The organism is Cupriavidus basilensis (genome assembly GCF_008801925.2).
GTDB classification, from domain to species: Bacteria; Pseudomonadota; Gammaproteobacteria; order Burkholderiales; family Burkholderiaceae; genus Cupriavidus; species Cupriavidus basilensis.
The window spans coordinates 509,894-567,564 of record NZ_CP062804.1 but is presented as its reverse complement, the minus strand read 5'-3'; the positions used below and the strand labels follow the sequence as shown (position 1 = coordinate 567,564).

Below are 57,671 nucleotides of genomic sequence, written 5' to 3'. Positions count from 1 at the left end.
ACGGCGCGTTCTGCGAGTTCAATGTGCTCGATGGCCTGTGGACCTCCCGCGTGACGTCGCACGTGGCGCTCAAGGACGTGCCCGCCATGATCAGCCGCGCCAGCGTTGGCGACGCCATCGACCTGATCGACCAGGCCCTGCGCGGCGCCGGCATGGCCCGCCCGCGCATTGCCGTGTGTGGCCTGAACCCGCACAACGGCGACAACGGCGCCTTCGGACGCGAGGAGATCGACATCATCGCGCCGGCCGTGGCCGACGCACAGGCGCGCGGCGTGGCGGCCGATGGCCCGTTCCCCGCCGACACCATCTTCCTCAAGGTGCAGGGCGGCCCGGCGCAGCGGCAGTTCGACGCCATCGTCACGATGTATCACGACCAGGGCCAGATCGGCATCAAGCTGATGGGCTTCTCGCGCGGGGTCACCGTGCAGGGCGGCCTGCCGGTGCCGATCACCACGCCGGCCCACGGCACCGCCTTCGATATCACGCAGCAAGGCCGCGCCGACCTCGGCGCCACGCTGCAGGCTTTCCGCATTGCCTGCCAGATGGGCAGCAGCCGCGCAGCCCGCAGAGCCGCCTAAGCCAACCAAGCCCACCAAGCCCGCCGCCCATTCGCCACTGGCAACCAAACCCACGGAGACTCTCTTGAAAATCACCAACATCCGCACCCGCGTCTTTGAATGGAAGGGCAAGACCGTGCCCCCGCAGGCCCACTTCTGCACCAACGCCACCGACATCCTGTTCGAGCGCGGCGACGCCATGGGCTCCTTCCGCTTCCACGGCTGGCTGGTGGTGGAAGTCGAGACCGACACGGGCCACGTCGGCATTGGCAACTGCGCGCTGGCGCCGCGCGTGGCCAAGGAAATCATCGACCAGTACCTGGCCCCGATCGTGATCGGCCAGGACCCCTTCGACAATGAATACCTGTGGCAGAAAATGTATCGCCGCACCCACGCCTGGGGCCGCAAGGGCATCGGCATGGCAGCGATCTCGGCGGTGGACATCGCGCTGTGGGACCTGATGGGCAAGGCCGTGGGCAAGCCGGTGTTCAAGCTGCTGGGCGGGCGCACCAAGGAAAAGATCTGGTGCTACGCCTCCAAGCTCTACAACAACGATGACCGCGACGCCTTCCTGGCCGAGGCGCAGAGCTATCTTGACCAGGGCTTCACCGCGATGAAGATGCGCTTCGGCTACGGCCCGAAGGATGGCCCCGCCGGCATGCAGAAGAACATCGAGCAAGTGCGCCTGCTGCGCGAGCTGGTGGGCGACAGCATCGACATCATGCTGGAGTGCTATATGGGCTGGACGCTGGAGTACGCCCGCCGCATGATTCCGCGCCTGGCCGAGTTCAACCCGCGCTGGCTGGAAGAACCGGTGATCGCCGACGACATCGAAGGCTACGCCGAACTCAAGAAGATGAGCCCCTTCCCCATCTCCGGCGGCGAGCACGAGTTCACCTCCTACGGCTTCAAGGACCTGCTGGAGCGCCGCGCGGTGGACGTGATCCAGTACGACACCAACCGGGTTGGCGGCATCACCGCCGCGCAGAAGATCAACGCCATGGCCGAGGCCTGGTCCGTGCCGGTCATCCCGCACGCGGGCCAGATGCACAACTACCACCTCACCATGGCCTCGACCGCATCGCCGATGTCCGAGTTCTTCCCGGTGCACGACGTGGAAGTGGGCAATGAGCTGTTCTATTACATCTTCAAGGGCGAGCCGGCGCCGGACAGGGGGTATCTGCAACTGGACGATAACTTGCCGGGGTTGGGGCTGACGTTGAACGAGGAGTATTTCGGGGAGTTCGAGATTATTGAGTGAGGACGAAGCCGTCTGAACGGCGCCTGATCGCATCGGACAAACGGCTTGCGCGCTCCGGCAAGCCGCTGTTGCCAACGATGCGTCAGAAGACATGCCGAAGCCCGACCATCGCACCCACCTTGCCACCCACCGTTCCTTGCGACTTGATCAGCGCGTATCCGCCAGTGATGCGGTTGTAGTCGGCCTCGATATAGACATCCGTGCGCTTGGAGAAGCGGTAGCCGGCGAGAAGATAGACGGCCGAGCGCCGGCCGCCCGGGTCCTTCTGCTCATCATGGAATGCGCCCAGGCCGACCAGCCACGCGGGTGACCACTGATAGCTGACGCCGCCGATGATGACTTCGTTTCGCGTGCCAGTGGCGCTGTAGCGGTTGGAGAGGTATCCGGCAGTCGCTTTCAGGCGGCCGCTCGCGTATCCGGCCGTCGCGCCCACGGTCTTTCTTGCCTGCGCGCCATTGGCACTTCGGGCCTGCTGGTAAGACGCACTCGCCTGGAATTTCTTGTCATCGTAGCCGAGGCTGATCCCGGTACTGGCATTGGCGCGCGTGTTGCCGGGCACTTCACCAAAGGCGTGGTGCGCGGCCAGCTTCCAGCTGCCGGCCTTTCCTTCGTATTTGAGCGCATTGTCTTGCCGGCTACCGGTATAGACGCGAGCGATCGCCAGCGTGTCCAGGTTAGGGTTGCCGAAGATCTGCGCGCCGGCCATCGCCTGATAAGCCACGCCGTACTGACGGCCCAGGGTGATCGCACCAAAACGGCTTTGCATGCCGACAAACGCCTGCCGGCCGAACAAGCGGCCCGTGCCACCAGATGACGCTTGACCATAGCCCGCGACGGATGACTGCAGGGCAGTTCCCGTGCCGAGGTCAAAGCCCCCTTCCAGCACATAGACCACTGCAGTCCCTGCGCCGAGATCCTCTCTACCCCGCAGTCCGAAGCGCGACCCGTTCAGCGCGCCCTCCGATAGTTCGAGCTTGCCGTCCCTGGCGGTATTGGCGTTGGTCGCATACCGGATGCCGGCGTCGACGACGCCGTACAGCGTCGCGCTGGATTGGGCATGCGCGGCGCACGCCAGCAGTGTCGAGATCGCGCCGAACGACGTGTGTTTTGCGACGCGCATGGCGAGCCGGTATTGGTTCATTTGTCCCCCGTGGTCAGGTTCTGTGAGGCCATGTTGCAAGGCCATGCCGTGAGGCAAGGAGGTGCGCGAACGCGCGATGCACCGAGCTTGACAGGGCTGGCGCCGCACACCGGGAATTGCCGGATTCAGTCCGTCGTCATGCCGGCCGCCTGGACCACCCGCTTCCATTTGGCGACCTCGGCGCTCACGAGCGCGCCGAGTTCCTGTGGCGTGCTGGTCTGCACGTAGGCGCCCTGCTCCGCGATCTTGTCCGCGACCGCCTGGTCGCGCAGCGCCGCATTGAGCTCGGCATTCAGCCGGGCGACGATTTCCGGGGGCGTGCCAGCGGGGGAGAACATGGCATACCATTGATCGACGGCAACATCGATCCCCAGTTCGTTCAGTGTCGGCGTGTCCCTCAGCAGCGGCGTGCGCTTGCTGCTGGCCACGGCGAGAACGCGTACCTTGCCGTTGCGGATCTGTGGGTAGGCGGTGAACAAGCTCGGGAACATGATCTGCGTATTGCCGGCGATCGTGTCGACCAGCGCAGGCGCCGAGCCCTTGTAAGGCACGTGCACCATCTGCGTCTGCGTGGCGAGCCTGAATAGTTCCGCGGCGGCATGGGGCGCGGTGCCGCTGCCCGCGGAGGCATAGTTCAGGTTGGCATCCTTGGTGCGCGCCAGGTCGATCAGTTGCTGCATATCGCCGGCTTTCACCATGGGGTTGACGACAACCAAGGTGGGGGAATTGGCGACCATGCCGATCGGCGCGAAATCCTTGACGGGGTCGTATCGCAGCTTCTGAAGAGCCGGGTTGATCCCATGCGTCGCGATGTATCCGAACAGGATGGTATGCCCGTCCGGCTTGGCCCGCGCAACATACTCGGATGCGATCGCGCCGTTGGCGCCGGCACGGTTTTCCACCACCACCGGCTTGCCGAGCGACACGCTCATGCGCTGGGCGATCACGCGCGCCATGGCATCGTTGCCGCCACCCGCCGAGGTTGGAACGACAATCGTCAAGTTCTTGTCGGGGAACGCGTGCGCCACGCCGACGGTGAGGGCCAGCGCGATGGCACAGGCATGCCTGAAGGTACAAATCATGATGGTCTCCTGGTGTTTTTTGTCGTGATGCGAAGCAGGTCGAAGCGCCCTGGACATCAGCCCAGCACTTCGTCGGGAACGGACAGCATGCCTTTCATGATGCGTCTGGCGGTGCGCACGAGCCCGATGCGCCGGAAGCGCGGCGGGCCGCCATCACGCTCCAGCTCGACGTGGACTTCGATGCAGCCGGCAGGGTGATGCACCACGATGCGGCCTTCCGGCGAGGGCGTCGAAGCGAGCCCGTTGGCTACGGTCCCTGGCACGCAATAGGCCGCCGCAATGCCGACGGCACCTGTCACGGCGTGTGCCGCGTGGCAATGCAAAGGGGTGAAATAGCGCGACGTGATCTCATTCGCCCTGCCGTGGCGGCTAACGAGAACGGGCTTCGGAATGACGCTGTTGCTGACGTCGCCCAAGCCCATGCGGCGACCCGCCTCCCTGCGCAGCGACTCCAGCCGCGCGAGCATCGCCTTGTTGGCATCGAGCGCCATGGGTGTTTCGTCTCCACGCACGCCGAGCGAGGCCGCATGAACGACAACGAGAGGCATGGCGGCATCGATGCAGGTAACCAGGACCTCGTCGATCACGTCGATCGTGTTCCCGGTGGGGAACATGGCGCCGGTCACGCGCCCCCATGCATCCAGGAAGTTCAGCATGATCGGGGCCGCGGTCCCGGCAACCCCGTCGATCCGCGTATCGCCGGCATAGGTCACCTGGCCGCCCGGGGTCTGGACCACGGCTTCGACGACTGACGCGGTATTGACGTTGAAGATGCGGATGGTGGTCGCGCGCTGGCCAGCCTGCACCAAGCCTTCCTCGATGGCGAATGGCGCCACGGCGGCTAGCATGTTTCCACAGTTGGGACGGGTGTCGACCCGATTCCTGTCGACCGCAACCTGCGCAAACAGATAATCTATGTCGCATCCTGGCCGATGCGAGCGCGACACGATCGCCGCCTTGCTGGTCAGCGAACTGCCACCCCCAAGCCCATCGACCTGCAACGCATGGGGGGAGCCCATCGCCGATAGCAATACCTGATCCCGCCTGGCCGGGTCATCGGGCAGCCAGTCCGCACGGAACAAGGGTCCGCGGGAAGTACCGCCACGCATCAATACACAGGGAATGTCTTTGCTCATGCATTTATGATGTCCCCCAGGTAATAATTTGTATATTGCAATCCCGGGAGACATCGTTGCATGGCACGCATCAATTTCGATTTGCAGGAACTGCAGGCATTCGTGGCCGTAGCGGACCGGCTGTCATTCCGTGCGGCTGCGGACGACCTCCACCTTTCGCCGCCGGCACTGAGCCGGCGCATTGAAAAGCTCGAAGGCATCCTGGGGGTCAAGCTATTCGAACGCAGCACGCGTCACGTTGCATTGACGAACGTCGGACGCCTGTTCCTGGATCACGCACGGGCGGCACTCGAGGAGCTTGAGGGAGGGGTGCTGAACATCACGGACCTTGCCGCGCAGCGCAGCGGCCTGGTGACGGTGGCCTGCGTGCCGTCCGCCGCCTACTACTTCCTGCCATCGGTCATCCTGCGATTCGCGCAGCGCTACCCGCGCATCCGGGTCCGTGTACTGGATGAGAGCGCCAACACCGTGCTGAATGCCGTCATCACCGGGCGCGCGGACTTCGGCATCAACTTCATCGGAACGCAGGAGCCGGACGTCGCCTTCGAAGGGATCTTCAGCGAGAAGTTTGTGCTGGCTGTTTGCCATACGCATCCGCTTGCGCGCCGCAAAAGCGTAAGGTGGTCGGAGCTGGCCGACGAGCGGTTCATGACTGTCGATCGCTCCAGCGGCAATCGCGTACTGATTGACTCTGCCTTGGCAAACTGCGAACGCAGGCCGACAAGCTTTTTCGAGGTGGCGCATGTGTCGACGCTGCTCGGGCTGGTCGAAGCCGGGCTGGGCGTCGCCGCGGTGCCGCGCCTGGCCCTGCCCGTGAAGGCGCATGCCACATTGCGCGGCATCCCGCTGGTCGAGCCCGAGGTATCGCGGACCCTGGGCCTGATCACCCGGCACAGCGTACCGCTCTCGCCCACGGCCAAGGTGTTTCGCGACATGGTGCAGCAAACCGCCAGGCGAGCGCTATAGGGCGGCAGGCCATCCATACGATGGCCCGCCGGCTCATCCCTCAGCTGACATTGCCCCCAGCAACGCCCGCACCAGCGCCTGCAGCGGCTCGCTATGCTCCGTGCGCCGCAACCACATCGCGCCCACCGCGGGCAGGTCCCACGTGAGCGTATGCGGCAACACAGCTGCGCTGCCGGTGGCCGCGAGTTCGGCCGCCACCGCGCGCGGCACGATGGTGATGGCGCGTGGCTGGTTGCGCATCAGCGTGGCGATGGTCTTGATCGAATAGGTTTCCACCATTGGCGTGGGCGGCACCGCGCCGGCGGTGGCGAACAGCGTGTTGATGGTGCGCCGGATCGGCGTGTGCGCGGGCGGCAAGACCCAGTCCAGCGCCGCCAGGCGCTGCCAGTCCAGCTTGCCGCGCGCTAGCCGCGCAGCGGCGTCCACAGGTACCACCAGCGCCGGTTCCTCGCGGTAGAGCGGCGTCTGCGCGATGTCGTCGCCCGGCGCGTAAAAGGACCGCGCGATCACGCAATCGAGCTCGTGCGCGCGCAGCGCCGCCACCAGTTCATCCGTGGTGCCCTCGCGCACCAGCACCGCCACGCGCGGCTGCTGCTGCAGGCCGTGCGAGCAGGCCGCGTCCAGCACCACCGGCGCCACATAGGGAATCACACCGATACGCAGCCGCCCATGCAGTCCGGCGCCGATCACCGCCAGCTCCCGCCCCAGCGCCTCCGTATCCGCCATGGCCAGCCGCGCATGCGCCAATACCGCCGCGCCGGTGCCCGTTGGCTCCAGCCCCCGGCGCGAACGCACGAACAGCGGCACCATGAAGATCTCCTCGATCTCCCGCAGCGCCTTGGTCACGGCGGGCTGGGTCAGGTCCATCTCGGCCGCCACGCGCGAGACCGAGCGCTGGCGGTCCAGCGCCAGGAGCAGCGCGAGGTGCTTCAGGCGCAGGCGCGAGATAAGGTTGTGCTGGAGTTTGTCGACTGGTGAGGGCAATGAAAGTCCTGTGCCTGTGCGCGTTGCAAGCCTTTGATTCTACTAGGGCACATTTGAACCACCGGCGCTAGCAGCATACGTGCGGTAACGCGCGGACCGCGGTCGTGACGTTGTAGCACAATGTCTGGCGGATCCCGGCTGGGCCTTAAGCGCCAAAATCGTCACTTCTATGAGAAGACACGATGAACAGGGTCACAGGCCACCTGGCCGTCCTCCTCGCATTGAGCCTGTTTGTCATTCCTGGTGCGCAGGCGTCCGACATCGTCTGTCAAACAGCGCCCCGTGCGGCCCCTGCCGGCTGCCAAGGCCCGGCAGCAAGCCACCAGGCATGCGCGCGGCAAACAGGCAAACGCCCACGCGCGGCGCGGCTCATCTGCGATTACGCCCTTCTGTCGATTGGCTATGAGCGCATCTATGCCGAGCAGCAACGGCTGCTACGCGCGGGTGCAATTCGCAAAGCGGACATCGTCGCCTGGCGCAGGAAGCGGGACGCTTGCGACTCCGTGCACTGTCTTGACGGTGTCTTCGCGCAATGGCCGCAGCATGATGCCAGGCCGAAGTCAGCCCGGGACGCCAATCGCTCCGGCACGCAGCACGAGAAGCTGGAAGCGCATAACAGCCCACGACGCGGCGAAGCAGCCAGGCCAATGCCGCTCAGACAGAATCCGCCAGCACCGGCGCAACCGATGGCCGCTCTGCACAACGCGCCACCGGCCATGGCCGCCACCACCACGCACGCATCGTTCCTTGCTTCGCCTGCGGTCGCCGCTGCGCCCCCACTCGCCAATAGGCCGGCTCCCGGCCCCAGGGGCACGCTTGGCAACCTGGCCTGGTTTGGCGCGTTCGGCATGGGCCTGGCCTACCTGCTCAACCGCGGACGGGACGGGCGCTTGCGCAAAGTGGTTGCGCAGTGCCGGAGCACGCCGGCGCCCATGCTGGTGTTGTACGCGTTGATTGTTGTGAATGTCCTGCTTCTGCTCTTCGCGTTGGCAAAGGGCTAGTCTGAGTGCGACCATGACCCGCGCAATGCATAACCAATCCGTTATGCAACAATAATTTTTTGACCAAAAACAGTTATCCGGTGACCTTATACTCCCAGGCACCAACCCCATTCGGCTTGCGTTGCGTGCTTTGGCGCCAGCGCGTTTCGCCACCCTGCCCGATCCGCCACGGAGTCTCCATGTTCACCACCCGCCCGGAAATCGTCGGTACCTTTGGCGTGGCCTCGTCCACCCACTGGCTGGCCTCGCAAACCGCCATGAGCGTGCTGGAGCGCGGCGGCAACGCGTTCGACGCGGCCGTTGCCGGCGGCTTTGTGCTGCAGGTGGTGGAGCCGCACCTGAACGGACCGGGCGGAGAGGTGCCCATCCTGCTGTGGAGCGAGCGCGAGCGCGCGGTGCGCGCCATCTGCGGGCAAGGCCCGGCGCCCGCGCTGGCCGACCCGGCCGCGATGCGCGCCATGGGACTGGACCTGGTGCCCGGCATCGGCCTGCTGCCCGCCACGGTGCCCGGCGCCTTCGGCGCGTGGCTGACCATGCTGCGCGACCATGGCACCTGGACGCTGGCGGATGTGCTGGCCCCCGCCATCGGCTATGCGCGCGACGGCTTCCCGCTGGTGCCGCGCATCTCGCAAGCGATCCTGGCGGTGCGCGAACTGTTCCAGAACGAATGGCACAGCTCGGCGGCCGTCTGGCTGCCTGATGGCCGCGTGCCCCGCCCGGGCAGCCTGCATACGGTGCCCGGCGTGGCACGCACCTATACCCGCATCGTCGAGACGGCCGAAGCCGCCGGCGGCACGCGCGAGCAGCAGATCGACGCCGCGCTGGATGGCTGGTACCGGGGCTTTGTCGCCAAGGAAATCGACAGCTTCTGCCGTACCCAGGCGGTGCGCGACACCACTGGCGAGCGGCATAAAGGACTGCTGCGCCTTGAAGACATGGCGCACTGGACGCCCACCGTGGAGGCGCCCGCCACGCTGGATTTTGGCCGCTATACGGTGGCCAAGTGCGGCATCTGGAGCCAGGGCCCGGCGTTCCTGCAGCAACTCGGCATGCTGCGCCACGCCGATCTCGCCGCGCACGCCCCCACCTCGCCCGAATTCGTGCACCGCATTGCCGAGGCAGCCAAGCTGGCCATGGCCGACCGCCTGGCGTGGTACGGCGACCCCGATTTTGGCGATGCGCCGCTGGCAGGCCTGCTCGATCCCGGCTACCTCGCCGCGCGCGCGCGCCAGATCGGCGAACACGCCTCGCTCGACATCCTGCCGGGCACGGTCGGCGGCCGCGCGCCACGCCTGCCCGACCTCGGCGCGGCGGCGCGCACGCTGCGCCACGCCGATGTGCGCTTCGGCGTGGGCGAACCCACCTTTGCGGCCATGCCGCCGGTGGCGGAATGGGCCGAGCGCGAGATCTTCGTCGGCGACACCTGCCACATCGACGTGATCGACCGCGAGGGCAATATGGTCGCGGCCACGCCATCGGGCGGCTGGCTGTCGTCCAGCCCGGTGATTCCCGAGCTGGGCTTCGCGCTCAATACCCGCCTGCAGATGACCTGGCTGGAGCCGGGCCTGCCCAACACGCTAGCGCCGGGCAAGCGCCCGTGCACCACGCTGTCGCCCTCGCTCGCGCTACGCGACGGCGAGCCTTATATGGTCTTCGGCACCCCCGGCGGCGACCAGCAGGATCAATGGTCCGTCGCGTTCTTCCTGCGCCACGCCGTGCATGGCATGAACCTGCAGGAAGCCATCGATGCGCCGGCCTGGCATGTCGATCATTTCCCCGGCTCGTTCTGGCCGCGCTCGGTGGTGCTCAACCGGCTCAGCGTGGAGTCCCGGCTGCCCGAGGACACCATCGCGGCGCTGCGCGCGCGCGGCCACGAGGTCAAGGTGGGCGAGCCGTGGTCGGAGGGGCGGATGTCCGCGTGCACGCGGGCGCGCGATGCGCAGGGGCGGCTGGTGCTGCGCGCCGGCGCCAATGCCCGCGGCATGCAGGGCTATGCCGTGGGCCGCTGACGGTGCATTGGTGCATTGGTGCATTGGTGCATTGGTGCATTGGTGCATTGGTCAGCTGGACCTGACTTGCAGGATCGAATCAAACCGGATCGCACCGTGCGGTTCGCATAGCCATCGGAGAAGGAAAGAGATGAAAGCCGTTTTGAAGCGCTGCCTGCTGGGCCTTGCCACGTTCGCGCTGTTTGCCGCCGCCTCGGGTGCCGGCGCCGCCGATCCCTTCCCGCAAAAGCCCATCACGCTGATCGTGCCGTGGGCCGCCGGCGGCTCCACCGACATCCTTGCCCGCGTGCTGTCCGAGCACCTGACCCGCTCGCTCGGCCAGCCGGTGATCGTCGACAACAAGCCCGGCGCCTCCGGCAACATCGGCTCTGCCATGGTGGCGCGCGCCAAGCCCGACGGCTACACGCTGCTGGTCGGCTCCATGAGCACGCACGCGATGAACCCCGCGCTGATGCCCAACATGCCCTTTCGCGGCGTGGAGGACTTCACCCCGCTGGGCCTGCTGGCCTTTGTCACCAACACCATGGTGGTCAACCCATCGGTGCCCGCGCACAACGTCAAGGAGCTGATCGCCTACGCGCGCGCCAACCCCGGCAAGCTGGCCTATGCCAGCGCCGGCCCTGGCTCCACCAACCACCTGAGCGCGGTGCTGTTCGAAAAGATGGCCGGCGTGCAGATGCTGCATGTGCCCTACAAGGGCGGCGCGCCCGCCGTGGTCGACACCGTGGCCGGGCAAACGCAATTGCTGTTCTCCGCCGGCACGCAGACCCTGCCCCACGTCAAGGCCAACAAGCTGCGCCTGCTCGCCGTGACCGAAGCCAAGCGCTCACCGCTGCTGCCCAACGTGCCCACCGTGGCCGAGACCGTGCCCGGCTATGAACTGTCCGTGTGGTATGGCGCCTTCGGCCCGGCCGGCATGCCGCCAGCGCTGGTGGCACGGCTGAACCAGGAGATCAACCGCATCATGTCGCTGCCGGACGTGAAGGAAAAGATGAACGCCATCGGCGTGGAAACCGCCACCTCCACGCCCCAGCAATTCGCCACCATCCTGCGCCGCGACGCGGACCGCTATGGCAAGTTGATCCGGGACCTGGGCATCAAGGGGGAGTGAAGCCGTGACCGATATCGCGAATGATGCCGCGCCCTCCGTCGTGACCTTGCCTGTGGCGTTGCTAGCCTCGCTATGCGACACGCTGGCGCGCGCAGCCAAGCCCGCCATCGCCTTCGATGCGATCGGCAGCGCCACTGCCGCGCTGCTGGGCCCGGGGCTGCTCACCATCAACGCCTACCGGCGCGCCAGCTCTGAAGTGGTACGGCTATGGTCCTCCGACACCGCCGCCTACCCCGTGGGCGGCCGCAAGTACAAGGCTGACACGCCGTGGACACGCTGGGTGCTGCAGCAGGGCGAGGTCTTCGTGGGCGAAGGGGACGCGGCGCTTGAGGCCGTGTTCGACGATATCTCGACGATTCGCGGGCTGTCGCTTTCGGCAGTGGTCAATGTGCCGGTATGCGAGCGCGGACAATGCGTGGGGACGTTCAACTTCCTTGCGGCGCGCAGCGCGTGGACGCCCGGCGAAGTGGCCGTGTTGCGCTTGTTCGCACAGATGGTGGCGCCGGCGGTGATGGCGGCCAGCGGCTGCCTGATGCCAGCGACAAATATTCAAAAATTCTGAACGATCTATCCGGATAAGGCTAATCTAACGCACCGATGATTCTCCTATAGTTCGTTACATGGACGGCGCGCATAAACAAAGCAACGTTCTGGCAGTCGCAGCGAACAATCAACGAAATTCAACGAATTTTAAGATACTGGAGAACATCATGACCAAGACCTTCGCCCTCAAGCTCGCTTCCACCCTCGTGCTGTCGCTCGCCGCCATTGGCGCCGCCCAGGCCGCTTCCGCCAAGGACACCCTCGCCGGCGACAAGTACGGCTACGAATTCCGCACCTCGGTCCCCGCCGACAAGTACGGCTACGACTTCCGGTCCACCGACACCTTCACCGACGGCGCCCGCAGCGGCAAGCTGGATGCCTTCACCGAAGGCGCCCGCATCGCCGGCCTAGACCGCTCCGGGGTTTCGGCTACACCGGCCCGCAGCTTCGATGCCTACACCGACGGCGCTCGCAGCGGCAAGGTCGATGTCTTCACCGAAGGCGCCAACGCCTGATGCCGTACCCGCAACTGGCCACCCGCCGCGACACCGCCTGAAATGCGGTGTCGCAACTGCGACAATGCCAGTCGCGTAAAAGACCGCCTCCCTCGTTCGCACTTGAAGAGGGCTCCCGGCCTGTCGTCACCGCTGCGCTACCGCACTGGCTTCGGCGGCAGCCTGAACGGCGACGTGCGAGCGTTGAGGGTTCTGCTCAGCCAGAGTCGGTTCTCGATCATATAGAAGCGCTTAGCCTTGATCGAAGCGTGGGTCAAAGTGTCGACTGTGGTGTCATGCGAGTGCTGGAAATCCCCGAACCCGATGAATCTCCTGCGAAAGTGCTGGACGCCCCGAGCCGCCACGCTGAACATCCCGCCCCACCTCAAAACGAGCGCGGCATGCCCAGGATATGCCCCCCCCCAACGTAGGACAAGATCGGGTTCGTCAAGATCGGTGCCACCTGATACTGACGCGTTTCGCGGAACTTCCGTTCAACGTCGTACTCAGCGGCAAATCCAAAGCCACCGTGGCAACGCGGCTCCAACGAGAACACGAATGGCCTGTTGAGACAGTACTTCCCGAAAGGCACCGATCTCTCGGGCTACTCGCAAGCCAAGCTCAACGCCATAGCCAGAAGACTCAACGAACGCCCACGCAAAACACTAGACTTCGATACACCGGCTGAACGATTCCATCAAGCCGTTGCGTTGACCGGTTGAATCCGCAAGCCCTTACGGACATGGCTCGGCGAGGTCGACCGACGGACCTAGACGAAGCAGCGCGGAGCCTGGAAATCGATTGCGCCACGAACAACCTCCCGCATCGCCAGAATCAACGGTCGGGTGTCATCGCGGCGCCATTGCACAGCATAGTGAAGTGGCTCCAGTGCGTCGCTATCCGGCAAGATTCGCAGCGCGCCGCGTTCGACGAGCGAGTCAGCCCACAGTCTGGGCATGAATCCGAAGCCAAGCCCTTCCACCACCATACCAACGACGGCCCCCCAGCTGTTGCACATCAGGCGTCGGCCGACCATCACCCCTCGGCGGGCCAGCCATTGGTCGAGCACCCGAGTCCCGCCCGCACCGACCGGGAGTGTCAGCAGCGTCTGTTCGCCCATAAGCACCCGTGGGTCATCAGTGCCGGCCAACTCGAGGAACGACTGACTTGCGACCCACGCAAAGTCGACCTGGCCGATTCGCTCGGCCGCCAAGCTGCTGCGGGTGGACGGTCCTGCCAGGACCCCGATGTCCAGCTCCCCGTCATGGAGGCGCTGCTCCAACACCTGCCCGATATCCACGTGAGGCTCCAAAAGCAGACCCGGATGGAGTGACGACACCTCACGCACAAGCTTTGGCAACCAGGTCAGCCCGCTCAGTTCTCCCAGTCCGATGCGGCATCGCCCAATCAGACCAGGACGTTGCCCAGCCGACTGCCGCAGGTCCGCAGCGGCATGCAGCATCGCGCGAATCTGCGGCAACATCTGCTCACCCTGCGCAGTCAGTTCGGCACTTCGACCACTGCGGTCGAACAGTTCCACGTCCAGCGACGCTTCCAGTTCTGCAATCCGTTTAGACAGCGATGAAACCGACAGGTGGACACGCTCCGCCGCCACAGTGAAGTTGACGCATGTTGCCGCCCAGTAGAAGGCCTCGAGTTGCTTGAGAGTCATAGTGCGCCCCATCGGCCGATGCCTGAAATTTTCCTAAAAGCGAAATATTATCTTCGTTATTTTTCGCTTTTGTCGTCGCTTACAGGTTGTTACATTGGCGCCAACTCCTCGCCATTGCGCCTATGTCAGCCGCTCCCATCGACGACGCCTCACAGACTTCCGCACTTCAACCCGCTCATAGGAAGGAGTCGGCTTACGTGCCTCAATCGGCGCACAACGAGAAGCAGGCGAATTGGCTCAAGCAGCGAGTGTTGGCACTGAAGGACTTCGAGCCAATGGCCCGGAAGCGTCTTCCCAAGCCGCTGTACGCCTACGTTAGCGGTGCGGTCGAGGACAACATCACCCTTGCTCAAAATCGACAGTCGTTTGAGAACATTGCCCTGCGACCACGCGTGCTGGTCGGCGTCTCGACGCGCGACCTGACCTTTAGGCTGTTCGGCCGTGAGTACGCCGCGCCGTTCGGCCTGGCCCCAATGGGGATATCCGCGCTATTTGCATACCGCGGCGATGTCGTCATGGCACAGGCAGCTTCCCGGGCTGCCGTACCGGCCATCATGAGCGGCTCGTCGCTGATTCGGCTAGAAGAGGTCATGGAAGCGGCTCCTGGAACGTGGTTCCAGGCCTACCTTCCCGGTGACATGCACCACATCGAAGGCTTGCTGGCGCGCATTGAAGCGGCCAAGGTCGAGACGCTTGTCATCACCGTGGACACGCCAGTCGCGGGCAATCGCGAAAACAACGTGCGCGCCGGGTTTTCGACGCCACTGCGCCCAAGCGCCGCGCTTGCCTGGCAAGGCATCACCCATCCTCGCTGGTTGCTCGGCACCTTCGCGCGGACGCTGCTACGCCACGGCGTGCCGCACTTCGAGAACGCGTACGCCCACCGCGGCACCCCCATCGTCTCGCGCAATGTGGAGCGGGATTTCTCGGACCGTGCGCATTTCACATGGAACCACCTGGCCACCATCCGCCGCCGCTGGAGGGGGCAGCTCGTGGTCAAGGGCATCCTAACTGCGGAAGATGCTCGTCTCGCTCATCAGCACGGTGTCGACGGAATCATCGTCTCGAACCACGGTGGCCGGCAGCTTGATGGTGTCATCGCTTCCATGCGCGCTCTGCCAGAAGTCGTCGAAGCCGTCCCGCAACTGCCTGTGATGCTCGACAGCGGCGTGCGTCGCGGGACTGATGTCATCAAGGCGTTGGCCCTGGGTGCCCGCTGTGTCTTCATCGGGCGACCGTTCGCGTATGCGGCGGCAGTTGGCTCCTGCCGCGGTGTTGCGCACGGCATCAGCCTGATGCAGGCCGAGATTTCTCGTGACCTCGCCATGCTGGGTATCACCCGGGCAACGGATGTGGATGCGCAGTGCATCAAGCGTCCGTATCCGAACTGAATAACTTTTTCAAACTAACTTTTTCAAACGATTCCAACAGACCCTTCAAGGTCGACACCGGAGACAGAACAAAATGACCTCGCCGCACGGTTTTCGCATTCATCCGCGTCCCGCACAGCTTGTCAGCGCCTCGCTGCTGGCGCGGTACCGCAACTTCCCCGTCGCCAATGTCAGCGACTCAATGAGCCGCACGACCGGAACCAGCCAGCTCCGTGCATTCCACCGCCGCGACGGCAACCTGGTCGGTCGCGCGCTTACCGTTCGCACCCGCCCTGGCGACAACCTCATGGTCCACAAGGCCATCGACATCTCGGGTCCGGGCGACGTCATCGTGGTAGACGCCGGCGGCGTGGGACCTAATGCAATCATCGGCGAGATTATGCTGGCGCTCGCCATCGCACGCGGAGCCGCTGGCTTTGTCATTGATGGTCTGATTCGCGACAGCGACACGATTGGCAAGGAGCCACTTCCGGTCTACGCCCGCGGTGTCTCGCACCGTGGCCCATACAAGGATGGCCCCGGTGAACTTCACGTGCCGGTCTCTATCGACGGCATGGTGGTCCGGCCTGGAGACCTGATTATCGGCGACGGCGACGGGCTACTGGTCGTTCCCGCTGAGGATGCTGAAGCAATTGCTGTCCGCGTGGAAGAAGTGCAGCGCATGGAAGCGGGCATTCTGGAATCGATTGCGCAAGGCCGTGCAGACCGTACATGGGTGGACCGCTCGCTGGCTGACAAGGGGGTACTGTGAGCCAGTCTCTCCCAACAAGGCGCAAGGTCGTTCGATTCGACTACTGGCTGGACCCCGCCTTTAACCGCATTGTGGGCGAAGCACCCGAGGTCAGCCTGCACACATGCCAGCGCGAAGGTGCAGACGAAGAGGCATGGGCAAGCCTCTCCGAAGCACACGTGTACCAGATTACGGCCGCCAAGGACGAACTGCCTCGGCGCTGGTTCGTCACCGCAGAGCTTCTCGCTCGTTGCCCGAATCTTCTGGCCGTGTCCTCAAGCGGCTCGGGGTGCGACACGATTGATATCGATGCCTGCACGGTAGCGGGCGTTGCCGTGATGAACCAGGCCGGCGGCAACGCCGATTCCGTGGCCGAAATGGCGGTCGGATTGATGCTGTCTGTGATGCGGCGCATCCCGGAATCGGACCGCCGCATGAAGACACACACCACCGGAAGCCGCGAAGACTTGATGGGCCACGAACTCCGTGGACGCACGCTTGGCCTGGTCGGCGTCGGGCATGCGGGGAGTCGCGCCGCGGCTCTTGGCCGTGCCTTCGGAATGCGCGTGATTGGCTACGACCCCTATCTCGATCGCGCGGAGATGGCGAAGCGAGGCGCCGAGCTTGTCTCGTTCGACGAATTGCTGCGCACGGCCGATATCGTTTCCCTGCACTGCCCACGCGATGCCAGCACGTTGGGGATGATGAATGCAAACGCCTTCGCGTCGATGCGTCCTGGCAGCACCTTCATCAGCACCGCGCGAGGCGGCGTCCACGACGAAGCGGCCCTCTATGAGGCGTTGGCCAGCGGACACCTCGCTGGTGCTGGCCTCGACGTCTGGGACCAGGAACCGCCTGCGCAAGGCCATCCGCTTCTGACGCTTGAGAACGTCGTCGCCACTTTCCACACGGCGGGTGTTACCCATGACGCCCGTCGCAGGAACGCGACGTTGGCAGCCACGCAAATTCTGGAACTGCTCGCAACGGGCGAGAGGCCCGAACGCTTGGTGAATCCCGATGTTTGGCCCAGAGCGAGGCAACGAATAGAGGCGGTCTTGCTCGCCGCCGCAACCTGATTCAGAGATAGCCACAACAATACGCCTGCCACACGAAGGTTGGCGAGGAGACAAAATCATGCAACGCAATCCCGACTCTCGTCGTCGGCGTCTTTCCCTTTGCCTTGCCGCGTGTTCGCTCGTTGGCATGGTCGGCGCTCTGGCGCCCGCCACAGCCGAAGCGCAACCCGCAGCCTGGCCGAATCGCCCAATCGAGATGATTGTCGCGTACGCGCCGGGCGGCGGCACTGACTTGATCGCCCGCCTGCTCGCGCGCCATCTAGAGAAGGAACTGGGTGCAACCATCGTCGTGCAGAACAAGCCGGGCGCGGGCGGCGCCATAGGCTTTGCCGAACTGGCACGCGCCACGCCGGACGGCTACACCATCGGCTTCATCAACACGCCAAATCTGCTGACGATTCCGATTGAGCGCAAAACGACGTTCACTTGGAAGAGCTACGACCTCATCGGCAATCTGGTGGACGACCCTGGCGCATTCACCGTCAATCAAGCCAGCAACATCGATTCGCTGGCGACGCTTGTGAAATATGCCAGGGCGAACCCAGGCGCGGTCACGGTAGGGACCACCGGCGTTGGTTCGGATGACCATCTCGCGATGCTGCTGTTTGAAAAAGCTTCAGGCGTAAAGATGACACACGTCGGCTATAAGGGCGCCGGTGAAGTCCGTGGCGCACTGGCTGGTCAGCAAATTACGATTGGTGCCATCAACGTCGGCGAGGCATTGGCCTACCAGAAAGGTGGCACTCCGCTGAAGTTCCTGGGCCAGATGGGACTCTCGCGTGCGGTACTTGCGCCGAACGTCTCAACCTTCCGTGAGCAGGGCTACAACATTGAGCTTGCATCCTTGCGCGGCCTGGCCGCGCCCAAGGGTCTGCCAGAGCCAGTCAAGAAGAAACTTGTCGATGCCATGGCAAAGGTTGCCGCGGACCCGCAATTCAAGCAGCAGGCTGACGCAATGTTTGCGCCGCTGCGCTACCTCTCCCCTGCTGCGTACGCCGCAGAACTTGAACGTGGCGAGGCGAGCTTCCGTCAACTTTGGAAGGAGATGCCATGGCAGGAAAAATAAGCCAATTTCTTCGGATTGCAACTGGCTCCGTGATACTCGCGAGCTCGACGGCGTTCTCAGCCCAGCCGGCGTTGCCACCTGGCGCCATTACCATGGTCGTCGGATGGCCTGCGGGGGGTCCCTCTGACGCTGTCGCGCGGCTGGTGTCAGCTCAAATGTCCAAGACGTTGGGGCAGTCCATCATCATCGACAACCGTGCCGGGGCAGGCGGCAATATTGGGTCGGATATCGCGGCCCGCGCGAAACCTGATGGCAGCACCATCATGCTTGCCACGGCGACCTCGCACGGGCTCAATTCCGCGCTATACAGCCGCCTCAACTACGACCCGATTAAGGACTTTGCACCGATTGGCCTGATTACCACCTCACCAGGCGTGATGCTCGTTCCTAAGGATTCCCCGTATCGTTCGGTTGGAGATCTGGTTGCAAAGGCACGTTCCCAGCCTGGTCAGCTGAACTACGGCTCGGGTGGTGTCGGCTCCAGTCAGCATCTCGCCGGCGCGGTGTTCAGGAAGCGGGCAAATGTGGACATAGCCCATATCCCGTTCAAGGGGACTGCACCCGCAATGACCGACCTGATGGCCGGCCGAGTAGACTTCGTCATCACGACGGGCGCGCTGCCATTCATCCGTTCTGGCAAAGTGCGTCCGCTGGCCGTGGCCGCGCATCAGCGCCTGCCCGCGCTTCCCGATGTGCCGACGTTCGACGAAGCCGGAGTAAAGGGGTTCTATACCGACTCGTGGTATGGGCTGGTAGCGCCGGCGAACACACCACGTCCAGCGCTGGAGAAATTGAACGTCGCGCTAAACCAAGCCTTGCGAGACCCCGAACTGCAAAAGCAGCTGTCGGAGCAAGGTTCGCTACCGGTCAAGCCGATGGTCGTGGATGAATTCTGGACGTTCGTGAAGAAGCAGATGCCAATCGCGGCGGAACAGGTTCGAATTTCCGGTGCAAAGGCGGACTAGCGCGAAGTGAATACGAGAGACGCGCATTGAAGCGTCTCTCGGCAGTTCAGCCAATCTCGAAGGGAAAGGGAGGCGGCCAATAGAGGATCGTTTCTCGATCTTCGCCTGGCTCTCATGATCCGGCCCAATGTGTTCGCTGCGCTTTCCCAACACCTGCATACCAAGGTCTTTCAAGACCATGCCCTCCATCCTGAATGTCCCGCTGCTTTCACCCGTCATCGCAAGCTCACCCTGCCTCCCTGATCGCCTTCATGCTTGGCCACGTCCGCCTCGCCACAAACCTCATCGACGGGCCCCCTACAAGGCATGCTGAGGCTTAACTTGGATGGATTGGGTCAAGCCCCCCTCACTCAGAAGGCCGTGGTCACTTTCTCGGAAACGCTGGACTAGGAGCATGTCTGCCTCCACGAAGGCAGCACTATCTATGCGTTCCTGGAAGACGTTGCAAGGCAGCAAAGAAGGAAGTTGCCGATACGGATACAGATCCGTAGCTTCGAGGCGATGTGTCGCATTCCAGAGCGTGTCAACGGAATGCTAGTCGGATTCTACCGTCGGATTGCCGGTCCATAGGCTCTGGCAGCCGCATTCTGATTGTTGACAATCGCCGTATGGATGGCGCGAGGGTGTTCTCCGCAGCACCATCATTCCAATTTGTGGAATTAACAAATCCCGCCAACGCCATTCCCCAGTACCAGCCGCCGGCATCACAATGCGCTTTGCGCAAAGCAGCGCAGGCACCTGGCTCGTCCGCCAGCCCTCGTCCCCGTTGCACCATCCCCACAAAAAACATGAGAACCATCACGATCAACGGTAAGCCGCAAAAGATCGACCTGCCCGATGACGCCCCGCTGCTATGGGCGGTGCGCGATCACCTCGGCCTGACCGGCACCAAGTTTGGCTGCGGCATGGCCCTGTGCGGCGCCTGCACCATGCATCTGGACGGCCAGCCGATCCGCTCCTGCGTGACCCCGATCTCGGCGGTGGCCGGCAAGAAGATCACCACCATCGAGGGCTTGTCGGCCGACAAGATCGGGCAGGCCTTGCAGGCCGCGTGGGAGGAATTCGGCGTGCCGCAGTGCGGCTACTGCCAGGCGGGGCAGTTGATGTCCGCCACCGCGCTGCTGCACACCAACCCGCACCCGAGCGAAGAAGACATCGACGGGGCCATGAGCGGCAACATCTGCCGCTGTGGCACCTATACGCGCATCCGCGCCGCCATCCAGCACGTTGCCAAATCGAACGTGGCGGCAAAGCCGTCCGTCCAGCCGACGGGAAAGAGGAGCGCCAAATGAGCACGCTGCAATCTGCCGGGCGCCGCACCTGGCTCAAGAGCATGGGTGCGCTCGCCGGCCTGACGTTGACTGTTGGCCTGGACGGCATCGTGCTGGCAGCGGATGAGCCCAAGAAGTACGGCCGCGACGGCATGCCTGGCGGCGCCGTGGATAGCCCGCTGGTATTCCTCTCCATTGCCGAAGATGGCAAGGTAAGCATCGTCTGCCACCGCTCCGAGATGGGGCAAGGCGTGCGCACCAGCCTGCCGATGGTGGTGGCCGACGAGCTCGAAGCCGACTGGGCGCAGGTGCTGGTGGTGCAGGCGCCCGGCGACGAAATCCGCTACGGCAACCAGAACACCGACGGCTCGCGCAGCGTGCGGCATTTCTTCGAGCCTATGCGGCGCGTAGGCGCAAGTGCGCGGATGATGCTGGAAGCTGCCGCCGCTGCCCGCTGGAATGTGCCGGCAAGCGAAGTCCAGGCGCGCAACCACGCGGTGGTCCACGTGCCGAGCGGCAAGAGCCTTGGCTTTGGTGCGCTGGCAAAAGACGCCGCGCGCCTGCCCGTGCCGGCGGCCGCCAGCCTCAGGCTGAAAGATCCGGCCCAATTCCGCTATATCGGCAAGGACAGCACGCGCAGCATCGATGGCCACGACATCGCCACTGGCCGTGCACAGTACGGCATCGACGTGCGGCTCGACGGCATGCTGTACGCCGTCATCGCGCGCCCGCCGGTGTTCGGCGGCAAGCTCGCCGGCGTTGACTCCACGCAGGCGATGAAGGTGCCTGGCGTGATCAAGGTGGTGGAACTGGCCGGCAGCCCCGCGCCCGCCATGTTCAACCCACTGGGCGGCGTGGCCGTGATCGCCACCAATACCTGGTCGGCCATCAAGGGCCGCGAGGCGCTGAAGCTGCGCTGGGACGATGGCCCCAACGCCAGCTACGAGTCCGGTGCGTTCCGCGCCACGATGGAAAAGGCCGCAAGCCAGCCCGGCAAGGTGGTGCGCAACCAGGGTGACACGATGGCCGCCCTGTCCGGCCCCGGCAAGCGCGTCACCGCGCAGTATTACCTGCCACATATCGCGCACGCCACGATGGAGCCGCCGGTTGCCACGGCGCGCATCGCCGATGGCAAGTGCGAAGTCTGGACGTCGGTCCAGGCGCCGCAGGCCACGAGCGAAACCGTGGCCGGGCATCTCGGCCTGAAGCCGGAGGACGTCACGGTGCACGTGACGCTGCTGGGCGGCGGCTTTGGCCGCAAGTCCAAGCCGGACTTCGCGGCCGAGGCCGCGCTGCTGTCCAAGGCCATGGGTGGCAAGCCGGTCAAGGTAACGTGGACGCGCGACGACGATCTGCATCACGACTACTTCCACACCGTCTCCGTCGAGCACATGGAAGCCATGCTCGGCGCCGACGGCAAGACGCAGGCATGGCTGCACCGCACCGCCGCCTCCACCATCACGTCGACCTTTGTGGCCGGCGCGAAGAACGAAGCCGCGTTCGAGCTTGGCATGTCGGCGGTGAACATGCCATTCGACATCCCCAACGTGCGCGTGGAAAACCCCGAAGTGGAGGCGCACACCCGCATCGGCTGGTTCCGCTCGGTGTCCAACATCCCCCACGCCTTCGCCGTGCAATCGTTCGCGGCCGAACTGGCGACGGCAGCCGGGCGCGATCATCGCGACTACCTGCTGGCGCTGCTTGGCCCGGATCGCCGCATCGACCCGGCGCAGCTGTCCGATACCTGGAACTACGGCGAGTCGCCGCAGCAGTATCCGCTTGATATCGGCCGCCTGCGCGGCGTGATTGAACTGGCCACGCGCGAAGCTGGCTGGGGCAAGACGCTGCCGAAGGGACGCGGGCTGGGGCTGGCTGTCTGCTACAGCTTTGTGACCTACGTGGCGGCAGTGGTCGAAGTGGTAGTGGCCGATGACGGCAGCATCAGCGTGCCGCGCATCGACATGGCCGTGGATTGCGGCGCCCAGGTCAACCCGGACCGCATCCGCTCACAGGTGGAAGGCGCCTGCATCATGGGCATCAGCCTGGCCACCACGGGCGAGATCACCTTCAAGGACGGGCGCGCCCAGCAGGACAACTTCCACCAGTACGAGGTGATGCGCGCGCCCTCGGCGCCGCGCCAGATCCATGTGCACCTGGTGCCGGGCAGGTTCGACGCACCGCTTGGCGGCGTCGGCGAGCCAGCCGTGCCGACCATTGCGCCGGCGCTGTGCAATGCGATCTTTGCGGCTACCGGCAAGCGCATCCGCGCGTTGCCGATCCGGGAGCAGTTGAAGAAGGCTTGAGGCCGGACTTGAATCGCAGGGCGCTGGGTTTCGCGCTCCGCGATTCACATTTGCTCCGCGATTCACATTTCATTTGGCAAACGTGATCGCGGCAAATCACAGCCACGAATCCGCAGCCGTAAAAGCAAAACCCCCCAGTACTTTCGTACTGGGGGGTTTCAAGGGAGAGCCTGGCGATTACCTACTTTCACACGGGTATCCGCACTATCATCGGCGTGGAGTCGTTTCACGGTCCTGTTCGGGATGGGAAGGGGTGGTTCCAACTCGCTATGGTCACCAGGCATAAACGGTGGCCGCGTTGAGATGTGCTCAACGCAGCGAATAGGGATGTAGTAGGGGTTGTGCGTATCGGCCAAGCTGCTCGTTTGCTGCGGCAGCGGCACGCGACACTCACACCAGGTAGAAACACACTGGTTATAGGATCAAGCCTTACGGGCAATTAGTACTGGTTAGCTTAACGCATTACTGCGCTTCCACACCCAGCCTATCAACGTCCTGGTCTCGAACGACCCTTCAAGGAGCTCAAGGCTCCAGGGAATCCTCATCTTCAGGCGAGTTTCCCGCTTAGATGCTTTCAGCGGTTATCTCTTCCGTACATAGCTACCCTGCGATGCCTCTGGCGAGACAACAGGTACACCAGCGGTACGTCCACTCCGGTCCTCTCGTACTAGGAGCAGCCCCCGTCAAGATTCCAACGCCCACGGCAGATAGGGACCAAACTGTCTCACGACGTTTTAAACCCAGCTCACGTACCTCTTTAAATGGCGAACAGCCATACCCTTGGGACCGGCTACAGCCCCAGGATGAGATGAGCCGACATCGAGGTGCCAAACACCGCCGTCGATATGAACTCTTGGGCGGTATCAGCCTGTTATCCCCAGAGTACCTTTTATCCGTTGAGCGATGGCCCTTCCATTCAGAACCACCGGATCACTATGTCCTGCTTTCGCACCTGCTCGACTTGTCGGTCTCGCAGTTAAGCACGCTTTTGCCATTGCACTTTAGGTACGATGTCCGACCGTACCAAGCGTACCTTCGAACTCCTCCGTTACACTTTGGGAGGAGACCGCCCCAGTCAAACTGCCTACCATGCACTGTCCCCGACCCGGATTCACGGGCCAAGGTTAGAACCTCAAACAAACCAGGGTGGTATTTCAAGGACGGCTCCACGCAGACTAGCGTCCACGCTTCAAAGCCTCCCACCTATCCTACACAGATCGGTTCAAAGTCCAATGCAAAGCTACAGTAAAGGTTCATGGGGTCTTTCCGTCTAGCCGCGGGGAGATTGCATCATCACAAACACTTCAACTTCGCTGAGTCTCGGGAGGAGACAGTGTGGCCATCGTTACGCCATTCGTGCAGGTCGGAACTTACCCGACAAGGAATTTCGCTACCTTAGGACCGTTATAGTTACGGCCGCCGTTTACCGGGACTTCAATCAAGAGCTTGCACCCCATCATTTAATCTTCCGGCACCGGGCAGGCGTCACACCCTATACGTCCACTTTCGTGTTTGCAGAGTGCTGTGTTTTTATTAAACAGTCGCAGCCACCATTTTATTGCAACCCCTTCACCCTCCTGGCGCAGGCCAGTCAAGCTACAAGGGCGTACCTTATCCCGAAGTTACGGTACCAATTTGCCGAGTTCCTTCTCCCGAGTTCTCTCAAGCGCCTTAGAATACTCATCTCGCCCACCTGTGTCGGTTTGCGGTACGGTCTCGTATGACTGAAGCTTAGAGGCTTTTCTTGGAACCACTTCCAATTGCTTCGCAGCACTAGGCCGCTCGCCCCACATCCTTGAATTCCGCGCCCGGATTTGCCTAAGCGCCTTCTCCAATGCAGGGACCGGGACTTCCAACACCCGGACAACCTTCCGCGATCCGTCCCCCCATCGCATCATACGACGGTGCAGGAATATTAACCTGCTTCCCATCAGCTACGCATCTCTGCCTCGCCTTAGGGGCCGACTCACCCTACGCCGATGAACGTTGCGTAGGAAACCTTGGGCTTACGGCGAGGGGGCTTTTCACCCCCTTTATCGCTACTCATGTCAGCATTCGCACTTCTGATACCTCCAGCATCCTTTACAAGACACCTTCACAGGCTTACAGAACGCTCTCCTACCATGCGTGCACTCCTTTAAATCCACTTCACTTGCCTCCCAACGATCTCTGTTGGGCGCTTTGTCGATGCTGCGCATCGACAAGCAAGGTGCACTTAAAGGAATGCACGCATCCGCAGCTTCGGTGACTGGCTTAGCCCCGTTACATCTTCCGCGCAGGACGACTCGATCAGTGAGCTATTACGCTTTCTTTAAAGGATGGCTGCTTCTAAGCCAACCTCCTGACTGTTTTAGCCTTCCCACTTCGTTTCCCACTTAGCCAATCTTAGGGACCTTAGCTGGCGGTCTGGGTTGTTTCCCTCTTGACACCGGACGTTAGCACCCGATGTCTGTCTCCCGTGATTGCACTCTTCGGTATTCGGAGTTTGCTATGGCGGGGTAATCAGCAATAGACCCCCCAACCATGACAGTGCTCTACCCCCGAAGGTGAGACACGAGGCACTACCTAAATAGTTTTCGGAGAGAACCAGCTATTTCCAGACTTGTTTAGCCTTTCACCCCTATCCACAGCTCATCCCCTAACTTTTCAACGTTAGTGGGTTCGGTCCTCCAGTACGTGTTACCGCACCTTCAACCTGGCCATGGATAGATCGTCTGGTTTCGGGTCTACACCCAGCGACTGAACGCCCTATTCGGACTCGCTTTCGCTACGCCTTCCCTAATCGGTTAAGCTTGCCACTGAATGTAAGTCGCTGACCCATTATACAAAAGGTACGCCGTCACCCGTTTCCAGGCTCCGACTGTTTGTATGCATGCGGTTTCAGGATCTATTTCACTCCCCTCCCGGGGTTCTTTTCGCCTTTCCCTCACGGTACTGGTTCACTATCGGTCGATCACGAGTATTTAGCCTTGGAGGATGGTCCCCCCATCTTCAGACAGGATTTCACGTGTCCCGCCCTACTTGTCGTACACCTAGTTCCACAACGCTGTTTTCGCATACAGGGCTATCACCTGCTATGGCCGGGCTTTCCATCCCGTTCTGCTAACAATGCTGCTAAAGAGTACAAGGCTCTTCCCATTTCGTTCGCCACTACTCTGGGAATCTCGGTTGATTTCTGTTCCTGCAGCTACTTAGATGTTTCAGTTCGCCGCGTTCGCTTCCCTGACCTATGTATTCAGTCAGGGATGACCCATTCGGGCCGGGTTTCCCCATTCGGACATCTCCGGATCAAAGCTTGTTTGCCAGCTCCCCGAAGCTTTTCGCAGGCTACCGCGTCCTTCATCGCCTGTGATCGCCAAGGCATCCACCACATGCACTTGTTCGCTTGACCCTATAACGAGTGTGTCTCAAACTTGCGTTCAAGCCGTGCTCGCTACAGGATGAGTTCTCGCATTTGTGCCGTATTCCAAGTCATCTTTCGATCACTTAAATACATTTTGGTTGATACAATCACAACCCGGTATCGTGTTTTACTGCAGCGTCTCATCAACGCTCACGACACCTTTACTACATCCCATATTTTTAAAGAACAGCCGACTGAGACTGGGTCTCCGGTCGTCTTGGCAAAGCCAAATGCAAGCGCTCAATGCTAAGCGCTTGCATTTGACCATGCTACGCAAGACACGCACTGCGCATCCTGGCTCTAACAACTAACAAACCGATAAGTGTGAACGCTCGACTTGAGATGCACGCTCTGAAAGGAGGTGATCCAGCCGCACCTTCCGATACGGCTACCTTGTTACGACTTCACCCCAGTCATGAACCCTGCCGTGGTAATCGCCCTCCTTGCGGTTAGGCTAACTACTTCTGGCAAAACCCACTCCCATGGTGTGACGGGCGGTGTGTACAAGACCCGGGAACGTATTCACCGCGGCATGCTGATCCGCGATTACTAGCGATTCCAGCTTCACGTAGTCGAGTTGCAGACTACGATCCGGACTACGATGCGTTTTCTGGGATTAGCTCCCCCTCGCGGGTTGGCAACCCTCTGTACGCACCATTGTATGACGTGTGAAGCCCTACCCATAAGGGCCATGAGGACTTGACGTCATCCCCACCTTCCTCCGGTTTGTCACCGGCAGTCTCTCTAGAGTGCTCTTGCGTAGCAACTAAAGACAAGGGTTGCGCTCGTTGCGGGACTTAACCCAACATCTCACGACACGAGCTGACGACAGCCATGCAGCACCTGTGTCCACTTTCCCTTTCGGGCACCTGATGCATCTCTGCTTCGTTAGTGGCATGTCAAGGGTAGGTAAGGTTTTTCGCGTTGCATCGAATTAATCCACATCATCCACCGCTTGTGCGGGTCCCCGTCAATTCCTTTGAGTTTTAATCTTGCGACCGTACTCCCCAGGCGGTCAACTTCACGCGTTAGCTACGTTACTGAAGAAATGAATCCCCAACAACTAGTTGACATCGTTTAGGGCGTGGACTACCAGGGTATCTAATCCTGTTTGCTCCCCACGCTTTCGTGCATGAGCGTCAGTGACGTCCCAGGGGGCTGCCTTCGCCATCGGTATTCCTCCACATCTCTACGCATTTCACTGCTACACGTGGAATTCTACCCCCCTCTGACATACTCTAGCCTTGCAGTCACAAGCGCCATTCCCAAGTTGAGCTCGGGGATTTCACGCCTGTCTTACAAAACCGCCTGCGCACGCTTTACGCCCAGTAATTCCGATTAACGCTCGCACCCTACGTATTACCGCGGCTGCTGGCACGTAGTTAGCCGGTGCTTATTCTTCCGGTACCGTCATCCCCCCGCCGTATTAGGGCAAGGGATTTCTTTCCGGACAAAAGTGCTTTACAACCCGAAGGCCTTCTTCACACACGCGGCATTGCTGGATCAGGGTTGCCCCCATTGTCCAAAATTCCCCACTGCTGCCTCCCGTAGGAGTCTGGGCCGTGTCTCAGTCCCAGTGTGGCTGATCGTCCTCTCAGACCAGCTACTGATCGTCGCCTTGGTGGGCCTTTACCCCACCAACTAGCTAATCAGACATCGGCCGCTCCTATCGCGCGAGGCCTTACGGTCCCCCGCTTTCACCCTCAGGTCGTATGCGGTATTAGCTAATCTTTCGACTAGTTATCCCCCACGACAGGGCACGTTCCGATGTATTACTCACCCGTTCGCCACTCGCCACCAGGATTGCTCCCGTGCTGCCGTTCGACTTGCATGTGTAAGGCATGCCGCCAGCGTTCAATCTGAGCCAGGATCAAACTCTTCAGTTTAATACCTGTGTGGTTCCGCGCAGTTACCTGCTGAAACCTCGCTCTTTCGAGCGGTCGCTCACTCTCAGAAAACTGACTGGCTACATCCGCGATTTGCACCCCGGACATAACCAACATGTTTTACTGTGCGAGCACTTTATAACTTGTAAGCTAAAAGACCGAAGTCTTCCGCATCCGCTATCAAGCGCCCACACTTATCGGTTGTTTGTTTGTTAAAGAACTGGTCGCGGTTCGCTTTGCTTACCGCGTCGCTGCGTTTGCTGCAGCAGAGAAACGAGACTATAAAGAATTATCTGCGTTTCATCAATACTTTTTTAATCTTTTCTTGCTCAGGCTGGATTCGCTACGCGCTCTTCTCACCTTTCCTGCCAGCCCGCAACCTTCACCCGTCTGCCTTGTAGCTGAGTGTTGTACTGCGGAAGGGGGCGAATACTAAGCTGTCGGCACGGTGCTGGCAAGTCTTTTCTGGAAAATTTAGCTAACACGGAAAAAGAGCTTCACGACGCACAATTGAGTATCAAACCTCGGGGCTGACCGGCTTCCGCTAAAATTCGCGTTCACTCCTCACCTCTTCACAACAGAACACTATGGGATTCGAACAACTTGCTGCGCTGAAAGCGCAGCTGGCGCAACAGGCCAAACCCAAGCCGGCGGCCAAGCCCACACGCGCCCGCCCATCCGCGCAAGCGGCCCAGTCGAAACCGGTGGATCCTGTTGTACGGAACATCGGGCGGCTTCAAAAGCGCTTCCCCCTCGCCTTCCCTAAGAACCCCGCGCCGAAGAGAGCGTTGAAGGTCGGCATCTTTGACGATCTGCTTGGCTACGCTAGCGAGCTGGGCTTGCAAGAGGCGGAGTTGCGCGAAGCCATCAAGACCTGGTGCCGTGGGGCCCGTTACAAGGCATGTCTCACGGAAGGCGCTGCGCGAGTCGACCTCAACGGGGCCGATGCAGGCTCTGTCACGCAAGCGGAAGCAACGCGCTTCAAGAAATAATCGGCGGCGGTGGCGCGGCAGATACGGACAGGCATAAGGCTATAAGGCTATAAGGCCATAAGGATTACCGCACGATTGCCTCTGGCGGCCGCCCTGCCCCCTTCGCCTCGCGGCAGCGCTCGATCAGCCTCAGCACGGTGGGCGAGCGCTCGTTCTTGCGATGGACCACGGCAAGTTGCGACGCCACGTCGTTGCGGGCCAGCGGCTTGAATACCACGTCTGGCGGGGCGAACGCGCGCATCGAGGCGGGGATCAGCGCCACGCCAAACCCGGCCGCCACCATGCTGATGATGGTGGCCATCTGGGTCGACAGAGCCTCCACGCGCGGCTGGAAGCCAGCATTGCCACAGATGGCGAGCGTGATGGCATAGAAGCCAGTGCCGTGCTCGGTATGCGTGCAGATAAAGGTCTCGTCGCGCAGCATGGCTACGTCGACGCGAGCGCGGCCAGCCAGCGCATGGGTGGCATGCAAGGCCGCCACGACGGCTTCTGACGCGATGCCGAACAAGGCCAGCCCTTCCGGCAGGGACCGCAACGGTGGCCGGATAAAGCCGATATCGAGTTCGCCGCGTGCCACCGCTTCGAGCTGGGCCGGCATGTCCATCTCCCGCATGGCAAGCCGCACGGCCGGATGGTCCTGGCGAAAACGATAGACGAGCCGTGGCAATAATCCTGACAGCGCGGCCGATGCCACATACCCGATGGCAGCGCCGCCGACATCACCCCGGCTGGCGCTGGCCGTGACCAGCCCGGCATGCTGGACCTGGCGCAGCACACCCATCGCTTCCTCGTAAAAAACCGCACCCACATCGGTCAGCGCAATCCGGCGCTTGCTGCGCGAGAGCAGCGGCGCGCCCGCCTCTTGCTCGATCCACCGGAACTGCTGGCTCAGCGCCGGCTGCGATATGCCCAGGCGCTCCGCCGCGCGGCCAAAGTGCAGTTCCTCGGCCAGCGCGGCGAAGTATCGGTAGTGTCGGAGTTCGAGGTTCATCGCGATGGCCCGCTTTCAATATAAGCGCAGCTTATCAACAATTAACCTTTGCGCACTTGAACCTATCGACGCCTGCGCCGCATGATGCACGACTTGGCGGCGGCGACGCCGCGGCACGCATCGGGAGCAAGTCGGGCATGGGATTGGTCAACAAACGGGTAGCAAGCTGCGCAGAGGCTATCGCCGACCTGCGCGACGGCGCCACCGTGATGGTGGGCGGCTTCGGCAGCGCGGGCCTGCCCGACGGCCTGATCGCAGCGGTGCTGGCACATGGCGCGCGGGATCTCACGGTGATCTCCAACAACGCCGGCTACGACGGCGAAGGCGTGGCGAGCCTGATCGAAGCCGGGCGCATGCGCAAGCTGGTCTGCTCCTATCCGCTGACAGCAGGCGCCACGGCGTTCCGCGACGCTTACCGGCGCGGCGAGGTCGAGCTGGAACTGGTGGCGCAGGGCACGCTGGTAGAGCGCATTCGTTGCGCCGGAGCCGGGCTGGGCGGGTTCTACTGCCCCATCACTGCCGGGACCATCCTTGCCCAAGGCAAGGACACGCGGGAGATCAACGGTGTGCTGCACGTGCTGGAGCTGCCGCTGCATGCGGACTTTGCGCTGATTCGCGGACGTCATGCGGATCGCCTTGGCAACCTGGACTATCACCTGGCGGGCCGCAACTTCAACCCCATCATGGCCACGGCCGCGCGCGTGGTGGTGGCGGAGGTGGAGGCGATGGTCGAGGCCGGCGCGATGAACCCCGAACATATCGTGACGCCCGGCATCTTTGTCCACCGTGTCGTCACCGCTAACGCCAGCCAACAGCAAGCCGGGAGCCAGCCATGAAGCGATGGAGCAGGGAACAGATCGCCCGGCGCGCGGCGCAGGACATCCGGCCAGGTGCCTACGTCAACCTGGGCATCGGCCTGCCGACGCTGGTCGGCGACATGATCCCGCGGGAGCGCGAGGTCTTCCTGCATAGCGAGAACGGCATCCTGCATCTCGGGCCACGCCCGCCGCTGGGCCAGGAGAACCCGGACCTGATCAATGCCAGCAAGCAGCCGGTGACGCTGCAGCCTGGCGCGGCCATCTTCGATTCCGCGCTGAGCTTCGCGATGATGCGCGGCGGCCACCTGGACCTCGCCATCCTTGGCGCCTATGAAGTGGCGGAGAACGGCGACCTGGCCAACTGGAGCCGCGGCGACCCGAACACGCCGCCCGCTGTGGGCGGCGCCATGGAGCTGGCCTTCGGCGCGCGCGAGGTCTGGGTGCTGATGGAACACACCACGCGCGACGCTCGCCCGCGCCTGTTGCACCGCTGCAGGCTGCCGTTGACGGCAAGCGGCGTCGTCAGCCGCATCTATACCGACCTGGCGGTGATGCGCGTGACGCCCGACGGCTTGCTGGTGGAGGCCATGGCCGAGGGCATGACCCTCGGCGAGTTGCAGGTGCTGACCGAGGCGCGGCTGCTAGCCTAGCGCCATCGGCGAATCAGCGGATCAGCGGATCGGCATTTCAGCGGCTTGACACCACCCGCTCGATCCACGCGATGAACACCGCGACCACTTCCTCGCGGTTGGTCTCGTTCAACGTCTCATGCCGCGCCCCGCCGAACACGTGGGATGACACGTCGGCCTGCCCTGCCGCCCGGTAGCGGCTGACCAGCGGCTCGAACCATGCCAGGTGATTGTTGACCGGATCGGAATCGCCGGTGAACAGGTACATCGGCAACGCGGGACGGATGCGGCGCAGCGTCTCCGGCTCGGCCAGGCGCGCGCATTCGGTGAACATCGAGGCGCGCGAAGCCGGCGTCACGGTGAACCCGCACAAAGGATCGGCGATATACGCATCCACCTGGGCGGGGTCACGGCTGAGCCAGTCGAATGGCGTGCGGCTATCCGGCACCCCGGCATTCATGTCTTCCAGCTTGAATCCCGCCTGCGCGGCTGCCAGCATCAGGTCCACCGCGGTGGTGCCCGACAGCGACACGCCGTCGAGCAGCGCGCTGTGCTCAACCAGGTAGCACTGCGCCGCGAACGAGCCCATGCTGTGGCCAAACAGGATCAGCGGCACCCCGGGATGCTGCGCGCGTGCGTGCCGGCTGAGCACGGCCATATCGTCCGCCAGCGCGGCGAAGCCACGCGGGCCGAAGTCGCCAAGCTTGTCCTGCGCGGCTGCATCGGCGCCGTGTCCGCGATGCTCGCTGGCGTAGACCACATAGCCCGCACGCACCAGCGCGTCAGCCAGGGGCCGGTAACGCCGCGCGTGCTCGCCCATGCCATGCGCGATCTGGACTATGGCACGCGGCGCGGCGCCGCCCTGCCAGCGGTGGACCTCGATCTTGTGATCGTCATTCGAATTGAGACGAAAGTGGACGTAGGGTTCCGATGTCTGCATGCCAAGCCCTCGGTTAACGCCGGCCGTGTCGGGAGTGACGGTTGCGGCGCAGACATGGTACGCAAGTGGGCGCGTTCAGGCTATCGGGGTTGCTCCGCCCTGCCGCCGCGGGGGATGGCAGGGGTAGCAGTACGCTGCCCGGCGCAGGCCGGGACGCCCGCCGCGCGGTTATCCCAGCCGCTTGATCACCGCCTCGGCAAACTGCAAGGTCGAGGCCGAGCCCTTAAGGTCGCCGGTTTTCACCTGATCCTGGTTGAGCGCCAGGTCGATCGCCTGGCGCAGCCGCACCGCCAGGTCCTGGCGGCCCACATGCTCGAGCATCAGGCCGGCGGCCAGCATCAGCGAGATCGGGTTGGCGATGCCCTTGCCGGCGATGTCCGGCGCGGAGCCGTGCACGGCTTCGAAGATGGCCGCCGTCTCGCCGATATTGGCGCCCGGCGCCATGCCCAGCCCGCCGACAAGGCCAGCGATCTGATCGGACAGGATGTCGCCGAACAGGTTGGTACAGAGCAACATGTCGAACTGCCAGGGATTGAGCACGAGCTGCATGGCGCAGGCATCGACGATGCGATCATCCATCTCCACGCGGCCCGCATAGTCCTGCGCCACCTCGCGCGCGGCCTCCAGGAAAATGCCGGTCAGCGCCTTCAGGATATTGGCCTTGTGCACCACGGTGATCTTCTTGCGCTGGTTCTTGACCGCATACTCGAACGCAAAACGGGCGATGCGCCGACAGGCGTCGCGCGTATTGGTCCCGGTGGACACAGCCACCGCGTGCGGGTCATCGCCCACGGCGATGTAGTAATCGTGCGCGACATAGAAGCCGCCCACGTTCTCGCGCACCAGCACCAAGTCGATATCCTCGAAGCGGCCCGGCACCAGCGTGCGCGCGGGCCGTACGTTGGCAAAGAGGTTGAAGGCTTCGCGCAGCCGCACGTTGACAGAGCGGAAGCCCCCGCCCACCGGCGTGGTCAGCGGGCCCTTGAGCGCCAGGCCCGTGCGGCGGATGCTCTCGAGGGTGGCCTCCGGCAGCGGATCGCCGCCCTGGTCGATGCCCGCCATGCCAGCCTGCTGCACATCCCAGGAAAACGGCGCGCCCAGCGCATCCAGCACCTTGACGGTGGCTTGCACCACTTCCGGGCCAATGCCGTCGCCCGGGATCAGGGTGGCGGGGATCTGATTGCGTGCTGGTTGTTCCATATGCGATTCCTCTCGACAGGTTGAATGTCCGCGTTCGCAGAGCATGCAACGCGGGCGCATTTCTGTCTAGCGCGGAACATGTCAGCCCAGCGGGATCGCGCTGCCGGAAAGGAATCTTGTGGAACGCGCTATAGCCTGGGGCCGCTTATGGTCACGCAGCGCGCTGCAGCGGTAGCCGGCTCGCGCCGAACAGCGGCGCCGCGCGGTCCGCTGCCAGCCGGATGCGCTCCGCCAGCGCCGGGCTGCTGACCTGGTAGTTCTGGAAGTCCCCCGGGCTGCCATACACGCCGATCGGCAGCGTCAGCGCCTGCAGGAAACCGAACAGCGGCCGTAGCTGATGCTCCAGCACCAGCGCATGCCGGTCGCTGCCGCCGGTGGCCGCCAGCAGCACCGGCTTGTCGATCAGCGCGTCCTGCCCGACCAGGTCGAAGAGGTGCTTGAAATGGCCGGGATAAGACCCGCGGTAGACGGGCGCCGCCACCACCAGCAGATCGGCGGACTCGATCGCGGCGATCTCGCTTTCAATCTCCGCGGGCAGTTCAGCGCGCGACAGCGCCGCGCCTAGCGGGCGGGCGATATCGCCCAGGTTGACGATCCGGGTCTGCAACAGCAGCCTGCCCGCCAGTTCATCAAGCAACGCCTGCACCAGCGCCAGCGTGCGCGAAGGCTGCTGCGCGCTGCCGTTGACGGCAACCACGTTCAGCGGTCTAGCCATGGGGGAGAACCTCCTTTGGATTGAAGGCCGCCCTCGCCATTGTTCACGGCGGCCGCTTGCAAGTGCCTCACCATAGCGCAGCCGCGCTGTCCGCTGAACGACGAATTTCAACTATGCATAAACGGTCGGCCGCCATGGCACGCGTGGCGAAATTGCCAGTCGCTCGATCATGCCGGGCTGCGCGCCGCCTTGGCGTCCTGATACGCGGCGTACAGCTTCTTGAACACCGGACCGGGCACGCCGTCGCCGATGGTCTTGCCGTCGATGGTGACCACCGGCAGGATCTCCTTGCTGGCCGAGGTCAGCAACACCTCATCCGCGCCCATCACCTCGTCCTGCGAAATGCGGCGCGCGTCCAGCGAGATATCCAGCGCCGCGCACAGCTCCTCCATCCAGCCGTAGCGGATCCCTTCCAGGATCAGGTTGTCCTTCGGCGGCGCCGAGACCCGGCCCTTGCTGACCACCCAGACGTTGGACGCGGAGGCCTCGGTCAGCATCCCGTCGCGGAACTGGATGGTTTCGGTGGCGTCGTTCTCCACCGCGTTCTGCGCTGCCAGCACATTGCCCAGCAGCGAGGTGGATTTCACCTGGCAGTGCAGCCAGCGTTTGTCCTGCGCTGTCACGCAGGCCACGCCCTTCTCGCGCATGGCCGCCGAGGGCAGCGACATCGGGTTGGTCATGATGAGCACCGTCGGCGTCACCGTCTTGGGGAAGGCATGGGTGCGCCGCGCCACGCCGCGCGTGACCTGGATGTACACCATCTGGTCGGCAAGGCCGTTGGCCTGCACCACGCGGTCGATCAGCGCCATCCACTGCGCGTCGGTGTGCGGGTTGGGGATGCCGATGGTGTCCAGGCTGCGCGCCAGCCGCGCCAGGTGCTGCGGCAGGCGGAACGGCTTGCCGGCATAGATGGGGACCACTTCATACACGCCATCGCCAAAGATAAAGCCGCGATCCAGCACGGGGACGCGGGCTTCGGACAAAGGCGTGAGCTCGCCGTTGAGATAGACGATTTCTTCGTTCATGGTGGGTAGGGTAAGGCTGGCGGGCGCCGGGGCCTGGGTTGCAGTACGGGTGCGCACTGGAAGAATGCATGCATTCTTCCACAAGGCACGGGGGCAGCCTATGCAAAATCGGCATGACATTGGCCTGCTCCCCACCCGGCCCCGCCGCCATGGCGTTCAGCTTGCGCCCCCGGCCCTCACGCCGAGGCCGGCAGCCATCCGTGCGCCCGATACCAGGCAATGACATCGCGAACCGTGTGATCCACGGGCCGGAAGCCCAGGCCTAGCTCGCCCTCGCTTTTGGCATGGCTAAAGCGGGTCCGGTCCGCTTCCTTCACCATCAGCCGCACGGTTGCCAGGCTGAGCAGGATCGGCTTGCCGGTGATCCGGGCGTAGATTTCCTGCACGCAGGCCAGCGCAAACAACAACGGCACGGGCAGCGCGCGCTTGGGCGTTGCCACCCCCGCGGTGTGTCCGATCAGCGGGATCAGTTCGCGCATGGTCATATGCCGGCCCGCCGCGAGATAGCGCTCGCCACGCCGCCCGCGCAGCGCCGCAGCGATATGCGCCTGCGCGACATCGCGGGCGTCGACCACGGAAAAGCTCCCTGGCACCAGGCCCGGCAATCGGCGCATTGCCGTATCGAGCGCGACTTGTCCGGCTGACGTCGGCCCGATATCGCCCGGCCCCCACATCCAGCCGGGCAGCACGAACGTGGCATGCATCTCAGGGGCCTTCTCGAGGAAAGCCAGGACGGCGCGATCGCCCAGGATCTTGCTGCGATAGTAGTCATCGGCGTCGCCAGGTTCGCGCACGTGCGTTTCATCGATCACCGAACCCGGCGCGCCGTTGAGCACGGCGATGGACGAGGTCTGCACGAAGCGGCGCACGCCTGCCGCGTAGGCCTGCGCGATCAGGGCAGCCGTGCCGTCGACATTGATGCGCCTGAGCGTTTCCCAGTGACTCCCGCCCTTGTAGTTGTCGCGGAAGAATGCGGCGGTATGGAACACCACATCGCAGCCGTGCATGGCCGGGGCGAACGCCTTGACATCGGCCATGTCGCCAACCACGAACTCCACACCCGCGAGATCGCCGAATTGCTGCCTGGCCTTCTGCTCCGAGCGCACCAGCGCCTTGACCGCGACACCGCGGCCCTGCAGTTCGCGGACAAGGTTGTTGCCGAGCAGACCGGTGGCACCGGTCACGAAAGCGGTTTGCAAGTTCATGGACAGGCCTTTATCTCGAAGATCATTTGAAATTCAGATATCAATTGATATCCGTTATGATAGCAGGTGAAATCCCAAATGCAATCGATACGGCAATCCCTCTCGCTATGCCCAATGCCACGCCAACGAAGCCACCCGCCCCGCGCAAGCGCCTGAGCCGCGAGCAAAGCCAGGCGCAGACCCGCGAGCGCCTGCTTGAGGCCGCGCGCAGTTTGTTGATGCAGCGCGGCTTTGGCGGCACGTCGATCCGGGATATCGCGGAGGAAGCGGGCTATTCGCAGGGGGCGTTCTATTCGAACTTCCCGGACAAGGAGGCGCTGCTGCTAGATCTGCTGCGCGGCCATATGGAGGCCGAGGCAAAGCAGCTGGCAGCGGTGTTCGACACGGCGGAGCACACCGGCGCAGAGGTGCTCGCGGGCCTGGATGCCTGGGCCGCGGCGCTCCATGCGGATGCCGACTGGGCCATGCTATCGATCGAGTTGCAGATGCACGCCAATCGCAGCCCCTCGTTTGCCAGCGTTTACCGTGCGGTCTGCGAGACGCATCGCGGCGAACTCGGCGGCCTGATCGAGCGCCTGTTCCGCCATCTGGGCCGCGTGCCGCCGGCCCAGCCGGAAGAGCTGGCCGCGGGATTCATGGCGCTCGCCCATGGCCTCGCGCTGCAACGGGGCACGACGAGCGCCGACCCGACCGGCCGGATGCTGATGCTGTTCCTGCGCGGCCTGCTGGCGAGCGCGCAGGTGGCTGGCGAGGCAGCCGATGCCGCGCATCCGGTCAAACGGGCCGGCCGCGCAAGCCGGTAGCCCGCTGCCCGGGCGCAACGCACCCGGGCAGCCACTGGCTCAATCGTCGAAATCCCACATCCGGTGCAGGTCCAGCCGCAACCGGCTGTCCGCCTCCAGCGCATCGACCAGCGCCACGCGTTCGGCCAGCGTGGTATCGGCCAAGGCACGCCGGACCATCAGCAGCTCACTCAGGCCGGTTTCCCCCGCCTTGTAGGCCCGGCCGGTGCGTGCCGCGGCACTGCGCTGCAGCGCGAGCGCTTCGGCCTGCGCCACGGCTGCGGCGCGCTTGCCTTCCAGGCCGCGGTACAGCACCTCGAACTCGGCGCCAATCCTGCGCTCCACCGCCACCCGGCTGCGGGCGGCGGCCTCCGCGTCGGCCGCTGCGGCCACCGCCGCCGAACGCCGGTGCGCGGAGCCAAGCGGCATGCTGATGCTCACGCCCGCAATCCGCTCCGCGCCGCCGCGCTCCACCGTGAAGAACACGCCCACGGTCGGGTCCGGTTTGCGCTCCAGGTCGGTGCGCCGGGCCTGCCGCTGGGCTTGCGTCTCCTGGGACTGGGCGAGGCGAAACTCGTGGCTATCCTCCACATAGCGGCTGCGCAGCGCATCGGCGGGGTCGTCCGGCAACGCCTGCAGGCGCACATCCGCCGGCAGGCCGCCGGGCACGCCCAGGCCCGGGAAGCGCGCCCGCAGCTCGGCCGCCGCCGCTGCTTCTGCCGCGCGCGCGCTGGCCAGCGCGGCAGCGGTGCGGGCGCGCTCGGCCAGCAGAAGCTCATGGTCCATGGGCGCCGCATCGCCAGCCTGCACCCGGCGTGCGGTCACGGCCGCCAGCTCGCCCGCCAGGCTGTCGTTGCCCTGCGCCGCCAGCCGCGCCTGTTGCGCGCGCAGCGCCCCGAACCACAGCGACAGGATTTGCCGCGAAACTTCATGACGCGCATCCATCACGGCGAGCTGGCCTGACTGCGCCGTGGCATCGGCCAGTTCGCCATCGGCGTCGGCCTTGCCCCAAAGCCGCAGCGGGCGCTCCAGTGCCAGTTGCCCTTCGGGAAACCGGTCGGTGGGCTCACGCACCTGGCGGCGCTGCCCGATGGCCCGCACCACGGCCTCGGCGGTGCCTGCACGGATACCGTCCGCCCGGGCCAGCACCGCATCGCGGCGAGCCTCGGCCATCTGCACGTCCGGCGACTGGCCAACGGCGTCGCGCACGGCGGACTCAAGGGGCAGCACGCCGGCCTGCGCCAGCATGGCTGCTTGCGCCCACACGGCACCCGGCATCCCGGTGGCCGCGATCATGGCAGCCGCGGCTGCCATCTTGCTCATTGCGCCTCTCATTGCGCCTCTCCTTGTGCTTCTCCTTGCGCGATGCGGCCTGGCTTGTTCTCGCGCGACCGCGCCACGCCAAAGCGCTCGAACAACAGCGGCAACAACAGCAAAGTCAGCGCGGTTGAGCTGACCAGGCCACCCGAGACAACGATGGCCAGCGGGCGCTGGATCTCAGAGCCGGGCCCGGTGGCGAGCAGCAGAGGGATCATCCCCAGCGCCGTGATGCAGGCGGTCATCAGGACCGGCCGCAAGCGGTCGCGCACGCCGGTGCGCACCGCCTCGGCCATTGGCAGCCCTTCCTCCAGCAAGGTATTGAAATGCGAAACCAGCACCACGCCGTTGAGCACGGCAATGCCCAGCAGCGCGATAAAGCCCACCGAGGCCGGCACCGACAGGTACTCGCCCGCCACCCGCAGCGCGGCGATGCCGCCCACCAGCGCGAACGGAATATTGGCGATGACGAGCACCGCCTGGCGGATCGAGCGGAAGGTCAGCATCAGCAGCAGGAAGATGGCACCCAGCGCCAGCGGCACCACCAGCGCAAGGCGCGCGGCGGCGCGCTGCTGGTTTTCGAACTGGCCGCCCCAGGCCACGCGCAATCCCTTGGGCAGTCCGGACAGGCCCGCCACGGCCGTTTGTGCCTCCTGCACGAAGCCGGTCAGGTCGCGTCCTTCCACGCTGACCTGGATCACCGCAAAGCGCCCGCCGTCTTCGTGATTGATGCGCACCGGACCTTCCACGCGCCGCACCTGTGCCAGGGAGGTGAGCGGCCAGGACGTGCCGTCCGGCGCCGTCACCTGCAGGCTGGTGAAGCTCTCCGGCGTCTGCCGCAGGCTATCGCTGCCACGCAGGATCAGCGGTGTGCGCACCGTGCCCTCCGGCACGATGCCGATCCGGTCGCCCTCCACCTGGGCGCGCAGCAACGCTTGCAGCGCATCGCCGGAGAGCCCCGCGCGGCCGACGGCGGCGCGGTCCAGCGCGAGCGTGAGGTACTGCACGCCCTCGTTGCTGGGCGCGATCACTTCGGCCGCGCCGGGGATCTTGCGCACGCGCGCGGCAATGGCCTGCGCCGCCGTGTCGATGGCGCCCAGATCCGAGCCGAACACTTTGATGGCCACGTCGCCGCGCGTGCCGGTCAGCATCTCCGAGACGCGCATCTCGATCGGCTGCGTGAAGCCATACACCACGCCCGGGAAACGCTCCATGACGCGGCGGATGGCGATGGCGATGTCCTCCTTGCTGCCGCGCCACTGGTCCTTTGGCTGCAGCACGAGGAAGGTGTCGGTCTCGTTCAGCCCCATCGGATCGAGGCCAAGATCGTCCGAGCCGGAGCGCGCCACGATCGAGCGGATCTCCGGCACCTCGGCCAGCAGCGCCTGCTGCACCCGCAGGTCCAGGTCCACCGAGGTGGCCAGCGAGACCGAAGGGGCCTTCTGCAGCTGCACGATCATGTCGCCCTCATCCATGGTGGGCATGAAGGTCTTGCCCACCGACAGGTATAGCGCCACCGCCACGGCCAGCGCCACGCCCGCAGAGGCAAAGACCGCGCGCGGATGCCGCCCGCTCCAGTCCTGCAGCCGGGCAAAGCCGCGTGCCACCTTGCGCATCAGGTACGGCGTCTCGTCCGCATGCGCGCGCAGCAGCAGCGACGCCAGCGCCGGCACCACCGTGAACGCGATCGCCACCGACGACGCCAGCGCCAGCACGATGGTCAGCGCCACCGGGCCAAACAGCTTGCCTTCCAGGCCTTGCAGCGACAGCAGCGGCAGGAACACGATCGCGATGATCGACACCCCGGCCAGCATCGGCACCGCTACGCTGGCGACAGCATGGCGGATCACCGCGCCGCGCAGCGATGGGTCGGACTTGCGTTCGTGCGCCTTCGCCAAGGCGGATTCGATGTTCTCCACCACTACCACCGCCGCGTCCACCAGCATGCCCAGCGCAATCGCCAGGCCGCCCAGGCTCATCAGGTTGGCGGTCAGCCCCACATAGCGCATCAGCAGGAAGGTCGCCAGCATCGACAGCGGCAGGGTTGCCGCCACCACCAGCGCCGCGCGCAGGCCGCCGAGAAACAGGTACAGCGTCACCACCACCAGCAGGCTGGCCTCGATCAGGGCCCGCACCACGGTATTGGCGGCACGCGTGACCAGTTCACCCCGGTTGTAGAACACGTGCGTGGACATGCCCTTGGGCAGCTGCGGCGCCAGCGCATCCAGCCTGGCCTGCACGTCGGCGACCAGCTGGCGGGCATCGGCGCCGCGCAGGGCCAGCACCAGCCCCTGCACCGCTTCGCCACGCCCGTCCTTGCTGACCGCGCCGTTGCGCGTGGCCACGCCGAGCCTGACGGTGGCCACGTCGCCCACCGTCACCAGCGGCATGCCGTTGCGCCCGCCCGGCGCGGCAACGGCCACCTGGCGCAAGTCTTCGACGCCGCGCACGCCGCCTTCCACGCGCACCACCCAGTTCTCGTCGCCCTGCTCCACCCGGCCCGCGCCGTCATTGCGGTTGTTGGCGTCGAGCGCCTGGCGCAGTTGTTCCAGCGTGACGCCGCGGGCGCGCAGCCGCGCCGGGTCAGGGATGACCTCGTAGCTGCGCACCTCGCCGCCCAGCGCGTTGACGTCCGCCACACCGGGCACCGTGCGCAAGGCCGGGCGCAGCACCCAGTCCAGCACGCGGCGCCGCTCGGCCAGCGAGAAGGCATCGCCCTCCACCGTGAACATGAACATCTCGCCCAGCGGCGTGGTGATCGGCGCCAGCCCACCGATGGCGTTGGCCGGCAGGTCGCGCAGCAGGCCGGCGAGCCGCTCGGACACCTGCTGGCGGGCCCAGTAGCTGTCCACGCCTTCCTCGAAATCGACCGTCACGTCGCTGATGCCGTACTTGGACACCGAGCGGACGATGGTCTTGTGCGGGATGCCCAGCAGCTCCTGCTCGATCGGCGTGGAGACGCGCTGCTCGACTTCCTCCGGCGTCATGCCGGGGATCTTCAGGATGACCTTGACCTGGGTGGGCGAGATGTCCGGAAAGGCATCGATGGGCAACTTCAAGTAAGCCCACGCTCCGGCCACGGCCAGCACGCAGGCGGCAATCAGCACCAGCGCGCGCTGGCGCAGGGAGAAGTCAATCAGGCCGGCAAGCATCACTGGCCTCCCGCGAGCATGCCCTTGAGCGCGCCCACGCCGGCCACCGCCACGCGCGTGCCGGCGGGCAGCGGGCCGCGCACGGTCGCGGCGGCATCGTCCATGGCTTCGACCACCACGGTCTGGTAGCGCACGCCGGTCTTGGTCGCCACGAACACGCCCGGCGTGCCGCGCCAATACGTCAGCGCCATGGCCGGCACCCGCACGCGGCCCGCGCCGCTGGCGTCGGGTGTGCTACGCAAGTGCACGATCACATTCACGCTCTCGCCAGCCTGCAGGCTACCGCGCTTGTCCAGCACCGCGCGCACGCGCACGGCGGCGGTGCCGTCGCTTGCCGGGACCACGCCGGCCACCGTGCCGGTGGCGCCGCGCTGGCGCACTTCCACACGTTCGCCGCCGGTGGGAGCCGGCACATCGCGGCCGACCAGCAGGTCAAGTTCCAGCGCGGTGGGGTCCACGATGCGGAACAACGGCGCGGCGCCTTCCACGCGCGTGCCAGGCACGGCGTTGACCTCGGCAATCAGCCCGGCACGGCCGGCCACCAGTTGCGGCTCACCCGAGCCGGCCGCGAACACGATGCCCGCGGCAGCCATCTCGGCCTCGCGGGCGCGCACCATCGCAGCGCCCTCGGCAGCGCGTGCCTGCGTAGCTTGCCAGCGGCTGCCCGGGATGATGCCGTCATCGTGCAAGCCACGGTCCCGCGCCAGCGCCAGGCGGGCCAGGTTGGCCTGCGAGCGCGCTTCCGACAGCGCACGCCCGGCCTCGAACAGTTGCGGGCTGGCAAAGGTGGCCAGCGGCTGGCCGGCGCGCACCGCCTGGCCGATCGACACCAGCACGCGCGAGACCATGCCCGCATAAGGCGCGGCAACCACGTACTGCGCATCGGGCTTGAGCACCACGCGCGCGCTGGCGCCGGTCTCAAGCTGCGCGGCAGCGGCGACCGGATCAAACCGCACGCCGAGCGCGCGGGCCTGGGCATCGGACAGCGTCAGTACCTGCGCGCGGGCCATGCCAATGGGAAACAGCGTCGACGCGACCAGCGCGCCGACGAAAACAACTCGACGGGAAAACATGCCTGACTCCAAAGCAGGATGGAAGCGCCCGGCACGCCGTGATCAGCCTCGATCAGGCGCGCGAGCGTGCACCGCCGGCGTGGCCGGCAGGGGAATCAGCAAGAGAGGGGAGGGGCGTGCGCGGGAGGTGGCCTGCTGTCGCTGCCACGCCATCGGGGCGGCGTGCGCTGGCGCCACGGCAGGCGCCGGAACACCGGCAGCGGCCGCGCGGCAAACAGCAGGAACGCGAAGACCAGACCGATCAGCACGTCGGCGGCCTGCACGTGGAGGGAAAAGGCAATGGGCCCGATGGCGGTCTGCACATCGACCTCAAGCGGCTCGACCGCGATCAGCGCGGCGGAACCCGCAGGCAAAGCGGAGGAAGGGGATGAAGCGGAAGGAGAATAAGAATTAACCGCACCATGGAGCGCCGTGTGCACATGCAGGCCATGGAGTTTCGGGGTTCCGAGATGGCCGTGCAGAAGCGGGGTGAGGAGCTGCATTGCAAACAGCAACAACAGCAGGACTCCCCGGCAGAAGGAGGGGCGGTCTGCGCGAAACATGGCGCGATTGTAGCCGAGTTTGAGACGGCGGCGCAGCTTGTGAACGGACCATCCGCGCGGCGGTGACGCGCGGCATATGCCTCGCGCCCGGCCCGCTTTCGCCATACCATGAAGACTGGAACGCAACGCGGATGCGGCAGCGCAACAAGATGGCTCCCGCCACGCCACCATCCACCAGCCCAGGGGACTACCCATGCGCGACCGCTATCTCTCCCACCTTCGCGACACCTTAAACACCATCCGCGCCGACGGCTTCCACAAATCCGAGCGCGTCATCGCCAGCCCGCAGGCGGCCGATATCCGGCTGGCGGGCGGCGAGCATGTACTGAACTTCTGCGCCAACAACTACCTGGGCCTGGCAGATGACCACCGCCTGATCGAAGCCGCCCGGCGCGGCCTGGAGCAAGACGGTTTCGGCATGGCCTCGGTCCGCTTCATCTGCGGCACCCAGTCCGTGCACAAGACGCTCGAAGCCGTACTCGCCAAGTTCCTCCACACCGGCGACAGCATCCTCTACTCCAGTTGCTTCGACGCCAACGGCGGCCTGTTCGAGACCTTGCTCGACGACCAGGACGCCGTCATCAGCGATGAGCTCAACCACGCCAGCATCATCGACGGCGTGCGCCTGTGCAAGGCCAGGCGCTATCGCTACCGCAACAACGACATGGCCGACCTGGAGACCCGGCTGCAGGAGGCGGACGCCGCCGGCGCGCGCTTCAAGCTGATCGCCACCGATGGCGTGTTCTCGATGGATGGCATCATCGCGGACCTCAAATCCATCTGCGACCTGGCGGACCGCTACGGCGCGCTGGTGATGGTCGACGATTCGCACGCGGTGGGTTTCGTGGGAGAGCACGGGCGTGGCACGCCGGAGCTGTGTGGCGTGGAGGGCCGCGTGGATATCATCACCGGCACGCTGGGCAAGGCGCTGGGCGGCGCCTCCGGTGGCTATGTGGCGGCGCACCGGGAAATCGTGGAGTTGCTGCGGCAGCGCTCGCGGCCCTATCTTTTTTCCAACTCGCTGGCGCCGAGCATCTGCGCTGCCACGCTGAAAGTGCTGGAGTTGCTGGCCAGCGAAGAAGGCGCGGCATTGCGGGCGCGCGTGCGGCAGAACGGTGAGCATTTCCGCCGCGAGATGACGGCGCTGGGCTTTACGCTGGTACCGGGCCAGCATCCCATCATCCCGGTGATGCTGGGCGACGCCGCGCTGGCTTCCGGCATGGCGGATGCGTTGCTGGCAGAGCATGTGTACGTGGTGGGTTTCTCCTTCCCGGTGGTGCCCAAGGGCCGGGCAAGGATCCGCACGCAGATGAGCGCAGCGCATACGGCCGGGCAGATCGAGCGGGCCGTGGCCGCGTTTGCCAAGGTAGGCCGCAGGTTCGGCGCCATCGCCTGAGCGGCACTAGAGCATCACCCAAGCGCTTCATCCACGCTCCAAGCAGGAGGCTCCCCCATGAAAGCCCTCGCCAAACTCGAACGCGCGCCCGGCCTGACGCTGACCGACATTGCCGAGCCGGAAGTCGGCCACAACGATGTGATGATCCGCATCCGCCAGACGGCCATCTGCGGCACCGACATCCATATCTGGAAATGGGACGAGTGGGCGCAGAACACCATCCCCGTGCCGATGCAGGTGGGGCACGAGTATGTAGGCGAGATCGTCGCCATCGGGCAGGAAGTGCGCGGGCTGGCCATTGGCGACCGCGTTTCCGGCGAGGGGCACATCACCTGCGGCTTCTGCCGCAACTGCCGCGCCGGGCGCCGCCACCTGTGCCGCAATTCGGTGGGCGTGGGCGTGAACCGCGCCGGCGCCTTTGCCGAGTACCTGGTGATTCCGGCCTTCAACGCGTTCCGCATTCCCGACGACATCCCGGACGAGATCGCCGCCATCTTCGACCCCTTTGGCAACGCCACGCACACCGCGCTGTCCTTCAACCTGGTGGGCGAGGACGTGCTGATCACCGGCGCCGGCCCCATCGGCATCATGGCCGCCGCCATCGCTCGGCACGTGGGCGCGCGCAATGTGGTGATCACCGACGTCAACGAGTACCGGCTCGCGCTGGCGCGCAAGATGGGCGCCACGCGCGCCGTCAACGTGCAGCACGAAAACCTGAAAGACGTGGCCGCCGAATTGCACATGACGGAAGGCTTCGACGTGGGCATGGAAATGTCCGGTGTGCCAACCGCCTTTGCAACCATGCTCGAGCACATGAACCACGGCGGCAAGATTGCCATGCTCGGCATACCGCCATCGAAGATGGCGATAGACTGGAACCAGGTGATTTTCAAGGGGCTGGAGATCAAGGGCATCTACGGCCGCGAGATGTTCGAGACCTGGTACAAGATGGTTGCCATGCTGCAAAGCGGGCTGGACCTGACGCCGATGATCACGCATCGCTTCAGCGTGGGCGACTTCGAGGCCGGCTTTGCCGCCATGCTGTCGGGCAACAGCGGCAAGGTGGTGCTGGACTGGACGCAGCCGGACAAGGCGACCGCAAGCCGCTTGCGATGAGCCGCTAGCGATACACCAGTACAGGGATACTGCTATGCGTCAGTACCTTGTTGGTTTCGCTGCCGATCAGCACGCCCTGCAAGCCGCGCCGCCCGTGCGAGGCCATCACGATCAGGTCGCACTCCCTTTCCTGGGCGGCCTGGATGATGGCCTCATACGGGTGGTCATGTATGACGCAAAGGGTCTCGCACGTCACGTCCGCCGCCTCGGCTTCGGCGGCCAGGGTTTTCAGGTAGTCCGCCGAACTGCGGGTGGCTTCCTGCACGAATCGCTTACGGGTGTCGGCCAGCAACTCCACCTGGTAGGTGTAGACATGGAAGTCCGGGATCACCCGGATCACCGTGACCCGGGCCCGCGCCTCGCGGGCGAACACCAGGGCCTTGCGCAAAGCGGCTTCGGACAGGGGCGAGCCGTCGACGGGCAGCAGCAGATGCTGGAACATGGTGCCCTCCTGGCACGCGAAGGGCGCAGGCCACCGCACGGGCTCCCTCTCACGCTTCGCTCGGGTTGAGGATGACCTCGCTCCAAGTATAGATGTGCCGGTGCCGCACACACAGCGCGCGCACACCGCGCGCGCTTCATCTCCCCGCGATTTGCCGGTAAGATCCAGCACCGGTTGCCGCGCCACGACGCGGCGCCCAGCGTTTACCCGAGGCCGGGCAGCCACACAATGGCAGCCCGGCCTTATCGAGACGGCAGCCCCGACGGCTGCCGTTGCAACTGCACCGCCTTGCAACCCAATGCAGTGCACACGGAAAGCGAAGGTATCCCTTTGCGCTCCCAATCTTCATGGAGAAGACGCTTTGACTGAACGCATCAACGCAGAGGCCGCCGGCCGCCTGTTCGGCACTGGCGAAGGCCCATCCCACGAGCGCGTCACGCTCGCCACCGATCCCGAGTCCGGCCTGCAGGCCATCATCGCCATCTACAGCACCAGCCTTGGCCCCGCGTTTGGCGGCTGCCGCTACTGGGCCTATCCCACCGAGAGCGACGCCCTGACCGACGCCCTGCGCCTGTCGCAAGGCATGGCCTACAAGAACGCGCTGGCCGACCTGCCCTTCGGCGGCGGCAAGGCCGTGATCCTGCGTACCCCGGCGCAAACCGATCGCACCAAGCTGTTTCGCGCCTTTGGCCGCATGGTCGAATCGCTGGGTGGCCGCTACATCACCGCCGAAGATGTCGGCACCACGGTGGAAGACATGGTCGCCGCCCGCACGCAGACCCGCTACATCAGCGGGATGCCGCGCGAGGGCACCTTTGGCGGCAACCCGTCGCCCAAGACCGCTTATGGCGTGTTCGTCGGCATCGAGGCCGCCGTGCGCTACGTGCTGGACCATAGCAGCCTGCAAGGCGTGTCCGTTGCCGTCCAGGGCCTTGGCTCGGTGGGCTGGGACCTGTGCCGCCAGCTGCACGCGGCCGGCGCGCGGCTGATCGTGGCCGATATCCACGGCGCCAAGGCAGAGCAGGCGCGCGAGCAATTCGGCGCGCAGGTGGTCTCCACCACGGCCATCACCAGCGTGGCCGCCGATGTGTTTGCGCCCTGCGCGCTCGGCGCGGTGATCACCCCGGCGGTAGCCGAGGGCTGCCAGTTCAAGATCGTCGCGGGCGGCGCCAATAACCAGCTCGCGTCGCTGGACGAGGGCGACACGCTGCAACGCCGCGGCATCTTCTATGCGCCGGATTTCCTGATCAACGCGGGCGGCATCATCAGCTGCGCCCGCGAGTACCTGGGCGGCGCCGAGGAAGCGGCGGTGCTGGCCGAAGTGGCGCGGATCCGCGAGCGCGTGTTCGCGCTGGCCCAACGCGTGGACAAGAGCGGGCTGGCGCCCGCGCGCGAGGCGGTCAACTGGGCACAGGAGAAACTGGCGCCGCTGGCACCCTGACTTGCCTGCCTGAGAAAGCACACGACCCGATGCAAGCTCTCGCGCACGGCGGGAGAGCTTGCGCAGCTTACGGGAAATCCTGTGGCCACAGGGCAGCCCATTTCTCGGCCCAGCAGCAGGTGTGCGTGGCGCCGTCCACCATGCTGATGGCGGGCTGCCGGTCAGCCGGGAAGCGCGACACATAGGCAGCCACCACGTCGCGCGTGATGTTGGTATCGCGGCTGCCCACGAAATGCAGCTGCGGGATGTCCTGCAGGGCGCGCCACGCGTCGGCGGGATTGAGCGAGCCGGCCAGCGGCGGCACGCCGTGCAGCTTGGCCCATGCCACCGGGTCGAGATTGCCCGCCACCGTTACCAGCCGGACGACATCCGAGCGCCGCGCCGCCACCAGCGCCGCCACGGCGCCTCCGCCCGAATACCCCACCAGTACCAGTTGCCGCGCACGGTAGCGCTGCTTGAGCGCGTCGATGGCCCGGTTGCTGGCGTCGATCACCTCGGCAGAGAAGCGCCGGTCCGTCCAATAGGCCGTCTCGCAGCCCCGGAAATCCTCCCCTTGCACAAACTGGCATGGCCGCGCCAGGTACGCCGCCGCGCCACGCTCCTGGCGCAGCGCGAGCTCGAGCGCCACCGGGCGCAACGGCGTCGGATCGTCGGAGGGTTGCGCGGCGCTAAGCCAGGCCAGGCCATCGCCTTCGATATAGATGGCCAGGGTATTCGCGGGCACCACGCTGGCCGGCGCGTACGCGCTCAGCACGAACTCCCGCGCGGGCAGGCGCAACGGCTGCCATCCCCGCGCCGCCGCCAGCGTATCGGCGTTCTCCCGGCGGGCCGCGGGCGAGAAATGGGTGCAGGCGCCAAGCAGCATTGCCGCCAGCAGGATCAGGATTCTTCTCGGCACGAAGGGAAGCGTATTGGCGCAGCCTGGGGAGGACTTGTCACAGGAAATCTGGATCCGTGGGCTTGGTCTGAGGCCACGTAAAACCAGAACGGGCCAGCAACAAGCGGCAAGTCTATCGCAACAACTTGCCCAATTGGGCCACGCCCAGCTTGACCAACGGCCGATGTCAGCATTTGTCAGCTTTGCGGCAATGCGTTTGGATAGGATCAATGCGCAAAAGGACACGCGAAGCTCGCGCGATCCGGACAGGAACAGGAAAGGAATAGAAAAGGAACAGCAACGGGAGAGATCAATTGAAACGAGTCCTTTTTTTGCCAGTCCTTGTTTGCCAGTCCCTCAATCGGGAATAAAAAAACCAAGCCAACAACAAGCGGCAAGCCGACAACGGCCACTTGCCCAACAGGGTCCACGTAAAGCATGAAACACCATCGCAGCTCTCTCCGGCAAGAAGACGTTGCCACCGGCATCGCCCACGCAGGCCAGCCGCACCGCAAGGCGTTGCCGCCTTCCGTACCCCGCGCCATCACGACCGCGGCCGTGATGGCATTCGGCTCGCTGGCTTTTCTGCCCGCCACGGCGGCAGCCGTGACGGGATGCCAGTTCTATTCGCCCAACACAATCTCCAACACGCTTTCATCGACTTGCGTTCTGGGTTCGGGCAGCAGCCTGAATGTCACAGCGTCCAGCGGCGTGATCAGCGTGGTTGGCGGTCCTGGTGTGTCGGTTGGCCCGGCGATCTTCACCCCTGTCGGCAACATCACGAATTTTGGCAGCATCTCGAGCAGGGGTTCGGATGGCAGCGCCGGCACGCCCATGAGTCCCAACGGCAACGACGGCAGTGCCGGCACGGGCATCAGCGTGTCTGCAGCGGCTCCCGGCGCGCCTATCGTCAACCTGATTGCCAACCAGGGCACGATCTCCGGCGTGGGCGGGAACGGTGGCAGTCCCGCTCAAGGGCCCTATTCTGCAGTCAGTGGCGGTGCGGGTGCGGCGGGCATCGGCATCAGCGTGTCGAATGCGGGCGTCGCGACCATCTCCAATAATGGCTCGATTACCGGCACCGGTGGCAACAGCGGCCCCAAGGTGGTTATTTCTGATTTTCCCGGGCGCCCCGGCATGGGCATCGGCATCAGCGTCTCGTCGGGCACGCTGGGTTCACTAGAAAACAACGCGAACGCGACCATCTCCGGCATCGGCGGCTCGGCGGACGCCTCTGTGGCTTTCACCGACGCTGGTGGCGCGGCTACCGGCGTCAGCATCGAGTCAAGCAGCGTCCAGTCCATTCAGAATGCCGGGACCATTTCCGCCACTGGCGGTTCCCGCCCCGGCATACGCCCCAACACCGTTGTGGGAGGCATGGCAATCGCTATCGGCATTTCCGGGAGTACGGTTGGCACCCTTAGCAATACCGGGACCCTCACGGCATCCTCTCCTGGCGGCTTCAGCGCCGGTATCAATGTGCAGAACAGTACGGTAGACCGGATTGACAACTTCGGCACGATCTCGGCCGGGACCGCCATCAGTATCAGCGCCGACAGCACGATCACCAACGGCATCCATAACGCCGGCCGCCTGGACGGCGCCGTCCAGCTGGGCAAGGCGACGCTGGAACTCGATGGCGCCACCGCCACCGTGACCGGTCCGGTCTCTGGACAAGCCGGGTCCGTTGTCAATGTCAACGGCACATTCACGTCGGGCAACACGTTCCAGGTGGACACGTTCAATGTGGCCAACAGCGCCCAGTTCAACATGGGGCATGACGTCACTGTGGCCTCGGGCTTGAACAATGCCGGTACATTGGCCGTTGCGGCCGGCAAGACCGCAACCATCTATGGCAACTACACCCAAGCCGCAAGCGGTGTGTTCCAGACCGGCCTGGGCGCCAATGGCGCCTATGGCAAGCTGGTGGTGAACGGCACTGCCGACCTGTCCGCCAGCAACAAGATCAATGTGAACGTGGCCGGTGCGCCGTCGCTCGTTGCCGGCACCAGCGTGCAGCCCGGCGTGATCTTGGCCACCAAGCTGGTGGCCGGCCCGACCTTCACGGTGACCGACAACAGTGCGCTGTTCGATTTCATCGCCACCCGCAACGGCAATGCCGTCGACCTGTGCGTGGCCAGGGCCGGCGCTACGTCCTGCTCCGCGGCGCCCGTGACACCGACGCCGGACCCGGCGTCGCCGACCTCGCCACTTCCTGCGCCAACCCCGGCGCCGGTGATCACCGTGGTCAGCAGCGTGACCGGCGCGCAGAACACACCGGGACTGGGCGCCGCGCGCGTGCTCGACGCCCTGATCTCGCAAGGCGCGGGCGCGCCCGCCGCCATGGCGCCGGTCATCACCGCCCTGGGCACCTTGCCGACCGAGCAAGCGGTGTCCGATGCGGTCAAGCAGACCCTGCCGCTGATGGTCGCCGGCATGACGGATGTGAACTCCGCCGCCATGCACGCCACCAACCGCGTGATCCAGTCCCGCCAGGAAGCCAACCGCGGCCTGTCCTCCGGCGACGAGTTCATCAGCGACCGCCAGGTCTGGTTCAAGCCCGTGGGCTCGTGGGCCAAGCAGAATGACCGCGATGGCGTGGCAGGCTACAAGGCCAACACCTACGGCATGGTGCTGGGTGCCGACACCGTGGTCTCCGACAATGCGCGCGTGGGCGGTGCATTCTCCTACATGCACAGCCGCATCGACGGCAACTCGCCGGTGGCCGCGCAAAGCGCCAGCGTCGACGGCTACCGCCTGATCAGCTACGGCAGCTACAGCCTGGACCCGCGCACCGACATCAGCGTGCAGGCCGACCTGGGCGCGGGCCGCAACGAGGGCCAGCGCAACATCAACTTCGGCGGCCTGAACAGCCGTGCCTCGTCGAGCTACAACAGCTGGAACGCGCACGTCGGCGCCGGCATCGGCCGCGTCTTCAACCTGCAGCCGACCACCACCTTCACGCCGTCGCTGCGGGCCGACTACACCTTCATCCAGGATGCGGCCTACACCGAGACCGGCGCCGATGCGCTGAGCCTGGCGGTCGCGAAGAACTCGGCGCGCGAGCTGATCCTGTCCACGGAGGCCCGCCTGAACCAGGCGCTGACCGAGCACGCCATGTTCAGCGCCAACCTTGGCGTGGGGTATGACGCGCTGGCGCAGCAGTCGGCCATCACCGCGGCCTACGTGGGTGGCGGCGCCCAGTTCGTCACGCGCGGCATGGCGCCGTCGCGCTGGCTGATGCGCGCAGGCCTGGGCTTTGTCGTCACCAGCAGCAAGGCGATGGAAGTCAGCGTGCGCTATGACGCGGAAGTGCGCGAGAGCTTTACCAACCAGACCGCTTCGGTGAAGGTCCGCCTGCCGTTCTGATTGGATTGTCATTGCAGTGAGGCGGGGCGCCGCTCGGCGCCCTGCCTTCGCCTGCCATGCTCGGGACGCCACCCGTGCGCGGCATTCGCTTCGCTGCGGCCCGTCTTCCCCCTTTATTCCCCGGATTACCGCCGCGCCTGAGGCACTATCATGGCGGGCGACGCCGGCACCGGCCCCCTTGCCGACACCCGAGGCAACTTCAACCCCCATGGCTTTCTACTCGATGACCGACGAACGTCCTCACGCCAGCGGCGCCGCCGCCGACCCGGCCCGGCCGCTGCCCGCGCGCGGCCTGGCCGTGGGCGTATTCGACCTGTTTCATGTCGGCCACCTGCGCTACCTGCAATTTGCACGGGCGCGCTGCCAGACCCTGGTCGTCGCGGTGACGCGCGACGCCACCGTACTGGCAAAGAAGCAACGCGCCCCCGCCATGCCGGAAACCGAGCGCATGGAAATCGTGCGCGGCCTGGGCTGGGTGGATCAGGCCCTGCCCCAGCTCGGCAGCCTGGACGACACCGAGACCGCGCAACGCTGGCTGGCCAGGCTGGCGATCAACCATGTCTTCATTGGCGAGGACTGGCGCGGCAGCGCGCGCTGGGAGCGCCTGGAGCCGCGCCTGGCCGCACAGGGCATCGGGCTGACCTGGACGCCGCGCGCCAACGAGGTATCGACCACGGCGCTGCGCGAGCGCATCCTGAACAGCCTGCCGGCGTGAGGCCTGGGTGATGCCAACCATCACAGCCGGCCTGAACGGCCTGGGCCGCTTCGGCCTGCATCTATTGCGAGCCTGGCTGGACCTGCCCGATCCCCCCCTGCGCATCACGGCCATCAACGACGCGCATCACACGCTGGCCTCGGCAGTGCGCGTGCTGTCCGAAGACCCCAAGGTTTCCTTCTCCGACTGCCAGATCCGCGCCGATGGCGATGCCCTGCTCATCGCCAGGCATGGACAGGCCACGCTGCGTATTGCCTATAGCCACGGCCCGGCGGCGCACGCTCCCTGGCTCGGCCAGACCGACTGGTGGCTGGAATGCTCGGGGGCGCACCCGGGCGCGCTGCAATGCCGCCGCTTCCTCGCCGGGCAAACCCGGCGCGTGCTGGTCTCGGCCACCTGCCACGATGCGGACCAGACGCTGGTGTTCGGCTATAACCATGAGTCCTTCGACCCTGCGGCCGAGGTGATTTCCTATGGCTCCTGCACGGTCAACGCGTTCGTGCCGCTGGCGCACTGGCTGCAGCGGCACTACGGCGTGGACAATGCCGAGGTGAGCGTGATCCACAACGTCCCCGCGCACCGGCTGGCGAACCACCCGCATCCCGAGCGCCGCGCTTGCACGCTGGAAACCGAAGGCCCCCGGCTGCTGCCCTTCCTCGCGCCGGCAGCGTTCCGGGTGGACTATGTGCTGATTCCCTATACCGGCGTGTCGCTGATCGACTTTCGCTTCGGGCTCGCCATGCCGCCATCGGAGGCCGTGCTGCTGGACGCGCTGGACACCGCGTGCGCCAGCGGCGAGCTCAAGGGACTGGTCCGGCTCTCGCCCGTCAACGCCGGGCCGCAGGCCTTTGCCCTGAGCCCGGAGTCCGTCGTGCTGCTGCGGCCGCGCGCACGGCTGACGGGCAAGCGGCTGGTATTGCCGGCCTGCTTCGACAACGAGAACTCAGCCACCCGCTACCTGGACCTGCTCGCCTTCATGGCGCGGCGCGGCGGCTGACGCGTCAATCACCCGGCCGGACGCGCGCCGGCGATGTGGCCGCCCAGTATGCTGGCAATCCGCAGCAGCAAGCCATCCTCCGGCGTATGCCGCTCCAGCACGAGATGCGTCAGGCGCAGTGCCTTTTCCCAGTAGCCGTTGAGGCAGGCGTTGGTAATGCGCGAATACGCATACCACTGCGTCAACGCGGAGAATCCGACCAGGTTGTGGGCCCCGATGATGGTATCGAAGGCCGGGTCCGGGAGACGCCACGCCTTGCCGTAGAAGGCTTCCAGCCACGTTACGGGATCCTGCAGGCGCCAGACTTCGCCAGCCGGCCCGGCATGGCGCTCCAGCCGCAGCGGGCCGGGAAAACGCGTGACGCGCTGATGGCTGGCGGGCATGCCGTGGTTGATCCAGAAGCCACCCAGCAAGCTCGCGCCATCCGCTTGCGGCGCCAGCCCGCAAAGATCGAGGACCACGTCCCGCGCCGGGTGGTGATAGGTCGCCATGTTGTCGATGGGAAAGACCTGCGGCGGGCGCTGCCAGCCATGGCGCGTCAGGATCTGGTGCGCGGCAGGCAGTTCTTCCACCAGCAGTCCCAGGTCGAGATCCTTGTCGAAGGGCAGCAGACGGTTCTCGCGCACCAGGCCAAGCAAGGTGCCCGCATGGGCGAACGCGCGCACGCCGCCGGCCGCGAGCTGCGCCAAGGCTTGCCATAGCAGCGCCTCGATCTGCGGATCGGCCAGGTGGCGCATGACGGGCTGCGGGTTGTAGATCAGCGGGGCTACGCAAAGGGCTTCGAGCGCCTCGCGCAAGGCAAGCACGCCGTCCTCTACGCGCCGCTGATGGAGCAGTGCCCCACCCAGGAAAAACAGCCAGTACGGACGCAGCGCCGGGTGCACGTCGGGCGCTGCCAGCAGGTTCTGGCAGACGGTCTGGACGAGGCCGGGCTGCCCCAGTTCCAGCCCAAGGTGGCACCACCGGCGAATGTCGTCAGGGGGAATCACGCCGCCTGCCTGCAAGCGTTGTGACAGCGCGTTGAACTCGGCAGCAGCGCACGGGCCGGATGTTGATTGCTGGGCCGCCATGACTACTCAATCGTGATCACGATGGCCACGCGCCGGTTCTCCGCGCGGCCCGTGGCGGTGCGGTTGTCCGCCACCGGCTTGCTCTTGCCCAGTCCGCGCACCTGGATGTTCTCCGCCTGGAACCCCGTGGTGGCGAGCACCTTCGCCACCGCCTCCGCGCGCCGGACCGACAGTTGCTGGTTGTAGTCGGCCGAGCCGGAGTCGTCCGTATGCCCGTCCAGCCGCACATTGTCGATGCCCGCGCCCAATAGCGCCAGGCCGATCCGCTGCACCGCCCCTTGCCGCTCGGCACTGATCACATCCTCGTTCAGGCCGAACAGCACCTTCTCGGACAAGCCAAGCTCCCAGCCGTTTTCGGTGAGCTGGAACCCTTGCGACTGCAACGCTTCGACTTGCGCGGGCGTGAGCTTCGGGGCCGGCACCGTCTGGCAGGCAGCAAGCGCAAGGGTGATGGCGATCATGGCGGCAGCGATGCACCGGCTGCCAGTGGCTTGCAAGTTCGATAGCATGAAAGGGGCTCCTATTCTTGTTCTTGTTCTTTTTTTCGTTCTTGTTTCATTTCTCGTTGTCTTCGCATTCGGACACCGAAGCGGGCCCGGAACCCGCCAGCCGCGGCTCCGCGCTCTCCCAGCCGCCTCCCGACCTGCGCTTGGCCCGGTACATGGCCTCGTCCGCCGTGTGCATCAAGGTGGCGGCAGTCTGGGCATGAAGCGGAAACACGGACAACCCGATGCTCAGCGAGGCCCCGATGCTGGTGCCGCTCGACAGCCGCACCGGATCCTTCATGCGAAGCAGGATATGCTCCGCGACCTGAACGATGTCGGCAGGCTTGCGCAGCGAGGCGAGCAGTACCGCAAACTCATCGCCGCCGAGCCTGGCGACCAGGTCGCCCTCGCGCACGCAGGAACGGATGCGCCGGGCGATGTCGGACAACACCTCGTCCCCGGCGGCGTGTCCAAAGTTGTCGTTGATCTCCTTGAACGCGTCGCTGTCCAGGTAGAGGACGCCCGCATATCCCCTGGAGGTGCCGGCGAAGCGCACGGCCCGATGCAGCGCATCCTCGAACGCCGCCCGATTGAGCAGGCCGGTCAGGCTGTCGTGGCTGGCGCGGTGCGCCAGCGACCTGTTCTCGTGCTGGAGCTGGTTCTGCCAGGTCTCCAGTTCGTCGAGCAGGCCGTTGAAATCCTCCCCGAGCGCGTTGAGCTCGGCAATATGCGCTGGCGGCGTGCGCTGGTCGAATGCGCGCTCCGAGCGCACGGCATGGGCCACGCGCATGAGGTTGCGCACCGGCTCGATGATATGGACCAGCATGCGGCTCGACATGTAGTGCGCGCTGACCGCGGTGAGCAGCAGGCAGGCCAGCAGCCCCAGCAGCCCGCTGAGCACAAAGCGCAAGAGGTTGCCGGTGTCGGCGGTCAGGCGGACGGTGCCCACCGCCTGCGTTTCATGCAGGATCTCCTGCTCCACCGGGCCGAGCGCTATCACGCGGCTGGCCAGGCGCTGCAGGCCGGGAAACCGCTCGCCGGCCGGGCGCTGCCACTCGGCCAGCAGGTGGTTGTCCTTGTCATAGACGCGGGCCTGGGCCACCTCCGTCGCGGCGATTGCCACCAGCGCCTCGTTGGCGGCCGCCTGGTCGCGGAACACCACTGGTGCTTCCAGCGTGTACGCCACGGAGCGGGCAACCAGGTGCAGGTTATGGTCGGCATAGACGCGCAGCGCGGCCAGCCCGAGCGCGGTCAGCGAGATGCCCGCCGTGCACACGGCGATCAACGCCACGCTGAGATGCATGCGGCGCAGCGTGTTGTACAGCGTCGGACGCGATCTCGTCGCGTCGGGCCGCAATGACAGCTTCATGGCGATGGCCCCCGGCGGCGGCCAAGCTGCAATACGGCCGGATGGATATGGATGCCGCTGCGGGCAACGGAATCCAGGTTGACGCGGAACGAGACGTGGCCATCGACCACGTTGAGGCAGAACATGCTGCCGATCTCGCACTCGTAGTCTTCTTCCGTGATGACAAGGACCGGGCGCCCGATCAGCTCCGTCGACAGTTTCTTGCGCCGGGCATCCGTCATGGGCCCGAGGTAGACGGAATCGCAGCCCGCGGTGGACACGCCATCCTGCAGGTCGATGCGCCTGGATTGCACGGAGCGGCCGGTTGCCAGCACGCCGCCTTCCGCGAGCTTGGCGCCGTAGCGGGCCGAGCCGTCCACGCACAGGCGCAGGACTTCCCGCTCGGTTGGCCAGCGCGCATAGCCGAGCAGGCTGAACACTACCCGCGCCACCGCCTCGGAACGCGGGGGTGGCGTGTCGGCCGTGGTGCCCTGCGACTGCACGCAGAGCATGGCGGCGAGGAAGGCCGGCAGCAAGCGCGGCAGGCGCAAGTGCTTGCGGCCGTGGCTCGGACTGGCTGGGGCGCTAGCCGTTTGAAGAGGCAAGTGGTGAGGCCTACCAAGTGATGCAATTGGGGAACGTCGCGGCGCACAACAAGCGATGCGACCTGACCTGGCTAGCACGATCAAGCGCGGATTGCGGCCCGGCGCGAACGCCGCCGGACAACCTTGCTAGCCCAAACCCATTAACGGCGCTCCTGCTTTTATATTTACCCCTTATTTCCGGCCCATCGATGCCTGTGACGACAACGGCGGGCCCGCGACCTGCCGCAGCATTGCCATGGGGCCGAGCCGCTCGATGGCATGCATCTGTGCCTCGTCCCGCACAAAGAACGATCCTGCAAACCCGAGCGTATTGACCGAGATGCCCTCGACGGACTCCGCTGACCTGGGCACGAGCAGCATCCCAAGCGGCGTGACAAGCAG

At 64.9% G+C, this 57,671-nt stretch carries 47 protein-coding genes, 3 rRNA genes and 2 pseudogenes (2 of these 52 running past the window's edge); 26 read left to right on the top strand and 26 right to left on the bottom strand.

Annotated elements, in window-relative coordinates:
- Both F7R26_RS23520 and F7R26_RS23515 read left to right on the top strand, forming a co-directional pair.
- On the top strand, positions 1-578 hold the 3' portion of the coding sequence (locus F7R26_RS23520) for a 4-hydroxythreonine-4-phosphate dehydrogenase PdxA (protein WP_150984924.1). It extends 454 nt beyond the left edge of the window; only the last 578 of its 1,032 coding nucleotides appear in the window; the start codon falls outside the window, past its left edge; the stop codon is at positions 576-578.
- 64 nt (positions 579-642) lie between these two features.
- Positions 643-1,818, top strand: a complete 1,176-nt coding sequence (locus tag F7R26_RS23515; RefSeq protein WP_150984923.1) for an L-rhamnonate dehydratase — start codon at positions 643-645, stop codon at positions 1,816-1,818.
- A gap of 82 nt (positions 1,819-1,900) precedes the next feature.
- Here F7R26_RS23515 and F7R26_RS23510 read toward each other — a convergent pair whose 3' ends face one another.
- The 3 genes from F7R26_RS23510 to F7R26_RS23500 form a co-directional block, all read right to left on the bottom strand.
- The gene (locus F7R26_RS23510; protein WP_170301803.1) at positions 1,901-3,004 is read right to left on the bottom strand and encodes a porin; all 1,104 of its coding nucleotides are present in this window, start codon (positions 3,002-3,004) and stop codon (positions 1,901-1,903) included.
- An 80-nt stretch (positions 3,005-3,084) separates the two neighbouring features.
- Positions 3,085-4,041, bottom strand: a complete 957-nt coding sequence (locus tag F7R26_RS23505) for a Bug family tripartite tricarboxylate transporter substrate binding protein (RefSeq protein WP_150984921.1) — start codon at positions 4,039-4,041, stop codon at positions 3,085-3,087.
- Between the two features lie 56 nt (positions 4,042-4,097).
- On the bottom strand, positions 4,098-5,123 hold the full coding sequence (locus F7R26_RS23500; protein ID WP_241754701.1) for a 4-oxalomesaconate tautomerase: 1,026 nt from the start codon (positions 5,121-5,123) through the stop codon (positions 4,098-4,100).
- 114 nt (positions 5,124-5,237) lie between these two features.
- Here F7R26_RS23500 and F7R26_RS23495 point away from each other — a divergent pair, with 114 nt between their 5' ends.
- Positions 5,238-6,143, top strand: coding sequence for a LysR family transcriptional regulator (locus F7R26_RS23495; protein WP_150984919.1), 906 nt, complete (start codon positions 5,238-5,240; stop codon positions 6,141-6,143).
- A gap of 33 nt (positions 6,144-6,176) precedes the next feature.
- Here the strand turns inward: F7R26_RS23495 and F7R26_RS23490 are convergent, their stop codons facing one another.
- The gene (locus F7R26_RS23490; protein WP_150984918.1) at positions 6,177-7,127 is read right to left on the bottom strand and encodes a LysR family transcriptional regulator; all 951 of its coding nucleotides are present in this window, start codon (positions 7,125-7,127) and stop codon (positions 6,177-6,179) included.
- Positions 7,128-7,309: 182 nt separating this feature from the next.
- Here F7R26_RS23490 and F7R26_RS23485 point away from each other — a divergent pair, with 182 nt between their 5' ends.
- The 5 genes from F7R26_RS23485 (at position 7,310) to F7R26_RS23465 (ending at position 12,306) form a co-directional block, all read left to right on the top strand.
- Positions 7,310-8,128, top strand: a complete 819-nt coding sequence (locus F7R26_RS23485) for a hypothetical protein (RefSeq protein WP_150984917.1) — start codon at positions 7,310-7,312, stop codon at positions 8,126-8,128.
- 179 nt (positions 8,129-8,307) lie between these two features.
- The gene (locus tag F7R26_RS23480) at positions 8,308-10,137 is read left to right on the top strand and encodes a gamma-glutamyltransferase family protein (protein WP_150984916.1); all 1,830 of its coding nucleotides are present in this window, start codon (positions 8,308-8,310) and stop codon (positions 10,135-10,137) included.
- A 130-nt stretch (positions 10,138-10,267) separates the two neighbouring features.
- Positions 10,268-11,248: a Bug family tripartite tricarboxylate transporter substrate binding protein gene (locus F7R26_RS23475; protein ID WP_150984915.1), complete on the top strand. Its 981-nt coding sequence runs from the start codon at positions 10,268-10,270 to the stop codon at positions 11,246-11,248.
- Between the two features lie 4 nt (positions 11,249-11,252).
- Positions 11,253-11,810: a GAF domain-containing protein gene (locus F7R26_RS23470; RefSeq protein WP_150984914.1), complete on the top strand. Its 558-nt coding sequence runs from the start codon at positions 11,253-11,255 to the stop codon at positions 11,808-11,810.
- Positions 11,811-11,958: 148 nt separating this feature from the next.
- Positions 11,959-12,306, top strand: a complete 348-nt coding sequence (locus F7R26_RS23465) for a hypothetical protein (RefSeq protein ID WP_150993357.1) — start codon at positions 11,959-11,961, stop codon at positions 12,304-12,306.
- A 364-nt stretch (positions 12,307-12,670) separates the two neighbouring features.
- On the opposite strand, the pseudogene F7R26_RS41090 reads toward F7R26_RS23465, so the two are convergent.
- Positions 12,671-12,817: pseudogene (locus tag F7R26_RS41090) on the bottom strand (acyl-CoA dehydrogenase family protein); the annotation flags it as partial.
- Between F7R26_RS41090 and F7R26_RS23460 the strand changes: the two are divergent.
- A pseudogene (locus tag F7R26_RS23460) lies at positions 12,801-13,007 on the top strand (transposase); the annotation flags it as partial. The pseudogenes F7R26_RS41090 and F7R26_RS23460 sit on opposite strands and share 17 nt — an antisense overlap.
- A 47-nt stretch (positions 13,008-13,054) precedes the next feature.
- On the opposite strand, the gene F7R26_RS23455 reads toward F7R26_RS23460, so the two are convergent.
- The gene (locus F7R26_RS23455) at positions 13,055-13,957 is read right to left on the bottom strand and encodes a LysR family transcriptional regulator (protein ID WP_150993355.1); all 903 of its coding nucleotides are present in this window, start codon (positions 13,955-13,957) and stop codon (positions 13,055-13,057) included.
- Between the two features lie 275 nt (positions 13,958-14,232).
- Between F7R26_RS23455 and F7R26_RS23450 the strand changes: the two genes are divergently transcribed.
- From F7R26_RS23450 to F7R26_RS23420, 7 genes are all read left to right on the top strand, one after another.
- Complete coding sequence (locus F7R26_RS23450; protein WP_241754767.1) at positions 14,233-15,348, top strand: alpha-hydroxy acid oxidase; 1,116 nt, start codon at positions 14,233-14,235, stop codon at positions 15,346-15,348.
- Positions 15,349-15,421: 73 nt separating this feature from the next.
- On the top strand, positions 15,422-16,099 hold the full coding sequence (locus F7R26_RS23445) for an RraA family protein (protein WP_150993353.1): 678 nt from the start codon (positions 15,422-15,424) through the stop codon (positions 16,097-16,099).
- Positions 16,096-17,154 (top strand): hydroxyacid dehydrogenase, encoded by a 1,059-nt coding sequence (locus tag F7R26_RS23440; protein WP_150993351.1) that lies wholly within the window; start codon positions 16,096-16,098, stop codon positions 17,152-17,154. Before F7R26_RS23445 ends, F7R26_RS23440 begins: the two co-directional genes overlap by 4 nt.
- A gap of 58 nt (positions 17,155-17,212) precedes the next feature.
- The gene (locus F7R26_RS23435) at positions 17,213-18,220 is read left to right on the top strand and encodes a tripartite tricarboxylate transporter substrate binding protein (protein ID WP_170302031.1); all 1,008 of its coding nucleotides are present in this window, start codon (positions 17,213-17,215) and stop codon (positions 18,218-18,220) included.
- 155 nt (positions 18,221-18,375) lie between these two features.
- Positions 18,376-19,185, top strand: coding sequence for a Bug family tripartite tricarboxylate transporter substrate binding protein (locus F7R26_RS23430; protein ID WP_241754700.1), 810 nt, complete (start codon positions 18,376-18,378; stop codon positions 19,183-19,185).
- A gap of 788 nt (positions 19,186-19,973) precedes the next feature.
- Positions 19,974-20,477 carry a (2Fe-2S)-binding protein gene (locus F7R26_RS23425; protein WP_150993347.1) on the top strand — a complete coding sequence of 168 codons (504 nt, stop codon included), beginning with the start codon at positions 19,974-19,976 and terminating at the stop codon, positions 20,475-20,477.
- Positions 20,474-22,759, top strand: a complete 2,286-nt coding sequence (locus tag F7R26_RS23420; RefSeq protein WP_150993345.1) for a xanthine dehydrogenase family protein molybdopterin-binding subunit — start codon at positions 20,474-20,476, stop codon at positions 22,757-22,759. The genes F7R26_RS23425 and F7R26_RS23420 overlap by 4 nt, the downstream gene beginning before the upstream one ends.
- Before the next feature lie 168 nt (positions 22,760-22,927).
- On the opposite strand, the gene rrf is transcribed toward F7R26_RS23420, so the two are convergent.
- The 3 genes from rrf to F7R26_RS23405 all read right to left on the bottom strand — a co-directional run bounded on the left by rrf (position 22,928) and on the right by F7R26_RS23405 (position 28,048).
- Positions 22,928-23,040: ribosomal RNA gene (gene rrf, locus F7R26_RS23415) — 5S ribosomal RNA — on the bottom strand.
- Between the two features lie 137 nt (positions 23,041-23,177).
- Positions 23,178-26,150, bottom strand: a 23S ribosomal RNA gene (locus F7R26_RS23410).
- 366 nt (positions 26,151-26,516) lie between these two features.
- Positions 26,517-28,048 (bottom strand): 16S ribosomal RNA (locus F7R26_RS23405).
- Together the 16S, 23S and 5S rRNA genes form the textbook arrangement of a ribosomal RNA operon.
- Positions 28,049-28,635: 587 nt before the next feature.
- On the opposite strand from F7R26_RS23405, the gene F7R26_RS23400 reads away from it, so the two are divergent.
- Entirely contained in the window at positions 28,636-29,040 is a 405-nt protein-coding gene (locus tag F7R26_RS23400) for a ProQ/FinO family protein (RefSeq protein WP_150993411.1), read from the top strand.
- Positions 29,041-29,104: 64 nt separating this feature from the next.
- Here the strand turns inward: F7R26_RS23400 and F7R26_RS23395 are convergent, their stop codons facing one another.
- Positions 29,105-30,031, bottom strand: coding sequence for a LysR substrate-binding domain-containing protein (locus F7R26_RS23395; protein WP_150993413.1), 927 nt, complete (start codon positions 30,029-30,031; stop codon positions 29,105-29,107).
- Positions 30,032-30,174: 143 nt separating this feature from the next.
- On the opposite strand from F7R26_RS23395, the gene F7R26_RS23390 reads away from it, so the two are divergent.
- The gene (locus F7R26_RS23390; protein ID WP_416351386.1) at positions 30,175-30,867 is read left to right on the top strand and encodes a 3-oxoacid CoA-transferase subunit A; all 693 of its coding nucleotides are present in this window, start codon (positions 30,175-30,177) and stop codon (positions 30,865-30,867) included.
- Positions 30,864-31,499, top strand: a complete 636-nt coding sequence (locus F7R26_RS23385) for a 3-oxoacid CoA-transferase subunit B (protein ID WP_150993418.1) — start codon at positions 30,864-30,866, stop codon at positions 31,497-31,499. Before F7R26_RS23390 ends, F7R26_RS23385 begins: the two co-directional genes overlap by 4 nt.
- A gap of 37 nt (positions 31,500-31,536) precedes the next feature.
- On the opposite strand, the gene F7R26_RS23380 is transcribed toward F7R26_RS23385, so the two are convergent.
- The 5 genes from F7R26_RS23380 to F7R26_RS23360 form a co-directional block, all read right to left on the bottom strand.
- A complete protein-coding gene (locus tag F7R26_RS23380) occupies positions 31,537-32,418 on the bottom strand; it encodes an alpha/beta fold hydrolase (protein ID WP_150993420.1) in 882 nt (293 codons plus the stop codon).
- A 168-nt stretch (positions 32,419-32,586) separates the two neighbouring features.
- A complete protein-coding gene (locus tag F7R26_RS23375) occupies positions 32,587-33,618 on the bottom strand; it encodes an isocitrate/isopropylmalate dehydrogenase family protein (RefSeq protein WP_150993422.1) in 1,032 nt (343 codons plus the stop codon).
- A 151-nt stretch (positions 33,619-33,769) separates the two neighbouring features.
- Positions 33,770-34,333, bottom strand: a complete 564-nt coding sequence (gene msuE / locus F7R26_RS23370; protein WP_150993423.1) for an FMN reductase — start codon at positions 34,331-34,333, stop codon at positions 33,770-33,772.
- 167 nt (positions 34,334-34,500) lie between these two features.
- The gene (locus F7R26_RS23365; protein WP_150993426.1) at positions 34,501-35,358 is read right to left on the bottom strand and encodes a D-amino acid aminotransferase; all 858 of its coding nucleotides are present in this window, start codon (positions 35,356-35,358) and stop codon (positions 34,501-34,503) included.
- Positions 35,359-35,534: 176 nt separating this feature from the next.
- Entirely contained in the window at positions 35,535-36,563 is a 1,029-nt protein-coding gene (locus F7R26_RS23360) for an SDR family oxidoreductase (RefSeq protein WP_150993428.1), read from the bottom strand.
- 107 nt (positions 36,564-36,670) lie between these two features.
- On the opposite strand from F7R26_RS23360, the gene F7R26_RS23355 reads away from it, so the two are divergent.
- Positions 36,671-37,366 carry a TetR/AcrR family transcriptional regulator gene (locus F7R26_RS23355; RefSeq protein ID WP_150993430.1) on the top strand — a complete coding sequence of 232 codons (696 nt, stop codon included), beginning with the start codon at positions 36,671-36,673 and terminating at the stop codon, positions 37,364-37,366.
- 39 nt (positions 37,367-37,405) lie between these two features.
- Here the strand turns inward: F7R26_RS23355 and F7R26_RS23350 are convergent, their stop codons facing one another.
- From F7R26_RS23350 to F7R26_RS23335, 4 genes are all read right to left on the bottom strand, one after another.
- The gene (locus F7R26_RS23350; protein ID WP_193692229.1) at positions 37,406-38,668 is read right to left on the bottom strand and encodes a TolC family protein; all 1,263 of its coding nucleotides are present in this window, start codon (positions 38,666-38,668) and stop codon (positions 37,406-37,408) included.
- 8 nt (positions 38,669-38,676) lie between these two features.
- Positions 38,677-41,814, bottom strand: a complete 3,138-nt coding sequence (locus F7R26_RS23345) for an efflux RND transporter permease subunit (RefSeq protein ID WP_150984233.1) — start codon at positions 41,812-41,814, stop codon at positions 38,677-38,679.
- Entirely contained in the window at positions 41,814-42,887 is a 1,074-nt protein-coding gene (locus tag F7R26_RS23340) for an efflux RND transporter periplasmic adaptor subunit (RefSeq protein ID WP_150984234.1), read from the bottom strand. Before F7R26_RS23340 ends, F7R26_RS23345 begins: the two co-directional genes overlap by 1 nt.
- Positions 42,888-42,982: 95 nt before the next feature.
- Complete coding sequence (locus F7R26_RS23335; protein ID WP_150984235.1) at positions 42,983-43,429, bottom strand: hypothetical protein; 447 nt, start codon at positions 43,427-43,429, stop codon at positions 42,983-42,985.
- Positions 43,430-43,622: 193 nt separating this feature from the next.
- Here F7R26_RS23335 and F7R26_RS23330 point away from each other — a divergent pair, with 193 nt between their 5' ends.
- Both F7R26_RS23330 and tdh read left to right on the top strand, forming a co-directional pair.
- A complete protein-coding gene (locus tag F7R26_RS23330; RefSeq protein ID WP_150984236.1) occupies positions 43,623-44,825 on the top strand; it encodes a glycine C-acetyltransferase in 1,203 nt (400 codons plus the stop codon).
- Positions 44,826-44,882: 57 nt separating this feature from the next.
- Positions 44,883-45,941 (top strand): L-threonine 3-dehydrogenase, encoded by a 1,059-nt coding sequence (gene tdh / locus F7R26_RS23325; RefSeq protein ID WP_150984237.1) that lies wholly within the window; start codon positions 44,883-44,885, stop codon positions 45,939-45,941.
- A 4-nt stretch (positions 45,942-45,945) separates the two neighbouring features.
- On the opposite strand, the gene F7R26_RS23320 is transcribed toward tdh, so the two are convergent.
- Entirely contained in the window at positions 45,946-46,383 is a 438-nt protein-coding gene (locus F7R26_RS23320; RefSeq protein ID WP_150984238.1) for a universal stress protein, read from the bottom strand.
- Between the two features lie 361 nt (positions 46,384-46,744).
- On the opposite strand from F7R26_RS23320, the gene F7R26_RS23315 reads away from it, so the two are divergent.
- Positions 46,745-47,824 carry a Leu/Phe/Val dehydrogenase gene (locus F7R26_RS23315; protein WP_241754699.1) on the top strand — a complete coding sequence of 360 codons (1,080 nt, stop codon included), beginning with the start codon at positions 46,745-46,747 and terminating at the stop codon, positions 47,822-47,824.
- Positions 47,825-47,891: 67 nt separating this feature from the next.
- On the opposite strand, the gene F7R26_RS23310 is transcribed toward F7R26_RS23315, so the two are convergent.
- A complete protein-coding gene (locus F7R26_RS23310; RefSeq protein WP_150984240.1) occupies positions 47,892-48,722 on the bottom strand; it encodes an alpha/beta hydrolase in 831 nt (276 codons plus the stop codon).
- A 417-nt stretch (positions 48,723-49,139) separates the two neighbouring features.
- Between F7R26_RS23310 and F7R26_RS23305 the strand changes: the two genes are divergently transcribed.
- The 3 genes from F7R26_RS23305 (at position 49,140) to F7R26_RS23295 (ending at position 53,782) form a co-directional block, all read left to right on the top strand.
- A complete protein-coding gene (locus F7R26_RS23305) occupies positions 49,140-52,070 on the top strand; it encodes an autotransporter outer membrane beta-barrel domain-containing protein (protein WP_150984241.1) in 2,931 nt (976 codons plus the stop codon).
- Positions 52,071-52,278: 208 nt separating this feature from the next.
- Positions 52,279-52,785, top strand: coding sequence for an FAD synthase family protein (locus F7R26_RS23300; RefSeq protein WP_241754698.1), 507 nt, complete (start codon positions 52,279-52,281; stop codon positions 52,783-52,785).
- Positions 52,786-52,795: 10 nt separating this feature from the next.
- Entirely contained in the window at positions 52,796-53,782 is a 987-nt protein-coding gene (locus F7R26_RS23295; RefSeq protein ID WP_150984242.1) for a glyceraldehyde-3-phosphate dehydrogenase, read from the top strand.
- A gap of 8 nt (positions 53,783-53,790) precedes the next feature.
- Here F7R26_RS23295 and F7R26_RS23290 read toward each other — a convergent pair whose 3' ends face one another.
- From F7R26_RS23290 to F7R26_RS23270, 5 genes are all read right to left on the bottom strand, one after another.
- Positions 53,791-54,852 carry a hypothetical protein gene (locus F7R26_RS23290; RefSeq protein WP_150984243.1) on the bottom strand — a complete coding sequence of 354 codons (1,062 nt, stop codon included), beginning with the start codon at positions 54,850-54,852 and terminating at the stop codon, positions 53,791-53,793.
- 2 nt (positions 54,853-54,854) lie between these two features.
- Entirely contained in the window at positions 54,855-55,361 is a 507-nt protein-coding gene (gene yfiB / locus F7R26_RS23285) for an outer membrane lipoprotein YfiB (protein ID WP_150984244.1), read from the bottom strand.
- A 46-nt stretch (positions 55,362-55,407) separates the two neighbouring features.
- Complete coding sequence (gene dgcN, locus F7R26_RS23280; protein ID WP_150984245.1) at positions 55,408-56,706, bottom strand: diguanylate cyclase DgcN/YfiN; 1,299 nt, start codon at positions 56,704-56,706, stop codon at positions 55,408-55,410.
- Positions 56,703-57,290 (bottom strand): regulatory sequestration protein YfiR, encoded by a 588-nt coding sequence (gene yfiR / locus F7R26_RS23275; protein ID WP_416351360.1) that lies wholly within the window; start codon positions 57,288-57,290, stop codon positions 56,703-56,705. The genes dgcN and yfiR overlap by 4 nt, the downstream gene beginning before the upstream one ends.
- A 171-nt stretch (positions 57,291-57,461) precedes the next feature.
- Positions 57,462-57,671, bottom strand: partial view of an ATP adenylyltransferase family protein gene (locus tag F7R26_RS23270; RefSeq protein WP_150984246.1) — the final stretch only. Its footprint extends 747 nt past the window's final position; only the last 210 of its 957 coding nucleotides appear in the window; its start codon lies beyond the right edge, outside the window; it ends in the stop codon at positions 57,462-57,464.

What these genes read in the sequence shown, in the direction of transcription:
- F7R26_RS23510 (WP_170301803.1), bottom strand. Translation starts at nt 3,004, where the DNA reads ATGGCCTTGCAACATGGCCTCACAGAACCTGACCACGGGGGACAAATG.
- F7R26_RS23505 (WP_150984921.1), bottom strand. Translation starts at nt 4,041, where the DNA reads ATGATTTGTACCTTCAGGCATGCCTGTGCCATCGCGCTGGCCCTCACC.
- F7R26_RS23495 (WP_150984919.1), top strand. Translation starts at nt 5,238, where the DNA reads ATGGCACGCATCAATTTCGATTTGCAGGAACTGCAGGCATTCGTGGCC.
- F7R26_RS23485 (WP_150984917.1), top strand. Translation starts at nt 7,310, where the DNA reads ATGAACAGGGTCACAGGCCACCTGGCCGTCCTCCTCGCATTGAGCCTG.
- F7R26_RS23480 (WP_150984916.1), top strand. Translation starts at nt 8,308, where the DNA reads ATGTTCACCACCCGCCCGGAAATCGTCGGTACCTTTGGCGTGGCCTCG.
- F7R26_RS23475 (WP_150984915.1), top strand. Translation starts at nt 10,268, where the DNA reads ATGAAAGCCGTTTTGAAGCGCTGCCTGCTGGGCCTTGCCACGTTCGCG.
- F7R26_RS23465 (WP_150993357.1), top strand. Translation starts at nt 11,959, where the DNA reads ATGACCAAGACCTTCGCCCTCAAGCTCGCTTCCACCCTCGTGCTGTCG.
- F7R26_RS23455 (WP_150993355.1), bottom strand. Translation starts at nt 13,957, where the DNA reads ATGACTCTCAAGCAACTCGAGGCCTTCTACTGGGCGGCAACATGCGTC.
- F7R26_RS23450 (WP_241754767.1), top strand. Translation starts at nt 14,233, where the DNA reads ATGGCCCGGAAGCGTCTTCCCAAGCCGCTGTACGCCTACGTTAGCGGT.
- F7R26_RS23445 (WP_150993353.1), top strand. Translation starts at nt 15,422, where the DNA reads ATGACCTCGCCGCACGGTTTTCGCATTCATCCGCGTCCCGCACAGCTT.
- F7R26_RS23435 (WP_170302031.1), top strand. Translation starts at nt 17,213, where the DNA reads ATGCAACGCAATCCCGACTCTCGTCGTCGGCGTCTTTCCCTTTGCCTT.
- F7R26_RS23430 (WP_241754700.1), top strand. Translation starts at nt 18,376, where the DNA reads ATGTCCAAGACGTTGGGGCAGTCCATCATCATCGACAACCGTGCCGGG.
- F7R26_RS23425 (WP_150993347.1), top strand. Translation starts at nt 19,974, where the DNA reads ATGAGAACCATCACGATCAACGGTAAGCCGCAAAAGATCGACCTGCCC.
- F7R26_RS23420 (WP_150993345.1), top strand. Translation starts at nt 20,474, where the DNA reads ATGAGCACGCTGCAATCTGCCGGGCGCCGCACCTGGCTCAAGAGCATG.
- F7R26_RS23400 (WP_150993411.1), top strand. Translation starts at nt 28,636, where the DNA reads ATGGGATTCGAACAACTTGCTGCGCTGAAAGCGCAGCTGGCGCAACAG.
- F7R26_RS23395 (WP_150993413.1), bottom strand. Translation starts at nt 30,031, where the DNA reads ATGAACCTCGAACTCCGACACTACCGATACTTCGCCGCGCTGGCCGAG.
- F7R26_RS23385 (WP_150993418.1), top strand. Translation starts at nt 30,864, where the DNA reads ATGAAGCGATGGAGCAGGGAACAGATCGCCCGGCGCGCGGCGCAGGAC.
- F7R26_RS23380 (WP_150993420.1), bottom strand. Translation starts at nt 32,418, where the DNA reads ATGCAGACATCGGAACCCTACGTCCACTTTCGTCTCAATTCGAATGAC.
- F7R26_RS23375 (WP_150993422.1), bottom strand. Translation starts at nt 33,618, where the DNA reads ATGGAACAACCAGCACGCAATCAGATCCCCGCCACCCTGATCCCGGGC.
- msuE (WP_150993423.1), bottom strand. Translation starts at nt 34,333, where the DNA reads ATGGCTAGACCGCTGAACGTGGTTGCCGTCAACGGCAGCGCGCAGCAG.
- F7R26_RS23365 (WP_150993426.1), bottom strand. Translation starts at nt 35,358, where the DNA reads ATGAACGAAGAAATCGTCTATCTCAACGGCGAGCTCACGCCTTTGTCC.
- F7R26_RS23360 (WP_150993428.1), bottom strand. Translation starts at nt 36,563, where the DNA reads ATGAACTTGCAAACCGCTTTCGTGACCGGTGCCACCGGTCTGCTCGGC.
- F7R26_RS23355 (WP_150993430.1), top strand. Translation starts at nt 36,671, where the DNA reads ATGCCCAATGCCACGCCAACGAAGCCACCCGCCCCGCGCAAGCGCCTG.
- F7R26_RS23350 (WP_193692229.1), bottom strand. Translation starts at nt 38,668, where the DNA reads ATGAGCAAGATGGCAGCCGCGGCTGCCATGATCGCGGCCACCGGGATG.
- F7R26_RS23345 (WP_150984233.1), bottom strand. Translation starts at nt 41,814, where the DNA reads ATGCTTGCCGGCCTGATTGACTTCTCCCTGCGCCAGCGCGCGCTGGTG.
- F7R26_RS23340 (WP_150984234.1), bottom strand. Translation starts at nt 42,887, where the DNA reads ATGTTTTCCCGTCGAGTTGTTTTCGTCGGCGCGCTGGTCGCGTCGACG.
- F7R26_RS23335 (WP_150984235.1), bottom strand. Translation starts at nt 43,429, where the DNA reads ATGTTTCGCGCAGACCGCCCCTCCTTCTGCCGGGGAGTCCTGCTGTTG.
- F7R26_RS23330 (WP_150984236.1), top strand. Translation starts at nt 43,623, where the DNA reads ATGCGCGACCGCTATCTCTCCCACCTTCGCGACACCTTAAACACCATC.
- tdh (WP_150984237.1), top strand. Translation starts at nt 44,883, where the DNA reads ATGAAAGCCCTCGCCAAACTCGAACGCGCGCCCGGCCTGACGCTGACC.
- F7R26_RS23320 (WP_150984238.1), bottom strand. Translation starts at nt 46,383, where the DNA reads ATGTTCCAGCATCTGCTGCTGCCCGTCGACGGCTCGCCCCTGTCCGAA.
- F7R26_RS23305 (WP_150984241.1), top strand. Translation starts at nt 49,140, where the DNA reads ATGAAACACCATCGCAGCTCTCTCCGGCAAGAAGACGTTGCCACCGGC.
- F7R26_RS23300 (WP_241754698.1), top strand. Translation starts at nt 52,279, where the DNA reads ATGGCTTTCTACTCGATGACCGACGAACGTCCTCACGCCAGCGGCGCC.
- F7R26_RS23295 (WP_150984242.1), top strand. Translation starts at nt 52,796, where the DNA reads ATGCCAACCATCACAGCCGGCCTGAACGGCCTGGGCCGCTTCGGCCTG.
- F7R26_RS23290 (WP_150984243.1), bottom strand. Translation starts at nt 54,852, where the DNA reads ATGGCGGCCCAGCAATCAACATCCGGCCCGTGCGCTGCTGCCGAGTTC.
- yfiB (WP_150984244.1), bottom strand. Translation starts at nt 55,361, where the DNA reads ATGCTATCGAACTTGCAAGCCACTGGCAGCCGGTGCATCGCTGCCGCC.
- dgcN (WP_150984245.1), bottom strand. Translation starts at nt 56,706, where the DNA reads ATGAAGCTGTCATTGCGGCCCGACGCGACGAGATCGCGTCCGACGCTG.